At 59.3% G+C, this 57,671-nt stretch carries 39 protein-coding genes and 1 pseudogene (1 of these 40 running past the window's edge); 13 read left to right on the top strand and 27 right to left on the bottom strand.

Annotation, left to right across the window (positions count from 1 at the left end; genetic code table 11):
* The 7 genes from AC1DVE_RS11710 to AC1DVE_RS11680 form a co-directional block, all read left to right on the top strand.
* Positions 1 to 1,586, top strand: partial view of an MdtB/MuxB family multidrug efflux RND transporter permease subunit gene (locus AC1DVE_RS11710; RefSeq protein WP_223543631.1) — the 3' portion only. Its footprint begins 1,519 nt before the window's first position; 1,586 of the gene's 3,105 nt are visible here — the last part of the coding sequence; its start codon lies off the left edge, out of view; it ends in the stop codon at positions 1,584 to 1,586.
* A complete protein-coding gene (locus tag AC1DVE_RS11705; RefSeq protein ID WP_223534007.1) occupies positions 1,583 to 4,690 on the top strand; it encodes an efflux RND transporter permease subunit in 3,108 nt (1,035 codons plus the stop codon). The genes AC1DVE_RS11710 and AC1DVE_RS11705 overlap by 4 nt, the downstream gene beginning before the upstream one ends.
* The gene (locus AC1DVE_RS11700; protein ID WP_223532049.1) at positions 4,687 to 6,168 is read left to right on the top strand and encodes an efflux transporter outer membrane subunit; all 1,482 of its coding nucleotides are present in this window, start codon (positions 4,687 to 4,689) and stop codon (positions 6,166 to 6,168) included. The genes AC1DVE_RS11705 and AC1DVE_RS11700 overlap by 4 nt, the downstream gene beginning before the upstream one ends.
* Positions 6,169 to 6,549: 381 nt before the next feature.
* Entirely contained in the window at positions 6,550 to 8,667 is a 2,118-nt protein-coding gene (locus AC1DVE_RS11695) for a putative bifunctional diguanylate cyclase/phosphodiesterase (RefSeq protein WP_223534006.1), read from the top strand.
* 85 nt (positions 8,668 to 8,752) lie between these two features.
* Entirely contained in the window at positions 8,753 to 9,499 is a 747-nt protein-coding gene (locus AC1DVE_RS11690) for an SDR family oxidoreductase (RefSeq protein WP_223461064.1), read from the top strand.
* A 95-nt stretch (positions 9,500 to 9,594) separates the two neighbouring features.
* The gene (locus AC1DVE_RS11685; protein ID WP_477783938.1) at positions 9,595 to 11,010 is read left to right on the top strand and encodes an RHS repeat domain-containing protein; all 1,416 of its coding nucleotides are present in this window, start codon (positions 9,595 to 9,597) and stop codon (positions 11,008 to 11,010) included.
* The gene (locus AC1DVE_RS11680; RefSeq protein ID WP_477783937.1) at positions 10,976 to 12,364 is read left to right on the top strand and encodes an RHS repeat-associated core domain-containing protein; all 1,389 of its coding nucleotides are present in this window, start codon (positions 10,976 to 10,978) and stop codon (positions 12,362 to 12,364) included. The genes AC1DVE_RS11685 and AC1DVE_RS11680 overlap by 35 nt, the downstream gene beginning before the upstream one ends.
* A gap of 64 nt (positions 12,365 to 12,428) precedes the next feature.
* On the opposite strand, the gene mapR is transcribed toward AC1DVE_RS11680, so the two are convergent.
* From mapR to AC1DVE_RS11665, 3 genes are all read right to left on the bottom strand, one after another.
* Complete coding sequence (gene mapR / locus AC1DVE_RS11675) at positions 12,429 to 13,844, bottom strand: GntR family transcriptional regulator MpaR (protein WP_477783936.1); 1,416 nt, start codon at positions 13,842 to 13,844, stop codon at positions 12,429 to 12,431.
* A 192-nt stretch (positions 13,845 to 14,036) separates the two neighbouring features.
* On the bottom strand, positions 14,037 to 15,449 hold the full coding sequence (gene ccoG, locus AC1DVE_RS11670; RefSeq protein ID WP_477783935.1) for a cytochrome c oxidase accessory protein CcoG: 1,413 nt from the start codon (positions 15,447 to 15,449) through the stop codon (positions 14,037 to 14,039).
* A 195-nt stretch (positions 15,450 to 15,644) separates the two neighbouring features.
* On the bottom strand, positions 15,645 to 15,878 hold the full coding sequence (locus AC1DVE_RS11665) for a DUF3203 family protein (protein ID WP_223461081.1): 234 nt from the start codon (positions 15,876 to 15,878) through the stop codon (positions 15,645 to 15,647).
* A gap of 123 nt (positions 15,879 to 16,001) precedes the next feature.
* On the opposite strand from AC1DVE_RS11665, the gene AC1DVE_RS11660 reads away from it, so the two are divergent.
* Positions 16,002 to 16,502, top strand: coding sequence for an MgtC/SapB family protein (locus AC1DVE_RS11660; RefSeq protein ID WP_223461083.1), 501 nt, complete (start codon positions 16,002 to 16,004; stop codon positions 16,500 to 16,502).
* Between the two features lie 26 nt (positions 16,503 to 16,528).
* Here the strand turns inward: AC1DVE_RS11660 and AC1DVE_RS11655 are convergent, their stop codons facing one another.
* The 10 genes and pseudogenes from AC1DVE_RS11655 to AC1DVE_RS11610 all read right to left on the bottom strand — a co-directional run bounded on the left by AC1DVE_RS11655 (position 16,529) and on the right by AC1DVE_RS11610 (position 24,768).
* On the bottom strand, positions 16,529 to 16,765 hold the full coding sequence (locus AC1DVE_RS11655) for a hypothetical protein (RefSeq protein ID WP_223461085.1): 237 nt from the start codon (positions 16,763 to 16,765) through the stop codon (positions 16,529 to 16,531).
* A gap of 245 nt (positions 16,766 to 17,010) precedes the next feature.
* Positions 17,011 to 17,178: a hypothetical protein gene (locus AC1DVE_RS11650; RefSeq protein WP_223532039.1), complete on the bottom strand. Its 168-nt coding sequence runs from the start codon at positions 17,176 to 17,178 to the stop codon at positions 17,011 to 17,013.
* Positions 17,179 to 17,354: 176 nt separating this feature from the next.
* Positions 17,355 to 17,744, bottom strand: a complete 390-nt coding sequence (locus AC1DVE_RS11645) for a tautomerase family protein (protein ID WP_223461088.1) — start codon at positions 17,742 to 17,744, stop codon at positions 17,355 to 17,357.
* 8 nt (positions 17,745 to 17,752) lie between these two features.
* On the bottom strand, positions 17,753 to 18,163 hold the full coding sequence (locus AC1DVE_RS11640; RefSeq protein ID WP_263287175.1) for an FMN-binding negative transcriptional regulator: 411 nt from the start codon (positions 18,161 to 18,163) through the stop codon (positions 17,753 to 17,755).
* A pseudogene (locus tag AC1DVE_RS11635) lies at positions 18,136 to 18,378 on the bottom strand (FMN-binding negative transcriptional regulator); the annotation flags it as partial. The gene AC1DVE_RS11640 and the pseudogene AC1DVE_RS11635, both read right to left, overlap by 28 nt.
* A gap of 240 nt (positions 18,379 to 18,618) precedes the next feature.
* Positions 18,619 to 19,923, bottom strand: a complete 1,305-nt coding sequence (locus tag AC1DVE_RS11630; protein ID WP_223532037.1) for a SidA/IucD/PvdA family monooxygenase — start codon at positions 19,921 to 19,923, stop codon at positions 18,619 to 18,621.
* Positions 19,920 to 21,299, bottom strand: coding sequence for a diaminobutyrate--2-oxoglutarate transaminase family protein (locus AC1DVE_RS11625; protein WP_223461092.1), 1,380 nt, complete (start codon positions 21,297 to 21,299; stop codon positions 19,920 to 19,922). Before AC1DVE_RS11625 ends, AC1DVE_RS11630 begins: the two co-directional genes overlap by 4 nt.
* Before the next feature lie 15 nt (positions 21,300 to 21,314).
* Positions 21,315 to 22,358 (bottom strand): aromatic ring-hydroxylating dioxygenase subunit alpha, encoded by a 1,044-nt coding sequence (locus AC1DVE_RS11620; RefSeq protein WP_223461094.1) that lies wholly within the window; start codon positions 22,356 to 22,358, stop codon positions 21,315 to 21,317.
* Positions 22,359 to 22,427: 69 nt separating this feature from the next.
* Positions 22,428 to 23,954 (bottom strand): 4-hydroxyphenylacetate 3-hydroxylase family protein, encoded by a 1,527-nt coding sequence (locus tag AC1DVE_RS11615; protein WP_477783934.1) that lies wholly within the window; start codon positions 23,952 to 23,954, stop codon positions 22,428 to 22,430.
* A gap of 58 nt (positions 23,955 to 24,012) precedes the next feature.
* A complete protein-coding gene (locus AC1DVE_RS11610; protein WP_223461097.1) occupies positions 24,013 to 24,768 on the bottom strand; it encodes a sulfite exporter TauE/SafE family protein in 756 nt (251 codons plus the stop codon).
* An 808-nt stretch (positions 24,769 to 25,576) separates the two neighbouring features.
* On the opposite strand from AC1DVE_RS11610, the gene AC1DVE_RS11605 reads away from it, so the two are divergent.
* From AC1DVE_RS11605 to glgB, 3 genes are read left to right on the top strand one after another with little or no spacing between them, the layout of a single operon-like run.
* Positions 25,577 to 27,574: an alpha-1,4-glucan--maltose-1-phosphate maltosyltransferase gene (locus AC1DVE_RS11605; protein WP_477783933.1), complete on the top strand. Its 1,998-nt coding sequence runs from the start codon at positions 25,577 to 25,579 to the stop codon at positions 27,572 to 27,574.
* A gap of 56 nt (positions 27,575 to 27,630) precedes the next feature.
* On the top strand, positions 27,631 to 30,972 hold the full coding sequence (gene treS / locus AC1DVE_RS11600; protein ID WP_477783932.1) for a maltose alpha-D-glucosyltransferase: 3,342 nt from the start codon (positions 27,631 to 27,633) through the stop codon (positions 30,970 to 30,972).
* 2 nt (positions 30,973 to 30,974) lie between these two features.
* Complete coding sequence (glgB, locus tag AC1DVE_RS11595; RefSeq protein WP_477783931.1) at positions 30,975 to 33,206, top strand: 1,4-alpha-glucan branching protein GlgB; 2,232 nt, start codon at positions 30,975 to 30,977, stop codon at positions 33,204 to 33,206.
* A gap of 231 nt (positions 33,207 to 33,437) precedes the next feature.
* Here the strand turns inward: glgB and AC1DVE_RS11590 are convergent, their stop codons facing one another.
* The 11 genes from AC1DVE_RS11590 to glgA all read right to left on the bottom strand — a co-directional run bounded on the left by AC1DVE_RS11590 (position 33,438) and on the right by glgA (position 53,351).
* A complete protein-coding gene (locus tag AC1DVE_RS11590) occupies positions 33,438 to 36,293 on the bottom strand; it encodes an RHS repeat domain-containing protein (protein ID WP_223461105.1) in 2,856 nt (951 codons plus the stop codon).
* An 82-nt stretch (positions 36,294 to 36,375) separates the two neighbouring features.
* Entirely contained in the window at positions 36,376 to 37,443 is a 1,068-nt protein-coding gene (locus tag AC1DVE_RS11585; protein WP_477783930.1) for an autotransporter domain-containing protein, read from the bottom strand.
* 298 nt (positions 37,444 to 37,741) lie between these two features.
* Positions 37,742 to 40,339: an autotransporter family protein gene (locus tag AC1DVE_RS11580; protein WP_477783929.1), complete on the bottom strand. Its 2,598-nt coding sequence runs from the start codon at positions 40,337 to 40,339 to the stop codon at positions 37,742 to 37,744.
* 181 nt (positions 40,340 to 40,520) lie between these two features.
* Complete coding sequence (locus AC1DVE_RS11575) at positions 40,521 to 41,321, bottom strand: endonuclease/exonuclease/phosphatase family protein (RefSeq protein WP_223461111.1); 801 nt, start codon at positions 41,319 to 41,321, stop codon at positions 40,521 to 40,523.
* A 96-nt stretch (positions 41,322 to 41,417) separates the two neighbouring features.
* Positions 41,418 to 42,176 (bottom strand): PIG-L deacetylase family protein, encoded by a 759-nt coding sequence (locus AC1DVE_RS11570; RefSeq protein WP_223532086.1) that lies wholly within the window; start codon positions 42,174 to 42,176, stop codon positions 41,418 to 41,420.
* Between the two features lie 213 nt (positions 42,177 to 42,389).
* Entirely contained in the window at positions 42,390 to 44,552 is a 2,163-nt protein-coding gene (gene glgX / locus AC1DVE_RS11565; protein ID WP_223461115.1) for a glycogen debranching protein GlgX, read from the bottom strand.
* Positions 44,553 to 44,752: 200 nt separating this feature from the next.
* Complete coding sequence (locus AC1DVE_RS11560) at positions 44,753 to 45,070, bottom strand: DUF2934 domain-containing protein (protein WP_223461117.1); 318 nt, start codon at positions 45,068 to 45,070, stop codon at positions 44,753 to 44,755.
* A 21-nt stretch (positions 45,071 to 45,091) separates the two neighbouring features.
* Complete coding sequence (locus AC1DVE_RS11555; protein ID WP_477783928.1) at positions 45,092 to 47,887, bottom strand: malto-oligosyltrehalose synthase; 2,796 nt, start codon at positions 47,885 to 47,887, stop codon at positions 45,092 to 45,094.
* Entirely contained in the window at positions 47,884 to 49,962 is a 2,079-nt protein-coding gene (gene malQ, locus AC1DVE_RS11550) for a 4-alpha-glucanotransferase (RefSeq protein WP_477783927.1), read from the bottom strand. The genes AC1DVE_RS11555 and malQ overlap by 4 nt, the downstream gene beginning before the upstream one ends.
* Positions 49,959 to 51,755: a malto-oligosyltrehalose trehalohydrolase gene (gene treZ, locus AC1DVE_RS11545; RefSeq protein WP_477783926.1), complete on the bottom strand. Its 1,797-nt coding sequence runs from the start codon at positions 51,753 to 51,755 to the stop codon at positions 49,959 to 49,961. Before treZ ends, malQ begins: the two co-directional genes overlap by 4 nt.
* Positions 51,756 to 51,767: 12 nt before the next feature.
* Entirely contained in the window at positions 51,768 to 53,351 is a 1,584-nt protein-coding gene (gene glgA / locus AC1DVE_RS11540; protein ID WP_223461124.1) for a glycogen synthase GlgA, read from the bottom strand.
* 558 nt (positions 53,352 to 53,909) lie between these two features.
* Here glgA and AC1DVE_RS11535 point away from each other — a divergent pair.
* Together AC1DVE_RS11535 and nudC are read left to right on the top strand one after the other, a co-directional pair.
* Positions 53,910 to 54,722, top strand: a complete 813-nt coding sequence (locus tag AC1DVE_RS11535; protein WP_223532023.1) for a crotonase/enoyl-CoA hydratase family protein — start codon at positions 53,910 to 53,912, stop codon at positions 54,720 to 54,722.
* A gap of 6 nt (positions 54,723 to 54,728) precedes the next feature.
* Positions 54,729 to 55,559 (top strand): NAD(+) diphosphatase, encoded by an 831-nt coding sequence (gene nudC, locus AC1DVE_RS11530; RefSeq protein WP_223532021.1) that lies wholly within the window; start codon positions 54,729 to 54,731, stop codon positions 55,557 to 55,559.
* Here the strand turns inward: nudC and AC1DVE_RS11525 are convergent.
* The 3 genes from AC1DVE_RS11525 to AC1DVE_RS11515 form a co-directional block, all read right to left on the bottom strand.
* A complete protein-coding gene (locus AC1DVE_RS11525) occupies positions 55,527 to 56,306 on the bottom strand; it encodes a TSUP family transporter (RefSeq protein ID WP_223461130.1) in 780 nt (259 codons plus the stop codon). The genes nudC and AC1DVE_RS11525 overlap by 33 nt on opposite strands.
* 184 nt (positions 56,307 to 56,490) lie before the next feature.
* Positions 56,491 to 56,967 (bottom strand): nuclear transport factor 2 family protein, encoded by a 477-nt coding sequence (locus AC1DVE_RS11520; protein ID WP_223532019.1) that lies wholly within the window; start codon positions 56,965 to 56,967, stop codon positions 56,491 to 56,493.
* 56 nt (positions 56,968 to 57,023) lie between these two features.
* Complete coding sequence (locus AC1DVE_RS11515) at positions 57,024 to 57,587, bottom strand: TetR/AcrR family transcriptional regulator (RefSeq protein WP_223532018.1); 564 nt, start codon at positions 57,585 to 57,587, stop codon at positions 57,024 to 57,026.
* Positions 57,588 to 57,671 lie beyond the last annotated feature (84 nt).

The raw sequence follows: 57,671 nt of genomic DNA, 5'->3' as shown, positions 1-57,671 counted from the left end.
GCGCGTTCATCGACTGGATGATTGCCGCCTACGGACGCAAGTTGCAGTGGGTGCTCAAGCACCAGCCACTGACCTTGATGGTGGCCATTGGCACTTTGGCGCTGACGGTATTCCTGTACATGGTGGTGCCCAAGGGTTTCTTCCCGGTACAGGACACCGGCGTTATCCAGGGCATTTCCGAAGCGCCGCAATCGATTTCCTTCACCGCCATGAGCGAGCGCCAGCAGGAACTGGCCAAGGTCATCCTGGCCGACCCGGCGGTCGAGAGCCTGTCCTCTTATATTGGCGTGGATGGCGACAACTCGACCCTCAACAGCGGTCGGTTGCTGATCAACCTCAAGTCGCACCACAACCGCGACCTGAGCGCCACGCAAGTGATTGCCCGCCTGCAACCGGAGCTGGACAAACTGGTCGGCATCCGCCTGTTCATGCAGCCGGTGCAGGACCTGACCATCGAAGACCGGGTCAGCCGCACACAGTACCAGTTCAGCATGTCGTCGCCGGATTCGGAGTTGCTCAGCCTGTGGAGCGGGCGTCTGGTGGAGGCCTTGGCCGACCGGCCGGAATTGACCGACGTCGCCAGCGATTTGCAGGACAAGGGCTTGCAGGTCTACCTGGTGATCGACCGCGATGCGGCGTCGCGGGTCGGTGTATCGGTGTCGAACATCACCGATGCGCTGTACGACGCCTTCGGTCAGCGGCAGATTTCCACGATCTACACCCAGGCCAGTCAGTACCGCGTGGTGCTGCAATCGCAGTCCGGCGAGAAGATCGGCCCGGATGCGTTGAACCAGATTCACGTCAAGACCACCGATGGCGGGCAGGTGCGCCTGTCCAGCCTGGCGCATATCGAAGAGCGCCAGGCGCAACTGGCAATCACCCATATCGGCCAGTTCCCGGCGGTGATGATGTCCTTCAACCTGGCGCCCGGCGTGGCGTTGGGGCATGCGGTCGAGCTCATCGAGCAGGTGCAGAAGGACATCGGCATGCCGATTGGCGTACAGACCCAGTTCCAGGGCGCGGCCGAAGCTTTCCAGGCGTCGTTGTCGAGCACCTTGCTGCTGATCCTGGCGGCGGTGGTGACCATGTACATCGTGCTGGGCGTGCTCTACGAGAGCTACATCCACCCGATCACCATTCTCTCGACCTTGCCGTCGGCGGCGGTGGGCGCCTTGCTGGCGTTGATCCTCAGCGGCAACGACCTGGGCATGATCGCGATCATCGGCATCATTCTGCTGATCGGCATCGTGAAGAAAAACGCGATCATGATGATCGACTTCGCCCTCGACGCCGAGCGCAACCAGGGCATGGACCCGCAGACGGCGATCTATCAGGCGGCCTTGCTGCGTTTCCGGCCGATCCTGATGACCACCCTGGCCGCGCTGTTCGGTGCCGTACCGTTGATGCTGGCCACCGGTTCCGGCGCGGAACTGCGCCAGCCACTGGGTCTGGTGATGGTCGGCGGCCTGTTGCTGAGCCAGATTCTGACGTTGTTCACTACGCCTGTGATTTACCTGTATTTCGATCGTCTCGGTCGGCGCTGGGGCCGCAAGCCTGAGTCCGTGGAAGCGGTAGAGCAGCCATGAACCTTTCGGGACCTTTCATCAAGCGCCCGGTGGCGACCATGTTGCTGAGCCTGGCGATCATGCTGCTGGGCGGCGTGAGCTTCGGTTTGCTGCCCGTGTCGCCGCTGCCGCAAATGGACTTTCCGGTGATCGTGGTCCAGGCCAGCCTGCCCGGGGCCAGCCCCGAGGTGATGGCGTCGACGGTGGCCACGCCGCTGGAACGCTCCTTCGGCAGCATTGCCGGGGTCAACACCATGAGCAGCCGCTCCAGCCAGGGCTCGACCCGGGTGATCCTGCAATTTGACCTGGACCGCGACATCAACGGCGCGGCGCGGGAAGTGCAGGCGGCGATCAATGCCTCGCGCACCCTGCTGCCGAGCGGGATGCGCAGCATGCCGACCTACAAGAAGGTCAACCCGTCCCAGGCGCCGATCATGGTGCTGTCGCTGACGTCCGATGTGCTGGAAAAAGGCCAGCTCTATGACCTGGCCTCGACGATCCTGTCCCAGAGCCTGTCCCAGGTGCAGGGTGTCGGTGAAGTGCAGATCGGCGGCAGTTCGCTGCCGGCGGTACGTATCGAGCTCGAACCGCAGTCGCTGAACCAGTACGGCGTGGCCCTGGACGATGTGCGCAACACCATCGCCAATGCCAACGTGCGCCGGCCCAAGGGCTCGGTGGAAGACGATCAGCGGCTGTGGCAGGTCCAGGCCAACGACCAGCTGGAAAAAGCCAAGGACTACGAGTCGCTGATCATCCACTACAACGGCGGCGCGGCCCTGCGCCTGAAGGACGTGGCCAAGGTCAGCGATGGCGTCGAGGACCGCTACAACAGCGGTTTCTTCAACGACGACGCGGCGGTGCTGCTGGTGATCAACCGGCAGGCCGGCGCCAACATCATCGAGACAGTCAAAGAGATCAAGGCCCAGTTGCCGGCGTTGCAGGCGGTGCTGCCGGCCAGCGTCAAGCTGAACCTGGCCATGGACCGCTCGCCGGTGATCAAGGCCACGCTGCACGAGGCGGAAATGACCCTGCTGATCGCTGTGGCGCTGGTGATCCTGGTGGTGTTCCTGTTCCTCGGCAACTTCCGCGCTTCGCTGATCCCGACCCTGGCGGTGCCGGTGTCACTGGTCGGCACCTTTGCCGTGATGTACCTCTACGGCTTTTCGCTGAACAATCTGTCGCTGATGGCGCTGATCCTGGCCACCGGGCTGGTGGTGGACGATGCCATCGTGGTGCTGGAGAACATTTCCCGGCACATCGACGAAGGCGTGCGGCCGATGCGGGCCGCGTACCTGGGTGCCCAGGAAGTCGGTTTCACTTTGTTATCGATGAACGTGTCGCTGGTGGCGGTGTTCCTGTCGATCCTGTTCATGGGCGGGATCATTGAAAGCCTGTTCCGCGAATTCTCCATCACCCTGGCGGCGGCCATCGTGGTCTCACTGGTGGTGTCGTTGACCCTGACCCCGATGCTCTGCGCCCGCTGGCTCAAGCCGCACACGCCGGGGCAGGAGAACCGCCTGCAACGCTGGAGCCGGCGGGCCAACGACTGGATGGTCGGCAAATACGCCACCAGCCTCGATTGGGTCCTGCGCCACAAACGTCTGACCTTGCTCAGCCTATTCGTGACAATTGGTGTGAACATTGCGCTGTATGTAGTTGTCCCTAAAACATTTTTACCTCAGCAGGATACCGGCCAGCTGATCGGTTTCGTGCGCGGCGACGACGGCCTGTCCTTCAGTGTGATGCAGCCGAAGATGGAGATTTTCCGCCGCGCGGTGTTGAAGGACGAGGCGGTAGAAAGCGTCGCCGGCTTCATTGGCGGCAACAACGGCACCAACAACGCCTTCATGCTGGTGCGCCTCAAGCCGATCAAGGAACGTAATATTTCCGCGCAGAAAGTCATCGAACGCCTGCGCAAGGAGATGCCCAAGGTTCCCGGTGCGCAACTGATGCTGATGGCAGACCAGGACCTGCAATTCGGTGGCGGTCGCGAGCAGACCACCTCGCAATACTCGTACATCCTGCAAAGCGGGGATCTGGGGGCGTTGCGCCAGTGGTATCCGAAAGTTGTCACCGCGCTTAGGGCCTTGCCGGAGCTGACGGCGATCGATGCGCGGGAAGGCCGGGGCGCCCGGCAAGTGACCCTGATCGTCGACCGTGACCAGGCCAAGCGCCTGGGTGTCGACATGGACATGGTCACGGCGGTGCTGAACAACGCCTACAGCCAGCGGCAGATTTCGACCATCTACGACAGCCTCAACCAGTATCAGGTGGTGATGGAGGTCAATCCGAAGTACGCCCAGGACCCGATCACCCTGAAGCAAGTCCAGGTGATCACCGCTGATGGCGCGCGGATCCCGCTGTCGACCATTGCCCATTACGAAAACAGCCTCGAAAACGACCGGGTCAGCCACGAAGGCCAGTTTGCTTCAGAAAGCATTGCCTTCGACATGGCCGAAGGCGTGACGGTGGAGCAGGGCAGTGCCGCCATTGAACGAGCGATTGCCAAGGTCGGCCTGCCGGAAGACGTGATCGCGAAAATGGCCGGCACAGCCAACGCTTTCGCGGCGACTCAAAAAAGTCAGCCGTGGATGATTCTGGGGGCACTGGTGGCGGTGTATCTGGTATTGGGTGTGTTGTATGAAAGCTACATTCACCCGCTGACGATCCTCTCCACCTTGCCGTCTGCCGGCGTCGGGGCGTTGCTGTCGATCTATGTGCTGGGCGGCGAGTTCAGCCTGATTTCGTTGCTGGGGCTGTTTCTGCTGATTGGCGTGGTGAAGAAAAACGCGATTCTGATGATCGACCTGGCGTTACAACTGGAACGAAACCAGGGCATGGCACCGCTGGAGTCGATTCGCAGCGCCTGCCTGCAACGTTTGCGTCCTATCCTGATGACCACCCTGGCGGCGATCCTCGGTGCCTTGCCGTTGCTGCTGAGCCGCGCCGAAGGGGCGGAAATGCGCCAGCCGCTGGGCCTGACCATCATCGGCGGGCTGATCTTCAGCCAGGTGCTGACGCTTTATACCACCCCGGTGGTTTACCTCTATCTCGACAAACTGCGCCATCGCTTCAATAAATGGCGTGGGGTGCGTACCGATGCTGCTCTGGAAACTCCGCTATGACTGAACGTTCGCTTTTCAACCTGGCTGCACCACTGATCACGGCTCGAGGCTCGCGTGTGTTGAGCCTGTCACTGTGCGTGGCGATGCTCAGTGCCTGCGCCGTCGGCCCGGATTACCAGCGCCCGCAAACCGCGGAACCTGCGCAGTACAAGGCAGCAGAGGGCTGGCGTCAGGCCAACCCCAGCGATGCCCTGGCGCGTGGTGCGTGGTGGGAGTTGTATGGCGACCGGCAGCTCAACGACCTGATCGAAAAACTCAACAACGCCAACCAGACCGTCGCCCAGTCCGAAGCGCAGTACCGCCAGGCCCAGGCCTTGGTGCGCAGCGCACGCGGGGCGTTTTTCCCGACGGTGGACCTGAACGTCAGCAAGAACCGTTCAAGCCAGGGCACCGGCAGCAGCAACTCCAGCCTGAGCAGTTCGTCCAGCGGTATTCGCGACACGTACTCGGCCCAGGCGGGCGTCAGTTGGGAAGCGGACGTATGGGGCAAGCTGCGCCGTGGCCTCGAAGCCGACACCGCCAATGCCCAGGCAAGCTTTGCCGATCTGGCGGCCATGCGCCTGAGTCAACAGTCGGAGCTGGTGCAAAATTACCTGCAACTGCGGGTGATCGATGGCCAGAAGCGCTTGCTCCAGGACACGGTCGAGGCCTATCAGCGTTCGTTGAAGATGACCGAGAACCAGTACCGCGCAGGCGTATCGGGCAAGGACGCGGTGGCCCAGGCCCAGACACAGCTCAAAGGCACCGAAGCCGATATGGTCGACCTGATCTGGCAACGCGCCCAGTTCGAGAACGCCATCGCCGTGCTGATCGGCTTGCCGCCGGCGCAGTTCAGCCTGGCGGAAAGCCAGGACATCCCGCAGTTGCCGCAAGTACCGCTGGCACTGCCTTCGCAGTTGCTGGAGCGTCGCCCGGACATCGCTTCGGCCGAGCGCTCGGTGATGGCCGCCAACGCCAACATCGGCGTGGCCAAGGCCGCCTATTACCCCGACCTGACATTGAACATGAACGGCGGCTACAGCAGCAGCACCTATTCCAACTGGATCAGCCTGCCGAACCGCTTCTGGTCGGTCGGACCGCAATTGGCCATGACCCTGTTCGACGGCGGCCAGCGCTCGGCGGAAGTCGATCGCAGTGAAGCGGCCTATGACGAAACGGTGGCCAGGTATCGCCAGACCGTGCTGGACGGATTCCGCGAGGTGGAAAACTTCCTGGTGCAACTCAAGGTGCTTCAGGACGAAGCCGTCGTGCGCCAACAGGCACTGGACGCCGCCCGGGAATCGTTGCGCCTGACCCAGAACCAGTACAAGGCCGGGTTGATCGCGTACATCGATGTGGTGGTGACCCAGGCCGCGGCGCTAAGCAATGAGCGCAGTAACCTGGACCTGTTGCAAAGCCGCTTGTTAGCCAGCGTGCAGTTGATTGCCGCGTTGGGAGGTGGCTGGGATGGGCAGCTTCAGGTGAGTGAAAGCCAGTAATGCATTAGTACGCAGAGTGACTTGTCTGTGGTGAGGAGGCTTGCCTGTGGCGAGGGAGCTTGCTCCCGCTCGAGCGCGAAGCGGTCGCAAAACTTGCGACCGTGATCCTTCTGAATGATTTCGGTGACAGGTTTCGGGGCCGCTCCGCAGCCCAACGGGAGCAAGCTCCCTCGCCACAATGAGTGCATTGGCCATTGACGCAATGTGTCTGGCACGGTAATCCCAGCCTCATGTAAAACCTTAAAACAAGCGTTTCATCGGACTGATGGCCCTTTGCTCATTTTGTGGGTGCGTTCTCATTTGGAATCAGTACAATCGCCGCATTTGCCCCTACCCGAGAATAAAAGCCATTAACAAGGGGGGCGTTCGCGAGAAGTCTCCATGCTCATCGGCAGCTATTCTCCCACCCTGGTCATCATTTCGCTCTGTGTAGCGATTCTCGCCTCCTACACCGCACTCGACCTGACCGGACGCATTGCCACCGCCAAAGGCGGCGCCGTGCATTTGTGGACCGCGGGCGGGGCCTTTGCCATGGGTATCGGCATCTGGTCGATGCACTTTATCGGCATGCTCGCGTTCAAGTTGCCGATCGACCTGGGCTACGACGGCACGATCACCCTGTTGTCGCTGCTGATCGGCGTGCTCTCCAGCGGCTTTGCGCTGTGGCTGGTCAGCCAACCGCAATTGCCGGCCTGGCAACTGGCCTTTGGCGCGCTGGTCATGGGCGCCGGCATCAGCGCGATGCACTACACCGGCATGGCTGCCATGCGCATGCAACCGGGCATCGACTACGACCCGACGCTGTTCGGCGCCTCGCTGCTGATCGCTGTCGGTGCTTCGGGCGCGGCATTGTGGATCGCATTCCGCCTGCGCCAGCACACGCCTTATGTCCGTCTGATCCGTGGCGGCGCCGCCGTGATCATGGGCATCGCCATCGTCGGCATGCACTACACCGGGATGGCTGCCGCACGCTTTGCCGATGGCAGTTTTTGCGGGGCGACGGTCAATGGATTGAGCGGCAATGGCCTGGACAAACTGGTGCTGATCACCACGCTGGCGGTGCTGAGCATTGCCTTGCTGACCTCGATCCTCGATGCTCGCCTGGAAGCTCGCACCGCGAGCCTGGCCGAGTCGCTGACCGAGGCCAACCGTGAACTGACCCAACTGGCCCTGCACGACACCCTCACCGGGTTGCCGAACCGGACGTTGCTCGCCGATCGAATTGATCAGGCCATGTCGCGGGTCCGGGAAGAAGGGGGGTGCTTTGCCCTGATGTTCATCGACTTGGACGGCTTCAAACCGGTCAACGATGCCTTTGGCCACCATATGGGTGACCTGCTGTTGCGTGAAGTGGCCGTGCGCCTGCGCGAAGACTTGCGCAGCCCGGACACCCTGGCGCGTATCGGCGGCGATGAGTTCGTGTTGCTGGTGCAATTGAGCGAACAGATCGACGCCTTGAACCTCGCGGCCCATCAGGTCGGGTTGATCGCGCGTGCGTTCCGGGTTGCCGAACATGATTTGCATATTTCCGCCAGCGTCGGCATCGCGCTCTACCCGGGTAACGGGCAGTCCGCCCACGAATTGCTGATGAACGCCGACGCGGCGATGTATCACGCCAAGGGCGCGGGTAAAAACGGCTACAGCTTTTTCGATGTCTCGATGAACACTAACGCCCGCAAACAGCTGCAATTACTGCAGGACCTGCGCAATGCCGTGGAACATCAGGAATTCAGCCTGTATTACCAGCCCAAGTTCGACGCCGCCAATGGCCGGCCTGTGGGCGCCGAGGCCTTGTTGCGCTGGGAGCACCCGACGCAAGGGATGCTATTGCCGGACAAATTCATCGAAATGGCGGAAAAGACCGGTCTGATCATTCCTATCGGTGAGTGGGTGCTCAACGAAGCCTGCCGCCAGATGCGCGAGTGGTACGTGCTCGGCTACACCGATTGGCGCATCGCGGTGAACCTTTCAGCCATCCAGTTCTGTCATTCCGGGTTGGTCCAGAGCGTCGCCAAGGCCCTGGCGACGCACCATCTGCCGGCCAACAGCCTGACCCTGGAAATCACCGAGACCACGGCCATGAGCGATGCCGATGCGAGCATGACGGTGCTGCAGGAACTGTCGGAAATGGGCGTCGACCTGTCCATCGACGATTTTGGTACTGGCTATTCGAGTTTGATGTACCTCAAGCGCCTGCCGGCCAACGAACTGAAGATCGACCGCGGTTTTGTCCGCGACCTGGAGCACGACAGCGATGACGCCGCCATCGTCTCGGCCATTGTCGCCCTCGGCCAGGCGCTGGGGCTGCGCATCGTCGCCGAAGGGGTGGAGACGGGTGTGCAGCAGGACTTCCTGACTCAACTCGGCTGCGATTCGTTGCAGGGTTACCTGCTGGGGCATCCGCTGCCGGCCGCAGGTTTCATGGTGGAAATCCATCGCGGGGAGCAATTGGTCGAGCAGCTGAAGGCCAGTGCCGAGCGCGAGATGTCGATGACATGACAGCTGACGTGAAGCCATGCAAAAACCGCCAATGGCGGTTATTCTAGCCCCCGACCGCTTAAGCTTTGATTGGGGGAAAGCTCGCATGGACAAAGTCATCGTCATCACCGGCGGTAGCCGCGGCATTGGTGCCGCCACCGCGCTGTTGGCCGCCGCGCAGGGCTATCGGATCTGCATCAACTACCAGGCTGACGAAAAGGCTGCACTCGGCGTGCTGGAGCAAGTCCGCGCCCTCGGCGCGCAAGCCATTGCAGTACGGGCCGACGTCAGCATCGAAGACGAAGTGATCGCGCTGTTCAATCGGGTAGACAGTGAACTGGGCCGGGTCACCGCGCTGGTGAACAACGCCGGCACCGTCGGGCAAAAGTCCCGGGTCGACGAGATGTCCGAGTTCCGCATTCTCAAAATCATGAAAACCAACGTCCTGGCGCCGATCCTTTGCGCCAAGCACGCGATCCTGCGCATGTCACCCAAGCACGGAGGGCAGGGCGGCAGCATCGTCAACGTATCGTCTGTCGCCTCGCGTTTGGGATCGCCCAACGAATACGTCGACTACGCGGCCTCCAAAGGCGCGCTGGACACCTTCACCATAGGCTTGTCCAAGGAAGTGGCGGGTGAGGGGATTCGGGTCAACGCCGTGCGCCCCGGCTTCATCTATACCGATTTCCATGCCTTGAGCGGTGACCCGGATCGGGTCAGCAAGCTGGAATCGGCGATTCCGATGGCCCGGGGCGGGCGTCCGGATGAAGTGGCGGAGGCGATTGTCTGGTTGTTGTCAGACAAGGCTTCGTATGCGACGGGGACGTTTGTCGATCTCGGTGGTGGTCGCTAAGCAGAGTTCGCGCGCCGTCTACTGTCATTCCTGACAGTAGACGCCAGTCATGGATGTGCATAGATTCGCGGTAGTCTTTAAAAGGACGCCTCGACTTGAACGCGCATACGCCATCCATCAGTGTCGTTGACCCACGCGGTTTACCCGTTCGTGCGGTGGCGTACTTTCGGCAAGCGGCCGATGAGTCGTCCACGGCGCGGGTGACGCAGCAGGTGTTCGATCCGATTGGGCGGCTCATTCAACAGCGCGATCCGCGATTGTTTGCGTTGAGTCAGAGCGATGCCTCGGTTCCGGCAAATCTGACCACGATTCATAGTCTGACGGAGCAAGCTCTTTGCAGCGACAGCGTCGATGCCGGTTGGCAGCTCGGATTGCCGGGTGCTGCGGGGCAGGCGCTTGAAGCATGGGACCAACGTGGCTGGCATCGTCGCACCGAGCATGACCTATTGTTACGGCCTGTCTCAGTGCACGAACAAGGTTCGGGGGAACCCGAACGCTGCGTCGAACGTATGACATTTGGGGGAATGTCGGACGATCATGCCCGGCACAACCTCTGTGGCCAACCCACCCGACAGGACGACCCGGCAGGCAGTCGTTTGATAGCAGACTATGGGCTGTCAGCGGTGGTGCTGCGTGAGAGTAGGCGTTTCCTGAAAGCTTTCGACGCAGTCGACTGGCCCACCCCGGTAGCTGATCGCGACAGTCTGCTGGAGCCGGGCGCAGGCGCGCAGTCGTCGTGGACCTACGCACCGTCCGGCGATCTGATGACCCAAACCGACGCCAAAGGCCATACCCAGCATTTTGCGCATGATCGCGCCGGTCAGTTGCGCTCAGCAGGGCTGCAACGCTCCGGGCAAATCAGCGTCGACATGCTGGTCAGTGGCATCCACTACAGCGCATCCGGCCAGGTGGAACAGGAACTCGCCGGCAACGGTATGCACACCACCAGCGCGTATGACCCAGCCAATGGGCATTTGATGCTACTGGCCACACAAGGCCCGGATCAGAGCTTTTTGCAGAAGCTCACTTACCGGTATGACCCCGTCGGCAACATCACTGAAATCGCCGACGCCGCCTTACCCATCCAGCATTTTGCCAACCAGCGCATCGAACCGGTGCGACGGTTCACCTATGACACGCTATACCAATTGATCAGCGCGACCGGTTGGGAAAGTGCCAAGCCTTCCCTAGGTCCCGCCTTGCCGGAGTGGCAGGCGTTTGGCCCTCCGGATGGCAGTCGTTGGTGCAACTACAGCGAAACCTACCAGTACGATGAAGCGGGCAATCTATTGCAGCGCATCCACCATGGCGCGGTGGGCGATACCTTGACCATGCGAGTGGCGCCGCTGAGTAATCGCAGCGTTAAGCTCCGTGCAAATCAATCCGGAATTAATGAGTCGTTCGACGCTCGGGGCAATCTGTTGGAGCTGCAACCCGGGCAAGGGTTGCAGTGGAACGGGCGTAATCAGTTGGCCCATGTTACGCGGGTTGTACGGGGGCGATGGTGCTGACGACCTGGAGCGCTACGTCTACGACAGCGAAGGTATGCGAGTGCGAAAGGCCCGCATGACGGCGGCGAAATCCATCTCCCACACCACCGAGGTGCGCTATCTGCCCGGCATCGAACTGCACAGCAACAGCGCCACCGGGGAAGAGCTACAGGTAGTCGGCATTCAGGCCGGCGGCTGCACCGTACGTCTATTGCATTGGGACAGCCCGCCACCGGCGGAAATGGACAACGACCAGTTGCGTTTTTGCTTCGACGATCACCTGGGTTCGAGTGCCTTTGAGGTGGATGCCCACGCGCGGGTGATTAGCCAGGAAGTGTATTACCCCTTCGGCGGCACAGCGTGGCTGGCCGGGCGGCATGAGGTGGAAACCGGTTATAAGACCATTCGTTATTCGGGTAAGGAGCGGGATGCGACGGGGCTTTATTACTATGGGGCGCGGTATTACGCACCGTGGTTGCAGCGCTGGTTGAATCCGGATCCGGCGGGGAATGCGGATGGGTTGAATTTTTATCGGTTTGTCAGAAACGACCCTCTAAACTTAGCGGACCTTGATGGTTTTTCTCCGACTTCTCCTAGCGCTAATCGTCTTGAACTAGAAAAAAACGCAGGATTTTCCCCGGCGCAGGTGTGGCGAGGAATGGCAAATATAGAGAAACATTCACCTAAGATGGCAAGTGCTTTAAAGGACGGTTTTGCAAGCGCGAAAATCCAGCTCGCAGACGCCATCGCCTCATTGGATGTTGAGGAGCTACGTGATGAGGATAAAAAGCGTGTGGAATCGTTTTTTGGAGAGATTTATGCTTTCAGGCATCAGTCTATGGTTGAAGCATATAAGGCGGCATATTCGTATATCGACAATCTCAATGAGGACACGCAACGAGTCATCGCATTTGCTGATCCGACTTCAAACTTAAACGCATTTGTGATTGATGGCGATCGCAAAATATACTTTAACTCTTTGTATGTTGAAGATGCACCGGTCTGGGAGGTTGCGTTTTTCATTTTGCATGAATTAACCCATATGGATGAGGTAATGGGGACCTTGGACAGCTGGTATTTTCTTAGCACGTACAAGCGGGGGGAGTTGTCGGATAGCAGAAGAGGTTCCATAGATTCATTTTCGATTGAGCAAGGGGCGAAAACCTCAAAAGAGTTACTGTTATCCACAGACCTGAATTCACAGAAAAATGTTATATTGGGCGATACAATGGATGCCGCAAATATTGAATTTTTCAATATTGACTATTCTACGCGAAAAAACTTGTCATTTAGGAATGCGGATACCCACGCTATGTTTATACAGTCTCTCAGTTTGTCAGCGCCGCGTCGAATTGCCCCTGCAATTGCAAAGTAGCAATGTATACGACAGTCTCACTTGCTTTATTAGAATGTAGTTTCATCGATTTACGCTTCCAGCGTTATATTGAAAACGACCGCACAATCCGCCCCAACGTCTCCATCGCCTTCTCCGCAACCTCATCCCACGGGCTCCCATAGTTCAGCCGAATACAATTCCTGAACCGCTGCGCCGGCGAAAAGATCGGCCCCGGTGCAATGCTGATGCCTTGCGCCAACGCCATCTGAAACAACTTCAACGAATCCATCTGCTCCGGCAATTCCAGCCACAAAAAGTACCCGCCCGCCGGTTGGCTGACCCGCGTCTGCGCCGGGAAATAGCGGGCGATGGCGGCGAGCATGGCACTCTGTTGATCCTCCAGAGCGTGACGCAATTTACGCAGGTGCCGGTCGTAGCCGCCGTGTTGCAGATAATCGGCGATAGCCGCCTGGGCCGGCATCGACGCGCACAGCGAGGTCATGAGTTTCAGCCGTTCGATCTTTTGCGCAAAACGCCCGGCGGCGACCCAACCGATGCGGTAGCCGGGAGCCAGGCTCTTGGCGAACGAGCCGCAGTGCATCACCAACCCTTCGGTATCAAAGGCCTTGGCCGGTTTCGGTGCTTGCTGGCCGTAATACAGTTCGGCGTAGACATCGTCTTCGATCAACGGCACCTGGTGGCGGCGCAACAACTCCACAAGCTGCTGTTTCTTGGCCTCGGGCACGGTCGCGCCCATGGGGTTCTGGAAGCTGGTCATGCACCAGCAGGCTTTGATCGGATAGCGCTCCAGGGTTTGCTCGAGCACGCCGAGGTCAATGCCGTCGCGCGGGTGCACGGGGATTTCCACGGCTTTGAGTTTCAGGCGTTCGAGCACTTGCAGGCAGGCGTAGAATGCCGGGGCTTCGATGGCCACCAGGTCGCCAGGCTCCGTCACCGCTTGCAGGCACAGGTTGAGGGCTTCCAGTGCGCCGTTGGTGATCAGCAGTTCTTCCATGGGCAGCATCAGCCCGCCGACCATGTAGCGCAGGGCGATTTGCCGGCGCAGTTGCGGGTTGCCCGGCGACATGTCGGTGACCACCATGCGCGGGTCCATCTCGCGGCTGGCGCTGGCCAGGGAGCGGGACAAGCGTTGCAGGGGAAACAGCGTCGGGCTGGGAAACGCCGAGCCGAAGGGCACGGTGTTCGGGTCCTTGATCGAGTCGAGCACCGAGAACACCAGTTCGCTGACGTCGACTTCGGTGGACTCATTGACCTGGCTACTGATGACTGGCTCGGAAAACGGCCGTGGTGCATGGGCGTTGACGAAATAGCCGGAACGCGGACGGGCGCGGATCAGGCCGCGACGTTCCAGCAGGTAATAGGCCTGGAACACCGTCGACGGGCTGACGCCGTAGGTCTGGCTGGCGTAGCGCACCGACGGCACCCGCTGGCCGGGACCCAGGACGCCGGAGCGGATCAGTTCTGCGATGTCGTCGGCGAATTTTTCGTAGCGTTTCATCGGTGTCCCGCAATGGAGTCGATTCGATTAACTGTGGCGAGGGGGCTTGCCCCCGTTGGGCTGCGTAGCGGCCCTTCTTTGTACATACAGATAGATTTGGTACTCAGGCATTACGACTGCTGCGCAGCCGAACGGGGGCAAGCCCCCTCGCCACAGGGGACCACAACTCACCAAGGTCAGCATCTTAAAGGCTCAGCGATTCATCGGTGCAACAAACCGACTCTTCGCCACGCTATAGACGCCGGGTTCATCGCTGTCGACCACCTTGAAGCCGATGCTCTGCGAACTGCTCGCCGGACGCTCCGTGAGCATCGCCACCGACACCGGCACATCGACAATCTCCCCCGGCGCCAGGCTGAATTCGGTCCTGCCCCGCAACTCGAAACCATCGGCATCCACCAGGCTCAATTGATAGTCCTGACGCTGCTGGGTTTTGTTGATCACCTTCAGACTGTAGATGTTTTCGATCTGCCCCTGGCTGTTCTCGCGGAACAGGCCCCGGTCCTTGCTGACATCGAGGGACACCATCGGCCGTTCCACCAGCGCCACCACCAGGGCTGCGATCATCACCAGCAGCACGGCGGTGTAGCCGATCAGTCGCGGACGCAACAGGTGTGTCTTGCCACCCTGCAACTGATGCTCGGACGTGTAGCTGATCAATCCAGGGGCGTAGCCCATCTTGTCCATGATCGAATCACAGGCGTCGATGCACGCGGCGCAACCGATGCATTCCATCTGCAAGCCATCGCGGATATCGATGCCGGTCGGGCAGACTTGTACGCAGAGCTGGCAATCGATGCAATCGCCCAAACCCACTTCGGCGGGCTTGACCTCGCGTTTGCGCGGGCCACGGTTTTCGCCTCGGGCCACGTCGTAGGAAATGGTCAGGGTGTCCTTGTCGAACATCACGCTTTGGAACCGCGCGTAGGGGCACATGTGCATGCACACCGCTTCACGCAGCCAACCGGCATTGATGTACGTGGCACCGGTAAAAAACAACACCCAGAACAGGCTGACGCCGCTCATTTGAAAGGACAGCAGCTCTTCGGCCAACGGCCGGATCGGCGTGAAGTAGCCGACGAACGTCAGGCCGGTCAGCAGGCTGATGGCCAGCCACAAGGTGTGCTTGGCCGAGCGACGCATCAGCTTGTTCAGGCCCCACGGCGCGGCTTGCAACTTGATCCGCTGGTTGCGTTCGCCCTCGGTGATCTTCTCGCACCACATGAAGATCCACGTCCACGAACTTTGCGGGCAGGTGTAGCCGCACCAGACCCGGCCCGCGAACACGGTGATCGCAAACAGGCCGAACGCAGCAATGATCAACAGCGCCGAGAGCAGAATGAAATCCTGCGGCCAGAAGGTCGCGCCGAAGATATGGAATTTGCTTTCCGAAAGGTCCCAGAGCACCGCCTGGCGACCGCCCCAGTTCAACCACACGGTGCCGAAAAACAGCAAGAACAGAAAACCCGCGCCGCTGATGCGCAGATTGCGGAACAGTCCGGTGAAGCTGCGGGTGTGGATCAGGCTGTCGCTGGATCTGGCCTTCATCCTGGGACGCGAGGGCTCGAATGTTTCTACGGTTCGGACGGGGATTCTCTCGCTCATGGTCTTTCGCTCATCAGCCTCCATCAGGCATGAGCACTATGAGCGGCGATCTGTTTGCATAACAGACTCAGGTATTGCATTAAAAAGCGGATCAGATGGCCGTTCCTGCATGGCCTGCGACAACTTGAAGCAGCCGTCGCTGCTGGCCCCGTGGGCCTTTGCAAAACAGGGGCGGCAAGTGCGGATCAATCCCGGTCAAATCACCGAACCACGGTCGGTGGCTTTCAAGTGCCGGCGTCCATCCACCGCGCCTGCGACGGTCAAGGCGTCGGCCTCGGCTTCCGTGATGTAGATGCGCTCGCCTTCGATGTCCACTGCCGACATGGCTTTGGCACCGTCGGTGATGATGGTCACGTCGGGACACAGACGAATGAGTTCGCCATTTTCGGTGGTGAAAAAGCAGGTCTGGTTCTCGATGCGCACGGTCACGGCGGAATCCTTTTTTTCAGTGGAATCTAAAGTTTCAGGCCGCAACCGCCGGTCATCGTTCTGTGCAACCGATTAATGGTCGCTGCGGTCCACCTTCCATGGCCCTCTCACAAGGACAACCCCATGAACGCCTGGTGGCACGAAGTCTGGGTGACCCTGCAAGCCGAGTTCGCCGACATCGCCGATGCCTCGCAACTGACGCGAGTGACCGTGCGCCTGTTGATGGCTGCCTTGCTGGGCGGGATTCTCGGGTTCGAGCGCGAACACCAGGGCAAGGCCGCCGGCGTACGCACCCACATGCTCGTGGCGATGGGAGCGGCGCTGTTCGTGTTGGTGCCGCAGATGTCCGGCTCGCAGGCCGATGCCATGAGCCGGGTAGTGCAGGGCGTGATTGCCGGGGTCGGCTTCCTGGGGGCTGGCACTATCCTGAAGAACCACGAAGGCGATGAAGGCCACGTCAAAGGCCTGACCACCGCCGCCGGCCTGTGGATGACCGCCGCCATCGGCGTCGCGGCCGGGCTGGGCCGCGAGGCGACGGCGGTGCTCAGTACGTTGTTGGCGCTGGGGGTGTTCAGTGTGATGCCGGGGATTGTGAAGCTGATCGACAAGGATCACGTTCCGTAGGCGCAGCCTTCGGCAACTCCTGCTGATCAGGGCTCCACCTTGTCCGCGTGAGTTGTTTCACGACCTGATTCCTGCTCGTTGATCTTCGTTTCTGAGAGTTCGTGCTGGCTGTAGTCAATTTCACCCTGCAGCAGATGACTCTCCAGATCCTTGATTATTGAGCTTTTGGTGGTTTGTTCTGCCGTGTTGCGCTCGGCTTCGAAGCAAAGAAATTCGTAGTTGAATATTTTCAAAGGAAGGCCAGCCGTCGATTGGTCGTTCACGGTTGAGCGCGTGGTGCTGTGCGCTCGCTGTGTTTGTGAATTCGTAGAGGCTGGGGAAAAAAGTGTTCATGGCTGGCCACACGCAAGGCTAATGGAGTGATGGCCATATAAGGCGAGGGATGTCAGTTTCGTAAAGTGTCGGGAGGGCAGAATTGCCGCTTCAGGACCGGTACTACGCGTTCTTGGGAAGTGTCATTCATTTTTATGATCGTCCCTGGTTTCGACGCAGGAACGATCAATTGTTGTCATTCAGGATTCACAATCACCGGCGGTATCGTCGTTGGTGGTTCTTTCCTTGGCGGCGGGTTGGTGCCGGGTGGATCCTGTTCGGGCACCGGCTGCGGTTCGGTCGGCGGTATCACCGGGTTGTCGATGTTGGGATCGGGGGTTTCAGCCGGGAACGGATTGTTCATTGTTCAGCCTGCGGTGGCACATGGCGTGAGTCGTGCTTAAGTTGGTTGACTGCTGTGGGAGGATTTGGTGCCGACTTTATTTCGCCGCTGACAGGTGTTGCCGAGCAACAGAAAACCACAGAGGTTCTTGGTTTTGTGGTTTTTCTTTCTTGCTTAAAGGGCCGCCGCCTTCACAGTCAAATCTCGATCAAATATCCAAAATCGATTTCGCATGCCGGCTGCCCGCCTCGCATCCCCCAATTTTCAGCGTCATGTTCATTCAGTAAAATCAACACCGACTGAGCAGGGAGGCTGAGTTGTTCTGTCAGCGCTTCACAGATGGTTTGATAAAGCCGACGCTTGGTTTCCAGCTTGCGCCCCTTGAACAGTGTTATCTCTACGAGGATGAATTCGGTGCGGTCACCCGGCGCGCGAAAGTCCTTTGCGTCATAGGTGTGATAGCGCGCCTGTAGTTCTTCTCTACTAACTTTCAACACCTGCTTCAGGCAACGATAAACCGTTTCGATAACTGCGCGCCGGGTGACCGCATCACGCTGGACCGGATCTTCTATTCGGACTATGGGCATGGCTAACCTCAACTTGACATGTGTGCGAATGTCGTTGAAAGGAGATCGGCGAGTAATTCCCGATGCTCGTTTAAGTGGTTGGATAGCAGCCATTCGAGGGCCGCGGAGACGTCAGCGGTGGCTTTGTCCTGAGAGAGTTTGAAGCGTCCTTCAATATGTTCTGGATGAATCTCAAGGCTCCGGATATTGCGTAGGTTGGTTACGACTCGTGGGTCGTTGGGATCGACTCGATAATCCGCTTCCTGTGCTGCCAGACGCTCGGCGGTGCGCTGCAATATGTCGATGTTCTGGCTGGGGCTACTCGATACGGAAACCTGTGCCTGCATATGTACAGCCAGGTAGTTCCAGGTTGGCAGTTGTTGGGAAACGTAGGCGTGGGGGGGATGTAAGCCGACGGCCCCATGAATATTATCTGGCAACTAAGGCACGACGTTGTATTGAACTGTGGATTTCTGACATCGACGTGTCCGAACAGCGAACCATCGGGCTGACGCAATAGCGGAATATGACTGGATATCAATCGGCCTTCCTGTTGGGATGTAATCGTTGCCAAGGGAAAGGTATCGATGAAGCGATCAATCAATCGCTGATCGGTAGAGCGGTGTTGTGGATAATGAAACGGGCAAGTAGCCATAGGTATGTCCTCTAGGAGGAAAAAGGAACTAAAGCGCGAATACTCTTGGCATTGTTTGTGGTGATGCAGTGCAATCACCATTTGCGCTGACTTAGCTAACCCTTTGGCTCCGCCTGTAGGTCACGTTTCCCGGCATCGAAAGATTACGTCACTTTCAAACGACACCAGCCCGGTATACATAGGTCGACAGTCCATCTGTGCCTGCGATATGGGGTGACCAAGAGTTCGCGCAAACCTTGGTTAAGTATGGTGCGTTAGATCTGCTGGTCCCAGTTGTCTGGCGAGTGATTGAACAATGGTCTTCGAGCGCAATGCGAGCAGACTGAACGATCCCGCGTCGCCCATGCCGTGGGACGACTCGCATAACCCGTTAAGGTAAGCAGGTAGTCCCTCAACCAGATCGATCCGATAGTCGCGTGCAATAGACAATTCACTCAGTTGATTATCGGCAGCGAGCAACTCCAATACTGGCGGAAAGGGTTCTTGTCGATCGCCTCCACCGAGATCGAGAAAGCCGGTGGCAAGAATAATCAAGTCGAAGCTCTGTCGATGGGTGCTCCCATCCAGGAAGTGGCGACTTTCAATTTCCACACCTGTCGCCGATGGACTGCAAGCTTGAATTTCTTCGCACATGCGCAGTTGTAAACGGTTTTCTCCAAGCAACGTTTGCTCGTACCGGCGCACATATAACTGATTCAAGACATCAATGTCGGCGGATGAGTAATTGGTGTTCACGAGTTCCTGACGTAGCCGTTCTTTGTGATTGGGGAGAGCGTGATAAAAAGTGTCGACGAACGAGGGGAAATAAACTTCTTCGGAGAATGGGCTGGTGTCCTTCTGGCGGAAGCCAAAATTGCGCGTAAACCCTACGACTTCGCATACTCCGGATTGCTCGCTGGCATGAAGCAGAATTTCCACAGCGCTCTGGCTGCCGCCAATTACAGCGACGCGACATTGCCCCGCCGTTGCCGCTATGCCCGCCGCAACAGCTGGCAAGTAGTCGTTGAGATGGCGTACGCGTACATCATTCAGGCCCACGAAAGGCGCCGGGATATGGGGTGTACGTCCGGGTGCAACTACCAGAGACCGGGCATGGAATACCCGACCTTCGCTGCAGCGCACCTTGAAATGGGGGCTGGTGCCTTCAGAGGCGCAAATCGCTTCGACTGATTGCGCTTTGCAACCATAAAGTACGCGGTCGCCGAAGAACCCTGCAGCCCAGCTGACGTACTGGGCATACTCGGCGCGCAATGGATAGTGCAAGGGTAGATTCAGGTGTTCATAAAGCCGGTTGTGCTCGAACAAGAAATTGGTGAAAGTATAACGACTACGCGGATTACGCGGCGTGACTAGGTCGCGAAGCGGATGATTCTGAATGTCCGAGCCAGGCAACATCATATTGGGCTGCCAGAACGGCCCCGGACGTTTCTCGACAAAAGCTACCCGCAGATGCGGAGCCAACTCCTCCAAAGCAATCGCCAATGCGATATTCGCGGGTCCGAATCCGATGCCGAACACATCGACTATTGAGGCGGGGGACGTCATACCTGCACCTCCGTCATTTTGACCGTAGATATGACCGGCGCAGCCGAGTAATTTTGTTTGGAAAGGACCCTGTCCATGCGGTCTAGTATCTGCTCGACTTGCAGGCTGCTAATCACCAATGGAGGGAGAAAGCGCAGCACCGCTCCATGGCGACCGCCAGTTTCTATAAGTAAACCTTCCTCAAGACAAGCGCGCTTCACGTTGGCCGCCAAGGTGCCCGCTGCTTGAGGATGTCCTTGAGAGTCGACCTGACCATTCGGATCGATCAACTCCATTCCCTGCATTAATCCTCGACCGCGTACGTCACCGATACACGCATGTTGGCTTTTGAGCTGTAGCAGGCCGTCGCGTAGTTGGTCGCCAACGGTACGGACATGTTCCAGCAGGCTCTCTTCGCGAATGAACTCAAGCGTCGCGGCACCGCTGACCAATGCAATTTGATTGCCCCTGAACGTGCCAGCGTGGGCACCGGGCTTCCACTGATCGTACTGCTCTCGATAAAGCAATAACGACAAGGGATAACCGCCGCCGATGGCTTTGGATAACAAAATTGCATCAGGGATGATATCGGATTGCTGAAAAGCGAAGATGTCGCCGCTACGGCCGATCCCGCTCTGAATTTCGTCCAACACTAAAGGTACTTGATGGCGCTCGGTGATTTCCCTCACCTGACGGAGCCAATGGGCACTGGCGGGAATGCAACCGCCTTCTCCTTGAATGGCCTCCAGCAACACCATCGCTGGTTTGCTAATTCCGCTTTCAGGATCGCTTAGTACGTTTTCGAGACAGGCTAGACTTAGACGCTCAGTTTCATCGGCGCAAATGCCCGGACCGAATGGACTGCGAAAGGCATAGGGATAAGGTAGAAAATGCACCTCTCCCGGTAGACCGCTAATTGATTGTTTGGGCGCCAGATTACCCATCATGCCCAAGGTGCCATGTGTCATGCCGTGGTAGGCACCCTGAAAAACGATAACCGAGCGACGTCCAGTGGCGGTCTTGAACAGTTTGAGGGACGCTTCGACCGCATCTGCGCCAGTAGGGCCACAGAGCTGGAATTTTGCTTGCATAGCAAATGCCGGCGGGAGTACCTCGAAAAGCTCGCGCACGAAGCCTATTTTCGCCGGGGTGGCAATATCCAGAGCCTGTTGTAGCTGGCCAGATTTCAGAAAAGCCATGACACGGGCTTGAACAAATGGGTGATTGTGCCCGAGTGGCAGTGCACCCGCACATGCCAAGCAATCGAGGTAGCGGCGGCCATCGCTGTCAACCACCTCTGCGCCAGCGCCATAACTTAGTATTCTGGGAATGTTGTTTGCGTATGTACGGGCATTGGATTCCCGACTTGTCAAAAATTGCAAAGATTCTAAGGTCATGGAAAACAGTCCTTGTTAGATTGAAACGGTTTTGATCTTACGTTTGAGACTTTTAAGCGAAGCGGCCTCACCGAGCGCTTTAATCCAGCGGCGATACTCCAGCCCCATACGATCGCTCAAAACGTGCATTTCGGCATGAGTATCCAGAGGAAGCCGAGCGGGGCGCTGGGATTCGACAATGCGCCGGTCCTGCTCGAAAACCATATTCTGGCGTGACAGAATTTGCTCTAGGCTGAGATCAGCGCCGAAGTTAATGGCCACGATCAGCCAGATGATGCATTGCGCTTCGTCTACGGGTGTGGCGTTGAAAAAGGTGCTGAAGCGCTCGGTCTCGCCGGACTTTTTCATAAAGTAAGCAGTGGTGGGATTAAATACCGAATAGGTATAGCGCGCGTTAATTGGTATTCCTCGATGGTCGCCATAAGGCTGGAAAACGCAAATTTCAGAAGAGTGCAAGCCGCGCTCATCTTCGTGGACACTGTATTTCTTCAACGGTTCTGGAGCATCCGGCAAGCCATTGAGGTTGGCGTGGACGAAGGGAAAGTGCGACGCGTCGATAAAGTTTTCCACCGACCGTAATGCATTCGCTTTGTAGTGATAGGGGCCGGCGTAAATTTTTCGATAGTTGACATCATCCCATTGTGAAAACTCCGGTAGCGGTCGCTGCGGTGTCTCCAAACTGACCCATATGTAGCCAAAGCGTTCCTGGGCATGATGACGATAAACGAGGCGTTGTGAAGCGGGTCCGCTTCGCTCTGGGTGCGCTGGCACGCGCGTACATTCCCCTTTAGGGTTGTAGCGCCACCCATGATATGGGCACTCGATCTCTCCCTGCTTAATCTGTCCGAGCGACAAACGTGCTCCACGGTGTCCGCAGTAGTCTTTCCAGGCATGCACCTGACCTTTGTCGTCGCGCCAAAGCACCAAATCGTTGCCCAGCAAACGTGCTGCCTTGGGGTGTTCCGAGCCGACCTCCGTACTTGGGCACACTACATGCCATTGTCCCAGTAAAGCTTGGTAGTCGATTTCGTCACGATTCCATTGGCTGGTGTAGATCATCGATATCTCCTGTATTCATGCACGCAGGGGCCGGCGCCGCAATTAGGAGCCGTCCGATGTCGTTGGATTTCAGCGAGTTTCGGTTTGAAGAGGATTGAATTGCCAGCCGGGAGCTTTCCAACCAGTCTCGTCATAATCATCAAGACATTGATCGACCAGTGCCTTGCACTGGTCCATGACGCCTATGGATTCGCAATGACGCAACATGTCGAGACGTACCTGCTCGTTGTTGCCGRCGTAGTTGTGTTCATAGAGTTCGTGGCGGCCCGCAAACTCACTGCCTAGCGCGTCCCAAAGAAGCTTGATGAGTTTCATGCGTTCTGAGGCGCTTTGATGGTTACCCTGGTAGTAGCCGTCAATCAAAGGCCGTATTTGAGGGTTGGCCATGTCCAACCAACTAGCCACCTGCATGATTGGCGCACCGCCCAGTATCGTGTTGAAGATCGGTTTGAGTTGACTCATGATCTGCGTCCCGAAATAGCGGACTGTGGCTGCGGCTTCAAGACGTGGAACTACTGACTGGTCTTTCCGTACTTCAGGGGACTGGCACAAATTCTCGGTCAGCATCCATAACATGTTGCGCAGTGCGACTATTTCTGCAAAACGCGTTCGCACCCCGCGAAACTCGGAAGATCCGTTTGATGCCAGTACCTTGGCCAGCAGGCCACAAATGAAGTCCATCTTGACCGCCAGGCGGGTACCGGATTGCAGCGGATAGCGATTCAAAAAACCTGAAGCCCCGTAGAAACTGCGAGCGCGCTCAATGTCGCGGTAAATAAGCACGTTTTCCCAGGGAACCAAAACGCCGTCGAAGATCAGTACCGAATCGTTTTCATCGAAACGACTTGAGAGGGGATGATCGAATGGACTCAAGGATGCCGCTTCGTAAGAACGGCGACACATGATTTTAAGGTTGGGTGCGTTCATTGGCAGTATAAAACACAGGGCGAAATCTTCTTCCGCGCCAGCTTGGTAATGAGTGGCGCTGTTTTGGGCGACGAAGGTTGCATTGGACAATGCGGCGCTCGTTGCAACCATCTTGACACCGCGCACAATCATGCCCGCGTCCGTTTCTTTTTCTACATGCAAATAGATATCGCGCATCTGAGCGGCACTGTGTGCACGGCCAATCGGTGGATTGACCAGTACATGGTTGAGGAACAGAACCTTTCGTGCGCTTTTCTGATACCACGATAAGGCATTGTCTTTAAATGGCTCGTATAGATGGGGATCTGAGCGCAAAGTCGCAGTAAATCCGGCCTTGTAGTCCGGAGTGCGTCCCATGAATCCATATGAAAGCCGTGCCCAATGAGCAATGGCATCCCGGGCACGTAACAAATCCTCAGAGGATCGAGATGGCATAAAGTAACGATGGGTGCGATAGCCATCAGGGTCAATATCAGTCATCAAGTCAAGAGTCGCCGGAGCATGCAGAGCATCATATAGGCGCGAAAGTGAGTAGGCACTATTACGAAAAGCTGGGTGTTCGGAGACATTCTTTACACGCTGACCGTAAATGTATACTTCTCGCCCATCATCAAGGCTGTTTAGAAAGTCTGGACCTGTCATCATCTCGTTGTGCACGATATTATTCATCACGTGGATCTCGTTTGTTAGTTGGCAAGACTGTGTTGCAATCGAAAGCAAGTTACTTTTAAGTCGCAAGAAAACGAATTATTAGGGCCACGCCGGATACAAGAACAATCACGTTGATCAGTTTGAGGAACTGCTCCCTGGACATCCTCAATGTGATTCGGCGGCCGACGGTAACGCCAATCAACATGCTGGGGGTCAGAAACAACGCCAGCCATAGCAAATCGGCGTCCGTGTACACACCTGCGAATGCAAACAAAACCACACGGGTCAGGGTGCTGAGGCCGATGAGAGTGGTCTGGGTAATGCGCATGGACTCTTTGTTGGATAGTCGTCCGCTCAGATAGATCGCATAGATAAATCCGCCACTGCCAAACAAGGCGCTGAAAATGCCGCCGATGGTGCCAAGTGGGATGGCCGCCTTTGGAGTGAAGGTCCGCTCAGGCTTAAGACCACTTAGAGAATAGAGGGCGTAACCGGTGACGAAGATCCCCAGTGCTGGCAGAAGGAACTCCGGGCGTGTAGTGAGCAATATTACCGCGCCTATTAGGCTTCCAAGGATCATTACCGGCACCAACCGCCGCAATTCGGCCTGGTCAGCGTTATGTCCGCCCCGACTGATGTTGACCAGTGCCGCGAACAGATCCATTAACGCTAGCAGCGGTACGACTTTGGCAATGGGGATGAATAGCACCAGAAATGGACTCGCTATCAATGCCGTACCAAACCCGGCGATCCCAAAGATGATGTAGGCACAGAGTAGCGTGGAGAAAATTACGATATAGCTGATCATGTCCATGGCAATGACATCGTTCATTAAAGAGATTCTCCATATCCATTGCTGAAACTGAAAAGTACGTTGTCCAGTTTTCGATTTTATTTTTTCTGATCGAGTTGTGTGCTCGGAATTGAGTGGCGTAGTTAGATTTAGTTGTTTTGTGTGAGGTCTGCAAGTGGGTGGATATCCCTGTGTAGGAGTATTCATCCAGTTGTCAGGGACAAGTCTTACAAAATATTTTGAGCTTTCTGAGTTGTGATTGATGTGTTTAAGGGGGCAGGTATTTTCGGCTCTCTTTTAAAAACTAATGCTTAGTTTGATTCTAAGTGAGGGGCGGGTGGTGGCGGGGTGTAGGCCAGGGTGTAGGATTAAACAAACAGAATCGTTGTTGGTTAATGTTATTTTTATTGAAAAAAGCGACAGGCGGTAGTTTCGGCTTGCAGAGTCAACGGCTTCAAAAAGCAATTACAACTATCTGTAGCTACGCTTGCCACAGTCCTTCAGAGGATCTACCCCGTTGGACGTCGATCACCACCTTTCGTCTCGGATTCTGCTCTGGTGCTGGAGGGACCAGCAAATGATCCGGAGGCAGCGGTTCGGATCTTTGATGTTGGGGGCGGGTTTTTCCTTCGGAATGGGAATGCCATGAAGATGGCCTTGTTTCTGCTTACTGATTAGGAGTACAGCGGCCTTCCACTTTTTGGATGGGATGGCTACTGATGAGTCCCGATGAAACTTTCCCGGCGGCTGTCGCTCGGAACCTAAGTGAGTGCATCCCGGGGCGGATTGCCCGGCGGGGTGGCGACCAGACACAAGCGCGTCCATGGGGCGTAAGGAGAGAGGCTCGATGACGGCTGAAAAACCGACTGAGTTGAGCTACAACCCGCACATGCCGCTGTCGCAGGCGTTGTTGCTGCCGCGTATCGTCATTGAAAACATCATGCCGACCCTTGAAGGCGGGCAGTTCGCCGTCAAGGCCGTGGTGGGGCAGTACGTGGTGGTAACGGCCAAGGTCTTCGCCGACGGGCATGACAAGCTGGCGGTTCGCGTGCGCTGGCGGGCCGAAGACGAGGACGTCTGGCAAAGCGCTGCCATGAACGACCTGGGCAACAACGGTTGGCAAGGGCAGTTCCGTGTCGACAGCCAGGGCCCTTATCTGTTCTGTATCGAAGCCTGGATCGATCAGTTCGCCAGTTTTTGCTACGAGCTGGAAAAGAAGCATGCGGCGGCGGTGCCCGTCAGCCTGGAATTGCAGGAAGGACGGATTCATGTCCAGCAGGCCGCCGAACGCAGCGAAGGGCTACTCAGCGAACAACTGGCGGCCTTGCACCATGAACTGTCAGGGCTGCTTGAAACCGAGCAGATCGCACTGTTTTTGCACCCGCGTAGCGCCGACCTCATGGCCCGCGTCGATCATCGCGCCTACCTGAGCCTGAGCCCGGAGTACCCGGTGGATGTGGAGCGCGAACTGGCGCAGTTCGCCAGTTGGTATGAATTGTTCCCGCGTTCGATCACCGACAGTCCGGTCCGCCACGGCACCTTTAATGACGTGCATTCGCGGCTGGCGATGATCCAGGACATGGGTTTCGACGTGCTGTATTTCCCGCCGATCCACCCGATCGGGCGCAGCTACCGCAAAGGCCCGAACAACTCGCTGACGGCGGGCCCCGATGATCCGGGCAGCCCCTATGCGATTGGTAGCGAGGAGGGCGGGCACGAGGCGATTCACTCGCAATTGGGCAGCCGTGAAGACTTCCGCCGACTGGTGGCGGCCGCCGCGGCCCATGGCCTGGAAATCGCCCTGGATTTTGCCATCCAGTGCTCCCAGGACCATCCATGGCTCAAACAACACCCCGGCTGGTTCAATTGGCGGCCGGACGGCACGATCAAATACGCGGAAAACCCACCGAAGAAATACCAGGACATCGTCAACGTCGACTTCTATACCCCGCAGGCAATTCCGAGCCTGTGGGTGGAACTGCGCGACATCGTAGTGGGCTGGGTCGAGGAGGGCGTGAAGATCTTCCGCGTCGATAATCCGCACACCAAGCCGTTGCCGTTCTGGCAGTGGCTGATCGCCGATGTACGGGCGCTGTACCCCGAGGTGATCTTCCTCGCCGAAGCCTTTACCACCCCGGCAATGATGGCGCGCCTGGGCAAGGTCGGTTATTCCCAAAGCTACACCTATTTCACCTGGCGCAATACCAAGGCCGAACTGGCGACTTATTTCACCGAACTCAACGAGTCGCCCTGGCGCGAATGCTACCGGCCGAATTTTTTCGTCAATACACCGGACATCAACCCGGCCTTCCTCCATGAATCCGGGCGCCCCGGGTTCCTCATCCGCGCCGTACTAGCGACCATGGGCTCGGGCCTGTGGGGCATGTACTCGGGTTTCGAGTTGTGCGAGTCGGCGCCGGTACCGGGCAAGGAGGAATACCTCGATTCCGAGAAGTACGAGATCCGTCCACGGGATTTCAATGCGCCGGGCAACATCATTGCCGAGATCGCCCAACTCAACCGCATCCGCCGGCAGAACCCGGCGTTGCACACCCATCTGGGTCTGAAGGTCTACAACGCCTGGAACGACAACATCCTGTACTTCGGCAAACGCAGCTTTGACGGCAGCAATTTCATTCTGGTGGCGGTCAGCCTCGACCCGCACAACGTGCAGGAAGCCAACTTCGAGTTGCCATTGTGGGAAATGGGCTTGCCCGACTACGCCAGCACCCAGGGCGAAGACTTGATGAATGGCCATCGCTGGACCTGGCACGGCAAGCAGCAATTCATGCGGATCGACCCGGCGCATCAGCCGTTCGGGATTTGGAGAATTACCGCCTCTTGAGAACACCACAGGGGATTCTCAGCCTGTGGCCAAGATGAATTCACCAGGAGTTTCACATGGCGAAGAAACCCAAGGCAGCCACGTTCATCAAGGACCCGCTCTGGTACAAGGACGCGGTGATCTATCAAGTTCACGTCAAATCGTATTTCGACTCCAACAACGACGGAATTGGCGACTTTCCCGGTCTCATCGCCAAGCTCGATTACATCGCCGACCTGGGTGTCAACACCATCTGGCTGTTGCCGTTCTATCCCTCGCCACGGCGCGACGACGGTTATGACATCGCCGAATATCGCGGCGTACACAGCGACTACGGCACCATGGCCGATGCCAGGCGGTTCATTGCCGAGGCGCACAAACGCGGCCTGCGGGTGATCACCGAGCTGGTCATCAACCACACCTCCGACCAGCACCCCTGGTTCCAGCGGGCGCGCAAGGCAAAGCCCGGTTCGGCGGCGCGGGACTTCTACGTGTGGTCCGATGACGATCAGAAATACGACGGCACCCGCATCATCTTTCTCGACACCGAAAAGTCCAACTGGACCTGGGACCCGGTTGCCGGCCAATACTTCTGGCACCGTTTCTACTCCCACCAGCCCGACCTGAACTTCGATAACCCGCAAGTCATGAAAGCGGTGCTGTCGGTGATGCGTTACTGGCTCGACATGGGCATCGACGGCTTGCGCCTGGACGCGATTCCCTACCTGATCGAGCGCGACGGCACCAATAACGAGAACCTGCCGGAAACCCACGACGTCCTGAAAAAGATCCGCGCCGAAATCGACGCCAACTACCCCGACCGCATGCTGCTGGCTGAGGCCAATCAGTGGCCGGAAGACACCCAGTTGTACTTTGGCGACACAGACAAGAAAGGCCTGAACGGCGACGAATGCCACATGGCCTTTCACTTCCCGTTGATGCCGCGCATGTACATGGCGCTGGCCCAGGAAGATCGCTTCCCGATTACCGACATTCTGCGCCAGACCCCGGATATCCCCGCCAACTGCCAATGGGCAATCTTCCTGCGCAACCATGATGAACTGACCCTGGAGATGGTCACCGACAAGGAACGCGACTACCTGTGGAATTACTACGCCGCCGACCGCCGGGCGCGGATCAATCTGGGGATTCGCCGCCGCCTGGCGCCGCTGATGGAGCGCGACCGCCGTCGAGTCGAGTTGCTCAACAGCCTGCTGCTGTCCATGCCCGGCACGCCGACCCTGTATTACGGCGATGAAATCGGCATGGGCGACAACATCTACCTCGGCGACCGCGACGGCGTGCGTACGCCGATGCAATGGTCCATCGACCGCAACGGCGGTTTCTCCCGCGCCGACCCGGCGAGCCTGGTGCTGCCGCCGATCATGGACCCGCAATATGGCTACCTGTCGGTCAACGTCGAAACCCAGGCCGGCGACCCCCATTCGCTATTGAACTGGACCCGACGGATGCTCGCCGTGCGCAAGCAATCCAAAGCCTTCGGGCGCGGTACGTTGAAGATGCTGTCGCCCAGCAACCGGCGGATTCTGGCCTATACCCGCGAATACACCGGGGCGGATGGCAAGCACGAAGTCATTCTGTGCGTGGCCAACGTGTCGCGCAGTGCCCAGGCCGCCGAGCTGGATTTGTCGGCCTACGTCGGCATGGTGCCGGTGGAAATGCTTGGAGGTAACGCATTTCCGCCCATCGGCCAGCTGAATTTCCTTTTGACGTTGGCGCCCTACGGCTTTTACTGGTTCGGTCTCGCCGCGGAAAACCAGATGCCGAGCTGGCACGTGGAGCCCGCACAAAGCCTGCCGGACTTCACCACGCTGGTGCTGAAAAAACGCATGGAGGAACTGCTCGAAGCGCCGTCACGCACCACGCTGGAGCAAARCATCCTGCCGAGTTGGTTACAGAACCGCCGCTGGTTCGCGGGCAAGGACGCCGCCATCGAACAGGTCGATCTGGCTTATGGCGTGCGGTTCGGCGATCCGCAGCATCCGGTGCTGTTCAGCGAAATCAACGTCAGCAGCGGTGGCCAGAGCAGCCGCTACCAGTTGCCGTTCGGCTTTATCTCGGAAGATCAGGTCGGTACTCCGTTGCCCCAGCAATTGGCGTTGTCGCGGGTACGGCGCGGGCGCCAGGTCGGCCTGATCACCGATGCCTTCAGCCTGGAGACCTTTGTGCATGCGGTATTGCAGGGCATTCAGGCCGGTACCGTGTTGGCCTCCAGCGACGGCGACATTCGTTTCGAGTCCACCGCGGAGCTGGAAAAACTCGGCCTCAATGCCGAGTCGCCGGTACGTTACCTGTCCGCCGAACAGTCCAACAGCTCGGTGGTGATCGGCAACAGCCTGGTGCTGAAGCTGATCCGCAAGGTCGCCTGCGGTGTGCATCCGGAACTGGAAATGAGCGCGTACTTGACGCAAGCCGGGTTCAGCAATATTTCGCCATTGCTGGGGGCCGTGGTGCGCCGGGACGGGGCGGGTGAAGACAATTTGCTGATGATCGCTCAAGGCTATCTGAGCAATCAGGGCGACGCCTGGGAATGGACGCAGAACAACCTCGAACGGGCGCTGCGCGATGAACTGGCCGACGCTGTGTCCGAGCAAGAACAACATTACAACGCGCTCGGCGAACTGAAAGATTTCGCCGCTATGCTCGGTCAGCGCCTGGGGGAAATGCATCAGGTGCTGGCGGCGCCGAGTGCCAACCCGGACTTCTTGCCCCAGGTCACCACGCAGAAGGAGGCGCTGGCCTCGGCAAGGGATGTCGCGGCGCAAATCGAGCACGGGCTGAATTTGCTCAAGCAGCATAAAAATCAACTGAACCCGGCGGACCAGACCCTGGTCAGCCGTTTGCTGGACAACAGGAAAACCATCCTCGGCCATGTACAAATGTTGGGCAAAAAGACCGCGGGCGGCTTGCGCATTCGTGTGCACGGCGACCTGCATCTGGGGCAGGTGCTGGTGATCAAGGGCGATGCCTACCTGATCGACTTCGAGGGCGAACCGGCGCGGCCTTTGCATGAACGACGGGGCAAACACAGCCCGTACAAGGATGTCAGCGGCGTGCTGCGTTCCTTCGACTATGCGGCGGCGATGGCGATCAATGTGCAGAACGTCGATAACACCGCGGCGGCCGATGTCGCGCGCTTGCGGGTCACCGATCGCTACTTGAGCGAGGCGCGGCAAGCATTTGTCGACGCTTATCGGCTGGCGGCAGCTAGTCTTGCCCATGCATGGCAAGATCCCGAAGGCGAGGATGCAGCACTGGCGTTGTTCGGTCTGGAGAAGGCGGCGTATGAAGTGGCCTATGAGGCGGAAAATCGCCCCGCCTGGTTGCCCGTGCCGTTGCACGGTTTATATGGATTATTGAGTGGGCTTAAACCCTTTTCCGATCTTGGTGGAGAGTAGTCATGAGTGTCTCGAACAAGGAACAGGGTCATCACAAAGAAGCGCTGCTACCCAGGGCGCGGGATATCGATGCATTGGTGCGTGCCGAGCATATCGATCCTTTCGCCATTCTCGGCCCTCACGCCGATGGCGCTGGCGGGCAATTCATTCGCGCGTATCTGCCGGGCGCCCTGAGTGTGCAGGTGCTGGCCAGGGACTCCGGCGAAGAGCTCGGTCACCTTGAAGCCACGCAGACGCCGGGGTTGTTCGTCGGGCATTTCCAGCGTGCGCAAGCGTATCTGCTGCGCACCCATTGGGCCGGCGGCGAGCAAACCGCAGAAGATCCTTACAGCTTCGGCCCGTTGTTGGGCGAAATGGATTTGTACCTGTTTGCCGAAGGCAATCACCGCGACCTCAGCGGGTGCCTGGGCGCGCAACTGAAAACCGTGGACGGCGTCGACGGCGTGCGTTTTGCCGTGTGGGCACCGAATGCCCGGCGGGTGTCGGTGGTCGGCGATTTCAACGTCTGGGACGGGCGCCGGCACCCGATGCGCCTGCGTCACCCCACCGGTGTCTGGGAGTTGTTCATCCCGCGCCTGCAAGCGGGGGACGCCTACAAATACGAGATTCTCGGCGCCCACGGCATTCTGCCGTTGAAGGCTGACCCGATGGCACTGGCCACCAGCCTGCCACCGGACACCGCTTCGAAAGTTGCCTCACCCTTGAACATCGACTGGCAGGACCAGGACTGGATGTTGTCCCGAGGCGACCGCCACCGGGTGACGGCGCCATTGTCGATCTACGAATTGCACGCCGGCTCGTGGCAATGTGAGCTGGACGACCTGGGCGAAGTGGCCCGCCAGTACACCTGGCCGGAATTGACCGAGCGGCTGATTCCCTATGTCAAAGACCTGGGTTTCACCCACATCGAACTGATGCCGATCATGGAGCACCCGTTCGGCGGTTCGTGGGGCTATCAGTTACTGTCGCAATTCGCGCCGAGTGCGCGCTATGGCACGCCGGACGAGTTCGCTGCGTTCATCAACGCCTGCCACCAGGCCGAGCTTGGGGTGATTCTCGATTGGGTGCCGGCGCATTTCCCCACTGATACTCACGGCCTGGCCCAGTTCGACGGCACGGCGCTTTACGAGTACGGCAACCCGCAGGAAGGGTTCCACCAGGACTGGGACACCCTGATCTACAACCTGGGTCGCACCGAAGTGCACGGCTACATGCTGGCGTCGGCGTTGCACTGGCTCAAGCATTTCCATGTCGACGGCCTGCGGGTCGATGCGGTGGCCTCGATGCTGTACCGCGACTACTCGCGCAAGGCCGGCGAGTGGGTGCCGAACCGCCATGGCGGGCGGGAAAACCTGGAAGCCATCGACTTCCTGCGTCACCTCAATGACGTGGTGGCCCTCGAAGCGCCCGGTGCCTTGGTGATCGCCGAAGAATCCACCGCATGGCCGGGTGTCAGCCAGGGCACGCAACAGGGCGGCCTGGGCTTTGCCTACAAATGGAACATGGGCTGGATGCACGATTCGCTGCATTACATCCAGCAAGACCCGGTGTACCGCGCCCATCACCACAACGAGCTGAGTTTCGGCCTGGTGTATGCGTGGTCCGAGCGCTTCATCCTGCCGATCTCCCACGACGAAGTGGTGCACGGCAAACACTCGCTGATCGACAAGATGCCCGGCGACCGTTGGCAGAAATTCGCCAACCTGCGGGCCTACCTGAGTTTCATGTGGGCGCATCCGGGCAAGAAGTTGCTGTTCATGGGCTGCGAATTCGGCCAGTGGCGCGAGTGGAACCATGACCAGCAACTGGACTGGTACCTGTTGCAGTACTCCGAGCACAAGGGCGTGCAGAAACTGGTGAGTGACCTCAATCGCTTGTACCGCGAAGAACCGGCGCTGCATGAGCAGGACGATGTGCCCCAGGGTTTCCAGTGGCTGATCGGCGATGACGCGATCAACAGCGTTTATGCGTGGCTGCGCTGGAGCAAGGAAGGCAAACCGTTGCTGGTGGTGGCCAACTTTACCCCAGTGCCACGCGAGGCTTATCGCGTCGGGGTGCCGTTTGCCGGGCAGTGGAGCGAGGTGCTCAACAGCGACTCGTCGATCTATGCGGGTTCCAATTATGGCAATAGTGGTGGGGCGGTGTCCGAGGAGACGCCGAGCCACGGGCAGGCGTTGTCGTTGGTGCTGAATTTGCCGCCGTTGGCGGTGTTGATGTTAAGGCCGGCGGGGTAGGAGAGTAAGCAGTTAATTCACTACCGCGTTAATAGATTGAGCGCGGTTAGTTGCCCATGAGACGTAACCGAGCAGTTAGTAACGATGATTAGCTCGGTTGTGTTGACGAGGTTGCTGTTTTGCATGAGTCTTCCGTTGATGTGCGATCACGATCTGTATCACTGTGTAGTCAGCACTGACACAAAAAACAGCATACCCATCGTTCCTGCGGGCTCAACCTTGAGAAGGCCACTAGCTCTTATTGACGAGTAGACGGGAAGACTTGAGAAGTTTTCCTGGTCTACCGTTTTTATCTCTCTGCGCCCAATCTCTGAAAGTTAAAGTTTCTAATGGAGATAGTCCGCTTTTGCCCTTGGACGGAATATTGACAGTAGGACGGGTGTTTACATGGCTTGATGGGAGTTGTGCGTGTCGCTCCTCTATATGAATATTCCATTCGTATAGGTCTGAAGCATTGTAGAGATTATTTTCGAAGTAAGTCTCAAGTTCTTCTTGGTGCATGTGGGGTTCGGCTTTGAGTTCATCTGGGATTCGCTCTGAAACAAATATGTCTTTTAAATTCGCTCCACCTTTTTTCAAAAAATTCAGAGTGTGCAATTTTTGCTCGATTTTAGGTCGGTAATGGCCGCTCTTGTTTTCAATAAACGAAACCGCTCCATTCGTTATTACGATCATTCCGGCGTCTAAAACTGGGCGGCCGGAGAAAGGAGATGAGTGGTACCTTTTATCGCGGGTATGTTTAAATATGGAAAGTTCTGGTTGATGTTGCTCGTTGAATCCTAATGCGTACCCTAAGTTAGCATTCAATTTAAGCCAGTTTGAGGATGATGTGGTGGTGGCGTTGTAGCCGATAAGTTGCTGTTTATTGTTGAAAAGCAATCCGTTATTTACTGTTAGAGTCATTAAATTGTCTGCTCGTTCTTGTTGGTTGTAATATCTGATGCCTTTGTACTTGGGTGAGTTTTTTAGTTGTCTGTCTCTGTCGTTAATTTGCTCGCCTATATAGTCGAGGTGGCGCCCTCTTAATACATGTCCGTGGCCTGGTAGTAAGTGTTTGTGGACAAGCATCTGCCAGCGTTTTTTGTCCAGGCCAACGCTATCTACATTATTGACAGGGTCGGAACCTACAAACTGATACAAATTTATCCCATCTACATACCCCGCCGGATCCGGATTAATCCACCGCTGCAACCACGGCGCGTAATAGCGGAATCCATAGTAATAAAGCCCCGTCGAGTCCCGTTCCTTGCCCGAATACCGCACGGTCTTGTACTTGGCTTCTGTGGCCGAACGGGCCGCGAAACAAGCCGTACCACCAAACGGGTAATACCATTCCTGGCTGATCAGGTCGGCGTTTTGGTCCAGCTCCAGCGCGCTGGATTGCAGATGATCATTGAGGCTGTAGCGCGCTTGGTCGTTGTCGATGTCCTCCGGCTGTTTGGCAACCCAATGCAGCATCTGCACGCTGTTGCTGCCGGCGCTGGCATTGATCACGTGAAGGATTTCTCCCGTGCCGTCGTGGCGGCGGATTTCCAATCCGGGCAGGTAACGCACTTCGCTGACCAGCGTGCGGGCATTGGTCTGGCTTGAACGCAGTTTGCGCACCCGCTGGCCGCCGCCGTCGTAGGCATAACGTTCGTAGTCATCCTCGCCGACTTCGCGGACGACTGGGCGCAACGTGGACAGTTGATTGCGCCAATCCCAGCCGAGCGATTGGCCCGCTTGCAACTCACGCAGGTTGCCATTGGCATCGAATCCGCCGGCCAATTCGGCTTCGGTCGGCGGACGACCGTTGTGTTCTGGCAGGCAACGGTTGCTGTATTGGGCGCGGGTCAGGGTGCGGCTATGGGCCTGAGAGCCGACGTGCACCAAATCCAGCAGATTGCCGCCCGCGTCGTAATGGTAAGTCTGGGTGTATTGGACGACTTGGTTGGGGTCGAGCGGCAAGGGTTGCAGGTCGGGCAGGGCAGGGCCGCCATGGCCAGCTTTGGCCTCCCAACCCGTGGCTTCGATCAATTGATCGAGGGTGTCGTAGCGATAGGTCTTGATCGGCTCAATGCGCTGGTTGTTGAAATAGCGGATCGGTTGGGCGGCGTCTTCGATGCTCAGTACATTGCCGACTGCGTCGTAGCGGTATTTCAGGTCTTGCAGCGGCGTGCCGTTGGCCTTATGTGCGCTCAGCCCGATGAGGCGACCGTCCGCCAGATCGTATCGGTGGCGGGTGATCACGCCATTGCCGGCCGTTTCCGACTCAATCTGGCCGGAGGCGCTGTAGTGGAAATCACTGACCAGGGGCCGCTCTTTTTGGCCGTCGCCGGCCAAGGTCAGATGCGTGCCCTTCAATTCGCCGGCGACGGTGTAGGTAAAACGTTGACGATTACCCAATGCATCGATTTGCTGGCGCAACTCGCCGCTGGCGGCGTAGTGCTGCGAGGTGGTGGCGCCGTCTCCCGCTTCAAGCAACGCGTCGCGAGCGGCCACGCTCTCGGGCCAGTTCACCGGGGCGGTATCCAACAAAAAATGCCGGGTCTGTTGCAGCAGCGCACCAGCGATCCCGAGTTCACGCAGGTGCAGGGTTCCGGCCGGGTCGTCATGGCGAAGCAACTGGCCGCACAGATTGTGCGATGCGGCGTCGGCATCGACTCCCGCATAGGTGAAGCGCTCAAGGACGTGCTCAGCGATATCTTCACCACGTTCATGCACGGCCACCGGCCGCAGCAGTACATCGAACTCAGTGAGGGAGTGGCTGCAACGGCCGTCCCAAGCCTCGACGCGTTGCCCGCCAGCACCGTGCAATGCCACCCGCCACCCTGCGTCCACGCTGTCACTCGATAACGGTGTCGCGGACAAACTGAACACCTGGCTCAAATTGGCCGGCACCGAGACATCGTTCTGCGCCAGGGCAAACAGGTATGGATCCCGACTGGCCACCGGCCTGCCGGCGGCATCGAACCGTTGATGCGTCACCCGCGCTTCAATACCATCGGCCGCTTGCCGCCGATGGTATTGAACTGTCCTGACCGCCAGCCCACGCGGGTCTGAAACCGCAAGGGTTGGCGTGCCGTGATGCGCATGGTCCACAGACATCCGTGACGGCCTCGATCAGGGTGATTTGCCCATCACAATGCATCACCGTCAATGCTGTGGAAACTGTAAGAAATACCAGTTTTCACCAGCGCATCCGCACACCCAGGCTGCCGATCAACCCGTTCAGGTCATTGTCGTCCACGTCGCTGCTGTAGTCAGCGCTGATGTACAGGCTCACGGTTGGGGTGACTCTTGCGACCAGGCTCAGACCCAGTTCGACGGTCGAGGAACTACGGCTACTGCTGATCTTGTCGACCTGATCGAGGGTGACGGTGTTGCCGGTGTACACCGTGTGCCACAAGTTGGTCCGTACGTAAGGTTCGACAGGCAAGCCGTTGATGTCGTAATTGCCTTTCAAGCGCGCGCCAACCCGGCCGCTCCACGAGGTCAGATCAGTTGAAGACGCTTTGCCCGATCCGGCATACGGAGTGTCCAGGCTGATGCGCTGATTGATCAATTGCGCCTGGGGCTCAATCACCCAGTTTTCGCCCAGGCCGATAGGGAAGCCACCTTCAACAGACAGCGTCATCGCGCTGCCCTCGGTGGCTTTCCGGGCTCCTTGCTCATTGCGGCTGAAGCCGCTGACCCGGCCACCGCTGGCGGTCAGGTCGACGTACCAGCCTTGTGGTCCGGTCAGGCTCCAGTAGGCGCCGAGGCTTTGCCCCTGGAGGTTGAGCGTGTCGCTGTTGGGGTCGGACATTGCCGGGGTGATCTGCGCGCCGTTGTGGTTGAGCTGGAGCTGGCTCATGCCGCCGACCAGGCCGACCCTTTGCGTATGCCCGCTGGCGCTTTGCACGGTCAATATCGCCGGGCCTTTGAGTGCGTTGGTGCCGGGGACGGCCAGCCCCTGGGAAAGGTAATCGGTTTGTGCCTGGCGAGAGGGCTGGCCGTAGAGTTGGTCCCAGGTCGTGGGCGCGGCGTCTTCGGTGGTCAGGTTCGAACTGCGTAGATCGGGATGAGCGCTGAATTGACCAGGATAGGTTGCTGCGAGGGTGGGCAGACTGAGTGTCGGAATGTCCTGACGATACCACGGGGCTGTTTCTTGCTCGTCAGTGGCGGCTTGTACTTGCATGGAGGAACACAGCAGGAGTGAACTCGACACCGTGCAAAAAGTGACTTTGATCTCTGGTGAGGTGAGTGGAATTTTCATGGCGGTCTACCTTGCAGTCGCAGGCGGTATCTCGCTCTGACGTCTCTCCTACCCCGAATGCGGGGCGACCGAATGGATCAGGGGCGTCACGGGCTGCCCGTTTTTACGGGAGCCCAAGGCCGGTCCTGGTGGTAATTCCGGGGGTAGTAACCTGAAGTCAAGAAGACCGAAACGGCCGAGTCAAGAACATGGCCGATAAGTGGTAACGGTTTAAGTGACTGATTTAAGGCGTGTCAATAAGTGCTTGTTTGTTCGAAGGATCGTCGAAAAAACCTCGGGCTAGAGCGGTTTTCGACCATTACCACTTCACCCGGACCCCCACGTTACCGAACGTTCCCTGTAGTTGGTTGCTGTCGATATTGCTGGTGTAGTCGAGTCCGGCGTACACGCTGACCGAGGCCGCAACGCTCAGCACCATGCCGATACCGAGGTCGGCGGACGAGGTTCGTTGTTGGGTTTCGACCTGATCGAGATGGTCAAAGGTGACCGTATCGGTACCGGTGAAAGTGTGCCAGATGTTGGCCCGCAGATAGGGTTCCAGCGGCCGGCCGCCGACCTCGTAGCGACCCTTGAGGCGCGCACCGACACGGCCGGTCCAGGCACTGTCGGAATCGAACGAGACATGGGAGATGCCGTCGTCCTGGCTGTCGAGTTTGACCTTTTGATAAATCGCCTGGACCTGGGGTTCGACCACCCAGTTACCGGTCACCGCGAACGGGTATCCGACTTCTGCCGATAACGTCGTTACGTGGCCGTCATTGTCGATCTTCAGTCCACCTTCGGAGCGATTGTCGCCGTTGAGCCAGGTGTACATGGCCACGGTATCGAGATACGCGCCGGCGGGATCGGTCAGGGTCCAGTAAACGCCAAGGCTGTCACCTTTCAACTCGACGTTGCCGGAGCGTTTGCCTGCGAAGCCCTGATTGAAACCGTCGACATCGCCTTGCAGACGGCTGTGGCCGATGAAGAAACCGCTGCGCTGGGTTTGCCCACCCGCCAACTCTGAGCTGAACAGATCATTGCCGACCTGAAAGCCATTGAGCGAGCCGTCCAGTCTTGGCGTGACGGTGCCGGCCCAGGTCTGCTCGAGGTTCTTGCCGTAGACCCGCCCCCAACCGGCGCTCAAGGCACCGGTTTGCGTCAGCAGGCGCTGATCGCCCTGACGGTCATGAAAAGTGCCCAATGCTGTCAGGCTCAACTGTGCTGCTGCCGGCGGCATCACCGACCAGGTAGGCACCGCCTCGCGATACAGGGGTATTGGTGCTGCGCCGGGTACGGCGGCCGGTAACACCGGGGCTTCGACCGTCACGACGGCTTCAGCTCCTTGAACCGCGTTGGCCACAACCACCGGCGCGGCCACCGGCACTGCCACGATGGGCACCAGCGTCGGCGGCAAGACGGGATCAGGGTTGGTGACGGCAACCACTGGCGGCGCCACTACCGAGGAGCGCAAATACCAACTGTTTTCGCTGCCCGGTGTGATGCCGCCTTTGAACAGGCGGTAATCGAAGGCGCCAACCGACACCGGGGCTTTGAGGGCGAACGCGGTGTTGTCGCTGACCGCCGTGCCTTGGGCCTGAACCAGCTGGATACCGTTTTGCTCGGTCAATGCACCCGCGCCGCCAACGTTGGTGACGCTGATCAGGGTGCTGCCGGTCAGCGTCCCGTTGTTGACCACCAGCTTGTCGCTGGGAGAACTGTCATCGCCCACGGCGCTTTGCAACAGCAATTGGCCGCCGTTACCCACGTAATTGCCTTCAACCGTCAGGCTGTCATTGGTGCGAGAGTTGCCACGAGTGAGGTCGATGACCCCGCTGTTGTTCAAGGTAACGAGCCGATCTGTGGTCAATGGCGTGATGCCGCCCTGCACCGACGTCAGCGTACTGCTGCCATCGACGTTGAACACGCCCGTGCCGCTGGTGCTGTCCCCCAGTTGCAAGTTGCCATCCAGATCGAACCGCGAGCCGTTGACCAGGTTGACGGTTTCCCAGTTGATGTAGCGGACGGCGCCGGAAGAGGTAGTGTGATCGAAGGTCAGCAGGTCGTTGCCGACGCCGCCATTGATGCTCGGGGTGAGGGCGAGGGTGCTTTCGTTGAGGTTGCGCAGGGTGGCGCTGTCGTTGCCGGCCTCCAGCAGGATTTGCGAGCGGATGATCCCGCCGCCGTCCCGCACCAGGGTGTCATCGCCGTTGCCGGCGCGGATCTCGCCAACGATTTCCCCGTCAGTGACCGTGATGCTGTCGTTGCCGTTGCTGACACTGATGTTGCCACCGATACGGCCCCCGGAAACGATGATGGTATCGGTGCCCAGACCGGTCACCAGGTTGCCGAGGATCTGCCCGCCGGACAAATCGAAAATATTGTTATCGAGCTTCATGTCGACCCGACCGATGGTGCCGCCGGTCATCCTGGCGACGTCGCCGTCCTCGAAGGCGCCAACGATGGTGCCGCCGGTCATCAGGAAGGTATCGCGGCCGTCGCCTTGGGCCAGGGACTGAAGGGTCCCGCCAGACATGACGAAATTATCGATGCCATTGCCTTGGCTGACCGCCCCGGTGACTTGCCCGGCGCTGATCGTGAAACTATCCGCCCCGTCGCCCTGATTCACAGAGCCCGCCACGGTGCCGGACGCCATGTTCACCGTGTCGGCGCCGGCGCCGAAGGTCACGTTACCGTTGATCTTGCCGGTGCCAGTGGCGGGGAAGGTCAGGGTGTTATTGCCCGACAAATCGGTCAACGGCCCACTGGTGGCGCTGTCGCAGACGAAGTTGTCGTTACCAGCGCTGGGGGTGAGTGTGCAGGCGGCGTAGGCTGCCTGGGGCCAATTCGCACATAACCAGATTGAGAACAGGCAGGCGCCGAAACGGTATTTGGGCAGATCTGTCGAAAACTCCATGCTTGCCTCCGCGCTGGGATCAACCACCGTTCCTTTGGCCGCCAGGAATGGCCAGGACCGGCTGCCCCTACCAGCATCGGCAGGGCATCACCAACGTAGCAGGCACCGCTTCGATGTGGCTACTGTCAGAAATAACAGGTGGGGGATGTTTTCACAGCGCCAGGCGCCTGATGGCCGTGGTTCAGAGATGCACTTCAACCGCCAACGGCAAATGGTCAGAAAGGTGCGTCCACGGCTTGTGCCCGAGTATTTGCGGCTCATGACTGCTGGCATTGCGCAGGTAGACGCGGTCCAGGCGCAACAAGGGAAACCGCGCGGGGTAGGTTTTGGCCGGACGACCATGGTGGCGTTCGAAGGCTTCGTGCAAGTAATCGCGGCGGGCCAGGGCGGCATTGCCCTGCATCTGCCAGTCGTTGAAGTCGCCGGCAATGATCACCGGCGCATCATCCGGCAGGGACTCGAGGAGTTGACAGAGCAACTGCAACTGCAGCTGACGATGGCTTTCCAGCAGGCTGAGGTGCACGCAGATCGCATGCACCTCGCTATGCCCCGGCACGTCCAGTACGCAGTGCAGCAAGCCACGGCGTTCCGGGCCGGTAATGGAAACATCCAGGTTTCGATACTCGCGGATCGGGTATTTCGACAGCAGGGCATTGCCATGATGACCGTCGGGATAGACGGCATTGCGCCCATAGGCGAAGTCGCTCCACATGCTGTCGGCAAGGAATTCATATTGCGAGGTTTGTGGCCATTCGTTGTAGCGGGAGGAGTGGCGGTCGTGCTCGCCGACGACTTCTTGCAGAAACACCAGGTCTGCCGACGTACTGCGCACCGCTTCACGCAACTCGGGGAGGACGAAACGCCGGTTGAGTGCGGTAAACCCCTTATGGGTGTTGACCGTCAGCACGCGAAGCCGATGAATCGCCGGGGGGGTATTCAACGGCGTTGATTCGGCTGCCTGCCGTTTTGGATGACTGGCCACATGCACTCCTCTGATTCAGGGCTGCTTATGTATGCGACTGATGTGACGGCAGGCAGTTCAGTCTGCCTGGCAGCGCCACACCTATCACCGATGGTTTCATACCAACACGATTTCATAAGGCAAACGGATACGCTCCAGCAGCGTCCGGGGCAGCAATGGCGCGATGCCGATGGCCGGTTCGCCGTCGAGTTGGCTGGCATAGGCGTAGGTGGCGTGGCTCTTGCGGGCGACGGTCCAGGTATCCAGGCGCACCTTGCGGGCACGGTGCCAGGGAATCAGCTCCCTGTCCCGTGCCGGCCAGTGCCAGGCCCAGAACGGTACGTCGTTGTAGGTTGCCCCTATATTGGCTGCCGCCCTGGCGCTGGCGCGGCCAACGGTGTCGTGGTCGACGTTGCCGTCCTCGCGCCAGGTGCTGAACACCACATCACCGGGGCGCAGGTAGCGCGTGATGAATTGGACGATCTGATTTTCGTGCTCCACCAGGGCGTTGTCGGTAAACCCGCCACGAATCCACTTCAGGCTGTGCATCGGCAACCCGAGTCGGCGGATGGCTTCCACGCTTTCCTGGGGACGAAATACGCTGAGGCGTTTTTCCGACCACTGCCGAGAGCCCGGATGGCTGGCGCTGCCGTCGGTGATCGAGATCAATTGCAGCGGGTGGCCCAGGTTGCTGAGCAATTGCAGCAGGCCGCCGCAGGTCACGACTTCATCGCCGGGGTGCGGGGCAATGAGCACTGCGCGTGCGCCAGTGGGCACCAGCGATTGGGTGCTGATGACCGGGATGCTGTCCAGTTGCGGGGCACTGTTCCAGATTTGTGATGGCAGGCTGGCTTCGCTCAGGGAAACGGGTTTCATGGTGGATACTTCCTTGTTCTGCGTCGCCTTCAGTCGTGCATGGGACAAACCCGGCAGACCCGTGAGGGCTCGTTGATAGCGGTGCGACAAGCCAAGCCCTGGATTGTCGCGAATCGAGTATTGCTCATGTAACGCTATTCGTCGCGTCGCGAGCTTATCCAGAATGATTTTTCCGCTCTGCGGTGGTGCAGCCATGGATCCCTGAAGTCTCCTTTACTCTTCTTCCTCATGCTGCAACTCGAACAGCAGCAACGAGCGGCCGGTGACCGAGTACTCGTGGCCAAACTCGAAGCGTTCCTGGCCACGGATCGACGGCTGGTTGGTGTCGATCATGCACGTCCAGAAACCGCCGTCAGGCACTTCCGGTAGCCGGAAAATGACGATGTCGTGATGCGCGTTGACCACCAGCATCAACGTTGCGTCGATGCCTTTGCGGCGAATGCCGGTTTCCTGGGCGCGGCCATCGAGCAGCATGCCCAGGCAACGATTGTGCGCATCGTGCCAATGCCTGGTGGTCATTTCCGTGCCGTCCGGCGCCACCCAGGTCACGTCCTTGACGCCGATGTCCTCGTTGTAATTACCCACCAGGAAACGCCCGCGCCGCAGGATCGGGTAGGTCAGGCGCAACTTGATCAGGCGTTTGACGAACTTGAGCAGGGCCTTGCCGTCTTCGCTCAGGTCCCAGTTGACCCAGCCGATCTCGCTGTCCTGGCAGTACGCATTGTTGTTGCCGTCCTGGGTGCGGGCGAACTCGTCGCCGGCCACCAGCATCGGCGTGCCCTGGGCCAGCAGCAGGGTGGCGAAGAAATTGCGCATCTGCCGATGGCGCAGCGCGTTGATGTCGGGGTCGTCGGTGGGGCCTTCGACGCCGTGGTTCCACGACAGGTTGTTGTTGCTGCCGTCCTGATTGTCTTCGTCGTTGGCTTCGTTGTGCTTGTCGTTGTACGACACCAGGTCATTGAGGGTGAAACCGTCATGGGCGGTGACGAAATTCACCGATGAATAGGGCCGGCGGCCACGTTGATTGAACATTTCGCCCGAAGCGGTCAGGCGGCTGGCAAAGTCCGCCAGTTGACCGTCGTCGCCTTTCCAGAAGGCGCGCACGGTGTCGCGGAACTTGTCGTTCCACTCGACCCAGCCCGGCGGAAAATTGCCGACCTGATAACCGCCGGGGCCGCAGTCCCAGGGTTCGGCGATCAGTTTGACCTGGCGCAGCACCGGGTCCTGGCGGCAGGCCACCAGGAAACTGTGGCGTTCGTCGAAACCGTCGTGGTAACGCCCGAGAATGGTCGCCAGGTCGAAGCGGAAGCCGTCCACGTGCATTTCCGAGGCCCAGTAGCGCAGGGAGTCGGTGACCATTTGCAGCACGCATGGATGGCTCAGGTCCAGGGTGTTGCCGGTGCCGGAATCGTTGATATAGAAGCGCTTGTCATCGGGCTTCAGGCGGTAGTAGGACGCGTTGTCGATGCCGCGCATGGACAGGGTCGGGCCTTGTTCGTTGCCCTCGGCGGTGTGGTTGTAGACCACGTCGAGGATCACCTCCAGATTGGCTTCGTGCAGGTGCGCGACCATTTCCTTGAATTCGGCAATCTTGCCACTGGCCAGGTAGCGTGGGTCGGGGGCGAAGAACGCAATGCTGTTGTAGCCCCAATAATTGGTCATGCCCTTGTGCAGCAGATGCTGGTCGTTGACGAACGCATGGATCGGCAGCAATTCCACGGTCGACACGCCTAGCTTGCGGATGTGCTCCACCACATCATCGACCATCAACCCGGCAAAGGTGCCGCGCAGGTTTTCGGGGACGGCAGGGTGACGCATGCTGAAGCCGCGCACATGAGTTTCATAAATGATCGTCTTGTCCCACGGTACGCTGACACGATGATCGTGGCCCCAGGTGTGCGCCGGGTCGATGACCTTGCATTTGGGCACGAAGGGCGCGCTATCCCGTTCATCGAAGCTGAGGTCGGCATCGGGGTGGCCGATGGTGTAGCCGAACAGCGCTTCGGACCATTTCAGCTTGCCGACCAGTTGTTTGGCGTAGGGGTCGATCAGCAGTTTGTTGGGGTTGAAGCGATGGCCGTTGGCCGGGTCGTACGGACCGTAGACGCGATAACCGTAGATCAACCCGGGATGGGCGTCGGGCAAGTAGCCGTGGTAGATCTCGTCGGTGTATTCGGGCAGTTCGATGCGTTCGAGTTCCACCTCGCCGGCGTCGTCGAACAGGCACAGTTCAACCTTGGTGGCGTGGGCGGAAAACAGCGCGAAGTTGACTCCCAGTCCATCCCAGGTGGCACCCAGCGGAAAGGGCAGGCCTTCGCGGATTCGTGTGGTTTCGGCACGAGGGGCTGGCGCGGCGGCTTTCTTCGGACTGGTCATAGGTACTCCCACAAATACTTGTCAGTAATGCAACCTGTGGGAGCGAGCCTGCTCGCGATAGCGGTGTGTCAGTCCACATAAGTATTGAATGGTGGACCGCTTTCGCGAGCAGGCTCGCTCCCACAGTGTTTCAGGGCGAGCATTACCCAAAGTGGCAAGCGGACTCGGCACCCCTTCAATCAGGTCAAACGCTGTGCGGGTCAAACCGCTGGCGGTTTTCGCGCAGCCCGGGGCTTTTTCTCGAGGGCCTTTTCCCCCGGCGGGATCACCTTCGAAGCCGCCGCCGGTTTGGCCTTGGTTTTTGGTGCGGCGACCTTGGCATCGCCAGCCTTGCCATTGGCCGTTTTGCTGACCGGGGTTTTCGCGGCTGCCTTGGCCGGTTTTTTCGGGGCCAGGGCTTCGGCTTCCGCCAGTTTGCACGCCATCTCCCAGTGACGGGCTTCCTGACCTTCGGGTTTTCCTTCGGATTCCCAGATCTGATAGGCGAATTCGCGAATGCGTTTATCGTCGGTACTCATTGCAATGCTCCTGAACTGAACTCAAGTGTGGGCAGTTTGAAAAATGAGATTGACCGGGAAATCTCCCAGCGCGGCGCTGATCGGCAGCTCCCTGTGTTTTGTGACTGTGATGCCGGAAAAAAGTCCCTGCAGATGTTCGTCAGGGACGGTGAAGGGCAGTTTGACCCGGGTATCGCCCCACCGCGGCGCGTGGACCTGTGGTTGGGCACCGTTTTCCAGCAGTTCGGCACAACGTATCGGCACAATCACGATGGCGCGTTTTCCCTCCTGTTCACGGACAAAACCCAGCACTCGATGGGCCTCGCTGCCCACCACTTCCAGAGCCTGGTAAGTGCCACGCCGAAACAACTCGGCATGCTCGGCGCGCCGGCTCAAGGTGCGTGCAATCAAGGCTTGCTTGATGCGCCCGTCACGCCAGTTCCGCAACAAGTCCGGCAGGTCCACGGCTTGCTGCAGTGCCTGCTGGCGGCTGGCGTAATCCACAGGGCGACGGTTGTCCGGGTCGACCAGGCTGAAGTCCCAGAAATCGTTGCCCTGATACAAATCCGGCACCCCGGGCACAGTCATGCGCAGCAAGGTTTGCGCCAAACCGTTGAGTGCGCCGGGGGCGGAGATCGAACGGGCAGCCTTGGCCAGGGCTGTACGCAACAGCTCGCCTTCGGGGCTGAGCAACAGGCGCTGGATGAAGTCCTCGGTCGCTTGCTCGTAAGGGTCATTGGGCGCGCTCCAGCTGCTTTGCAGTTTGGCTTCGCGCAGGGCCTTGCGTTGCCACTGCCAGAGGCGTTTTGCGTAGTCCTCGAGGGTCGACGGATGATCGATAGCCAACTCCAGCGGCCAGCTGCCGAGGATCGTCTGGTACAGAATCAACTCATCGCCCGCCGATGGCATTTGATCGTCGTTGCGCAAGGGCCGGGCGAGGGCGCGCCACAGGCCGATCTGGTCGGCGTACCAGCCGCTGCGCTCGCTCAGTACCGCCAGCCGCGCCCGTAAATCTTCGCCGCGCTTGTGGTCGTGGGTGGCGCTGGCCAGCAGATTGTCCGGGAAGGAGTCGAGGCGCTCGATGCAGGCCTGATGAAAGTCGGCGACCGGTGCACTGAACTGTTCAGTGTTGAAGCCAACGTCATTGCGCGAGAGCAGGACGGCCGAACGATAGAACGCGGTGTCTTCCACCGCTTTCGCCGCTGCTGGCGAGGTCAGTTGCTGGAAACGTACACAGGCGTGCTTCAGACGTTTGCGCTCGCGACCGGCCGGGCGCTGCCGCCAGGATTCACCGCCGAGCCAGCCGGCCAGGCAGTCGAGCACCGGCCAGTCCGCTTCGCCGAGGGTTTGGCGGGCGCCGTCCATGGCCTGCCGGAAAAACATCTCGTCCTGGGCCGATCGGCCAAGGGGGCTGATGTAGGTGCGGTACACCGGGAAGTGCACGATCAGCGCCTGCAAGGCCCGGCGAATGGCACCGAGGGTCAGGTCGCGGGTCATGAGGTTGTCCCGGGCCACTTGCAGCAAGGCCTGGGCAACGCTTTCGAAATCTCCGGCCAGGGAACCGCTGAGGATTTGCTGGCGGGACAGTTGTGCTTCCTGGGAGAAGTCGGCGGACCGCTCGCTGTGACGTTGCCAGAGTTCGGCCAGTGTCTGCGCGCCCCGTGGATCCTGTTGCAGCAGTGACAGCTGGTTCATGAATTCGTAGCCGGTGGTGCCGTCCACCGACCAGTCGCGATGCAGGGTTTCGCCTTCGCCAAGGATCTTTTCCACATAGATCGGCAGGTGGCGGCCCGCTGACAGGCTGTCGACCCGGCGGCGCAGCTTGCGGCAGTAGCCCCGCGGGTCGGCGAGGCCATCGATGTGGTCGATGCGCAACCCGTCGATCAGGCCTTCAGCCACCAGTTGGAAGATCTTCGCGTGGGTCGCTTCGAACACGGCGGGACGCTCGACGCGCAGTCCGCCGAGTTCATTGATATCAAAGAAGCGCCGCCAGTTGATGTCATCGGCGGCGGTGCGCCAACTGGCGAGGCGATAGCTCTGGTGCTCCAGCAGGTTGTGCAGGCGCTGGAAGCCTTCGCCGGTCAGCGAGTCGTAGTTGTTCAGGTGCCGCTCGATGGCTTGGGCAAGGGCCGGATCGCTCACCAGGTCGCGTAGTTCTGCTTTTAGCGGTATGGCCAGGCTGTGGGCGTCGGTCTGGTAGCTCAGGGTGCTGAAGCGATCGGCCAGGTTTTTCAGTTGTTCGGCCTGTTGCGTATCGAGCGGTGCATCGATCCTGAGCAGTTCCCCGTAATCGCTGGGGCAAATCGGAAAGCGGTGTTCGTAATGCTCGACATGGAAGGTGCCGTGCCAGGCATCGAACCGCAGGGGCAGGGTGCCGTCCTGCAACGCGACGCCGTAATCGCTGCCCAGAAACGGCAGGAGCAACTGGCCTTCCATCAAAGGGTCGGATGAGTGCCACTGGATATCGAAAAACTCGCCGTAAGGGCTCAGACGCCCCCACTCGAGCAAATCCAGCCACCAGGGATTATCACTGCCGCCAACCGCCATGTGGTTGGAGACGATGTCGAGGATCAGCCCCATGTTGTGCCCGTGCAGGGCACTGACCAAGCTGCGCAGCGCCGCCTCACCGCCCAGTTCCGGGTTGACCCTGGTCGGGTCCACCACGTCGTAGCCATGCATCGATCCGGCGCGGGCACGCAACAGCGGGGAGGCGTAGACATGGCTGATGCCGAGACGGGCGAAATACGGCACCAGTGGCACGGCATCTTCGAGCGTGAAGCCTTTGTGAAATTGCAGGCGCAAGGTGGCGCGCAGCGGTCGGGTCGGCACCTGGGTCATCGATCACGCTCGGCCGCCTGAAGTCGCGCGCAGGCGAGCAGTTCCAGGCGCCGCGCGGCATCCGCTCCATCGAGCAGGGCTTCGCTGTAGCCCGGCAAGCGCCGCGACCAGTTGGGATGGGTGTCGATGGTGCCGGGCAGGTTGGCTTGCTGTTCGACGCCCAGGGCATCCTCCAGCGGCAGCAGCACCAAGGGCGCGCGGGTATGACCGAGAAAACGCACGCTGGCATCGAGCACCTGGTCGGTTTCGTGAGACTCTTCGCGAAAGTTCTGCGGGTCCTGGCTCAACGCCCGGCGCAGGCCTTCGCGCTCGCGCTCGCGGTGCTGGCGCCATTCGATTTCAGCGCTGGCATCGACCATGCCGAGCCGGGCGTTCCAGTCGATATCGCGACCATGCCACCAGCCGTTGAGGGTGGGCAGGTCATGGGTGCTGGTGGTCGCCAGGGCGTTGTCCGGCCAGTCGAGGATCGGCTTGAAGTGAGTGTTGTCCTGTTCAAACAGCAACACCCGCATGCCGAGTATCGAACGGGCGATGAGTTTTTCCCGCAGGCCGTCCGGCACGGTGCCGAGGTCTTCGCCGAGGACGATGGCCTGGTGACGATGGGATTCCAGGGTTAGCAGGCGCAGCAGATCGTCCACCGGGTAGTACAGGTAAGCGCCGTCGGCCGGCGGCGAACCATTGGGGATTACCCACAAACGTTGCAAGCCCATGACGTGATCGATGCGCAAACCACCGGAGTGGGCGAAGTTGGCCCGCAACATTTCGATGAAGGCCCGGAAACCATTGCGCACCAGGCCTTCAGGGGAGAACGCGGAAATCCCCCAGCCCTGGCCAGTGCGGTTGAGAATGTCCGGCGGCGCACCGACAGTGAGAGAGGCGAGCAGCTGGTCCTGACGGCTCCAGGCCTGGCTGCCGCCGCCATCGGCGCCAACCGCCAGATCGGCGATCAGGCCGATACTCATGCCGCTGGCGCGGGCTGCGGTTTGCGCTCGCTCCAGGCAGCGCGTGATCAGCCACTGACAGAAAGCGAAGAAGCCGATGCGCCCGGCATTCTCCTCGGCGAATGCCGCCAGTTCGGCGCTGCGCGGATTGCGCCAGGGTTCGGGCCACTGCCGCCAGTCGAGGAGTTCACCGCGGGCGGCGCGCGCCTCCTGGATGGCTTCGAAGCAGCAGTGGTTTTCCAGCGCTTCGCCGGCGGCGTGACGGAAACTGCTGAAGTCTTCGTGCAACGGGTGTTCGCCCTGGACGAAACCCTCGTACAGCAACTGCAGCAACCGATGCTTGGCTTCGGCGGCGGCCGGCCAGTCAATCAGCGGACGCTCTTCCAGCGCCTTGAGTTCAATGGCCAGCCCGGTTGCATCAATGGCGGTGCGCAGTGCGCGTTCGCCGAGAATGGTGCCGGGGGCGCAGTAAAGGCTGTTGAGAAACAAACGGCTGGACGGCGAATAGGGGCTGTAGCGTTGGGTGTCACTGGAAAACATCGCATGCAAGGGGCTGATCGCCAGCGCCTCGGCGCCACGCTCACCGGCCACCCGGGCAAGGTCTTCCAGCGCCTGGGTGTCACCAAACCCACCATCGCCGGGGCGGCGCAATCCATACAACTGCACGCTCAGGCCCCAGGCACGAGGGATGGGGTTGTCCACGGCATCGGCCACGCTGTAGCAACGGGCCGGGGCTACGGCGAGGGTGAAGCTTTGTCCGTCGATGCTGACCTGTTGATAGCCGACCGGTACCAGCCCCGGCAGCACCGCGTTGGCGTCCAGTTTCAGGTTGAGCCGCGAACCGTCTTCGAGGTGGATTTCGCAAGGAGTTCCAGGCTCGAAAAAACGCGCGAGGTCCAGGCCAGTCCCCACATCGGCGGTGATCAATGGCGGCAAGTGATGGGTCTGTTGCGCCGCTTGCAATTCCAGCAGGCTGGCGTCGATTTCCTGGGCACTGCCGGCCGGGTGACCAAGACCGGTCAGCACGTTACGCAACACTGATGGCGCGACTTTTTGCGGGCGGCCGTTGGCGTCGATCCAGTCGACTGCGAGACCGGCACGGCTGGCCAGGATTTCCAGTTGCGCATCACTCATGGACGCTCTCCAAACGAGGTAGCAAAGGGGGCTGCGGCGGCGAGGCTGACGAGCGCGCAATACGGGGCAAGGGTGTTTGGGGCCGGCAGGTCGGGGTTCTGTGGCGGGTATTCGAACAACCGCGTGGCACCGGTCTGTGAGGTGTGGACTACGGGCCTGGCGCTGAGGTTCAGGTCAATGCGCAGTTGGCTGCCATCGCCCAAGCGCCAGGATGCACTGACCGCGCCTTCGCCCAGCACATCGGCTCCCAGTGCCTGGGCGCCCGGCAGGCGCGGGATGATGTGCCGGTGACGGATCTGCAACAGTCGGCAATACAGGTCGTGCATCTCTGTATGGCTGGTCGATGGCAGGACCGGGCGCGAGGCTGCAAAAGTCTGCGGATCATTCGGGTCCGGAATGTGTTCGCGCTGGTTAGGGTCGGCAAAGGCGCTGAACGCCGCGAATTCGTTGCGCCGGCCGTCGCGTACCTGCTTGGCCAATTCACCGTGATGGCTGGTGAAAAACAGGAAGGGTTGCTCGACGGCAAACTCATCGCCCATGAACAGCAGCGGAATCATCGGCGACAACAGCAGCAGCACTGTGGCGGCCCGCAGCGCTTGCGGGTGGGCGAGTTGATGCAGGCGCTCGCCGAAGGCCCGGTTGCCGATCTGGTCATGGTTCTGCAAAAACAGGATGAATGCACTGGGCGGCAGATGCCCGCTGGGTTCACCCCGCGCCACTCCATGACGGTTGAGATGGCCCTGGAACACGAAGCCCTGGCTCAGGCAGCGCGCCAGTTGTTCGGTGGGGTTTTGTGCGTAGTCGGCGTAATAGGCGTCGGTTTCGCCGGTCAGCAATACATGCAGGGCATTGTGGCCGTCATCGTTCCACTGCGCGTCGTAACCCTGTTCAAGCAGGCTGGCCTGGTTGTGTTCGTTCTCCACCATCAGCCAGACATGCCGCGCCGGTCCCGTCTGCTGGTGCACCCGTCGTGCCAGTTCCTGGAGGAAATCCGGGTCTTCGATGGCGTGCACCGCGTCCAGGCGCAAACCGTCGAAACGGTATTCCAGCAGCCACATCAAGGCGTTTTCGATGAAAAAGTCCCGTACTTCACAACGGCGGAAGTCGATGGCTGCGCCCCACGGCGTGTGTTTGTCTTCGCGAAAGAAACCCTTGGCATATCGATGCAGGTAATTGCCGTCCGGGCCGAAGTGGTTGTAGACCACGTCGAGAATCACCGCCAGCCCATGGCCGTGGGCGGTGTCGATCAAGTGCTTGAGCTGCTCGGGGGAGCCGTATGAAGACTGGGGCGCGTAGGGCAGGACGCCGTCATAACCCCAATTACGCTCACCGGGAAACTGCGCGATGGGCATCAGTTCGATCGCGGTGACACCCAGTTCGACCAGGCGTGCCAGATGCTGCTCGACGGCGCTGAAGCCGCCGAGCGCACCGATATGCAATTCGTAGATCACCGCTTCGTTCCACGGCCGTCCCAGCCAGGCACTGTGTTGCCAGGCATAGGCCAGCGCATCGACCACCACACTGTGTCGGTCGATGTCGCCGGCCTGAGCGCGGGAGGCCGGGTCGGGCACTTCCAGTTCGCCGTCGATGCTGTAGCGGTAACGCGTGCCCGCCGCGCATCGGATGTTGCTCACGAACCAGCCGTCGGCCTGGGGCAGCAACGGCAAGGACTGTCCATTTTCCAGTTCGACACTGACGTAAAACGCATCTGGCGCCCACAACGCAAATCGCGTGTGCTCTGCGTCCAGCATGATTGCGCCGTGGGGCCAGGTCTCAAGGGTCCGTAACGGCATCTTGAAAGCCTCTTACTGTTTGTTCGATTTCCCCAATGCTTTCGCCACAAGCTGTTCGTAGAGCTCGGCGTAGGGTTCGACCGCCTTGCACCAGTTGAACGGCGCCGCCATGGCCCGGCAGCGCATGGCGTGCAGCAGGTCGGGAAAGGCGAACACCTTGAACGCGCGGCTCAGGGCTTCCTGGTAGCTCTGCACCGTGGATTCATCGAACAGGAAACCGGTCACGCCGTTTTCGATAGTGTCGGCCAGGCCACCGGTGTTGCGTGCCACCGGCAACGAGCCGAAGCGCTGGGCGTACATCTGGCTCAGGCCGCATGGCTCGTAACGCGAAGGCATCAGCAGGAAGTCGCTGCCGGCGAACATGCGCCGGGCGTCGGTTTCGTTGAAGCCGATGCGCACGCCGATCTGCCCGGGGAAACGCAGGGCCAGTTCGCGCATCGACTGTTCTTCTTCCGGCTCGCCACGGCCGATGATTGCGATCTGCCCGCCGTTTTTGACGATGTACTCGGACACCGCTTCGGTCAGGTCCAGGCCTTTCTGGTAGACCAGGCGCGAAACTACGGCGAACAGCGGCCCTTCGGAATCTTCCAGACCGAACAGCTCGCGGACGTGGGCGGCGTTCACGGCCTTGCCATCCCAGTCGCCGATGTTGAACGGGCAGAACAGGTGCGGATCAGTCGCCGCATCCCAGCTTTCATCGATGCCGTTGGGAATGCCGCTGAGCAGGCCTTGCTGGGTCTTGGCGGCGAGGAAACCGTCGAGACCGCAGCCGAAGTCCGGGGTGGTGATTTCCTGGGCGTAGGTCGCGCTGACCGTGGTGATGTGGCTCGAATAGGCCATGCCGGCCTTGAGGAACGACATCTTGCCGTAGAACTCCATGCCTTCCTGTTGCAGCGCGTGATGGGGAATGCCCAGTTCGGGGCACGAGCCCAGGCTGGTCACGCCTTGATAGGCCAGGTTGTGAATGGTGAACAGTGTTGGCGTGCGCTGCCCACGCCAGTGCATGTAGGCCGGGGCCAGGCCGGCGGGCCAGTCGTGGGCGTGCACCAGGTCCGGGCACCAGTGGATCTGCGCGAGGTTGGCGGCGATGTCGGCAGCCGCCAGGCCGAGGCGGGCGAAACGGATATGGTTGTCCGGCCAGTCGCGGCCGTTGTTGGCGCCGTAGGGTGAACCTTCGCGCTCGTAGAGTTCGGGGCAGATCAGTACGTAAATGACCAGACCATCGGGCATGTCCATGCGCCCGATCTTGCACGGTGGCAACGCAGCATGACCGCCAAGCTCACCGATGATATGGATGGGGTTCTCGCTGTGCAGCACCTGCGGGTAACCCGGGATCAACACCCGCACATCGTGCAGATGGGCCATGGCCCGTGGCAGCGCCGCGGAAACGTCGCCCAGGCCACCGGTTTTCACCAGGTCGGCAATTTCGGAGGTGACGAACAAGACTTTTTTACGGTTCGGATTGTGCTTGGCTGCCGGGGTAAGGGTCCTGGTGCCAGGAACGCTGACGGGTTGGGTGTTTGCGGCAGTTACGGCGCTCGATTCGCCGACTTGATGAGCACGCTCTCCCTGTATTTCCAAAGCCGTACTGATCATATGAATCTCCCGTGTTGTTGATCTAATTCTTAGGTCTGGCAAACGGTGTTCCAAGGCCAATTCCCATGGCCGGCGCAAACGCGCTACGCATCAGTGAGCAAGCGCTGCCCAATGCGTCGAAGCAAAAGGGGTGAATGAGCCATTGCAAAGATTGCACCAGTCGCAACGCACCTTCTTTTCAGAGGACCGATCGGGATTGGAAAAAGTTTCGACTATTTTTCCACTTTGTGACCGATCGGTTTCGTCTTGAGAAAATGAGTCTAGGCCAGAACTTAGAGCGGTAAAGGGTAGATGGCAAAATTGTTCGACAATCGGTTTGTATCGGTACGGACGTGCCTGATCGAGGTGCAAACGCCCCGACGAAGTGCATGTTTTTTTGCGTTTTGGCCTCAAAAAGTCACTGGGCAGTCACATAAATGTGCGACGCGATTTATCAGGTGCGCACCGTTGTGGTGCGTTCTTTTGAGTCCCGCATTTGGCCGAACCGCTGCCTTACTGCCCACCTTGATGCCTTGTTATAGTTCGGGCCTCATTTTTGCCCGCAAAAGGATCACTGGCATGTCTCAGTACAGCGCGTTCAACGTCGAACTGGCCGATAAAATCGCCCATGTGCAGATCAACCGCCCGGAGAAGATCAACTCGATGAACGCGGCGTTCTGGAGCGAGATCGTCGAGATCTTCCAGTGGATCGACGACACCGATGAAGTGCGCGTGGTGGTCCTCAGCGGGGCAGGCAAGCATTTCTCATCGGGTATCGACCTGATGATGCTGGCCGGTGTGGCCAATGAACTGGGCAAGGACGTGGGCCGCAATGCGCGCCTGTTGCGGCGCAAGATCCTCACCCTGCAAGCGTCGTTCAATGCCGTCGATAACTGCCGCAAACCGGTGCTTGCGGCCATTCAGGGTTACTGCCTGGGTGGCGCCATCGACCTGATTGCCGCGTGCGACATGCGTTATGCCGCCGAGGACGCACAGTTTTCGATCAAGGAAATCGACATCGGCATGGCCGCCGACGTCGGTACATTGCAACGCTTGCCGCGGATCATCGGTGACGGCATGCTGCGCGAACTGGCTTACACTGGTCGCACGTTTGGTGCCGACGAAGCGCGGAGCATGGGCCTGGTCAATCGCGTCTACAGTGACAACGCCAGCCTGCTCGACGGCGTCATGGGCATTGCCTACACAATCGCCAGCAAGTCGCCGATCGCCGTCACCGGTACCAAGGAGATGATCGGTTACATGCGTGACCATCGCATCGATGACGGCCTCGAATACATCGCCACCTGGAACGCCGCCATGCTGCAATCCACCGATCTGCGCGTGGCCATGGCCGCCCATATGAGCAAACAGAAACCCGAATTTCTGGATTGATTAACCATGATTCCTCGCTGGACCACCGCAGTACTGGACACCGATCAACCCGGCGGCTGGGCCGTCGCGCGCAGCCCCGAAGGCTTTTTGTTCGATGACAATGGCGCACTGTTCCCGCGCGAATGGCTGAAGCGCCAGGACCTGTCGATTCTTGCCGAACATGGCATCGGTCATCTCGATGGCGAGCCGGTCTACCTGCTGGAGCTGCGCAGTCACAGCGAAGTGCCGGGTTGCAACTGGAAAGGCCTGCGGGCGTTCATGCTCGAAGGCGATCACACGGTCTACAAGGTGCTCGGTTACGCCGCGCAGATCGGCACTTGGGCCCGCGAGCACCGCTTTTGCGGTAACTGCGGTCAGGCCATGACCCAGGTGCCGCGCGAACGGGCGATGTATTGCCAGCCGTGCGATCTGCGCAGCTACCCACGGATTTCGCCGAGCATGATCGTACTGGTGACTCGAGGCGATGAAGTGCTGTTGGCACGCTCGCCACGGTTCGTCAGTGGGGTCTACAGCACATTGGCGGGGTTCGCTGAACCGGGCGAATCGGCCGAGGACTGCCTGATTCGCGAGGTTCGTGAAGAGGTGAGCATCGAGGTCAGGAACATCCAGTACCTGGGCAGCCAGTGCTGGCCGTTCCCGCACTCGATGATGCTCGGCTTTCATGCTGAATACGCCAGTGGCGAGATCGTCTGTCAGGAAGACGAGATCGAGGATGCCCAGTGGTTCAACGTGCACGAGCTGCCGCCGTTGCCGGCGTCACGTTCGATTGCCCGTTACCTGATCGACGTCTACGTGGCGCGGCGCTTAGGCCACGCTGAACCAGTGCTGCCAGGCTAGGCGCACGGTCAGGCCCAGCACCACGGTGATGAACACCGGACGAATGAATTTCGCGCCGCCGCTGATGGCGGTGCGGGCGCCGAAGAAGGCGCCGACCATCAACGACGAGCCCATGCACAGGCCGATGATCCAGTCCACCTGACCGGAAAAGATGAAGATCGACAGCGCCGCCACGTTGCTGACGAAGTTCATGCTGCGCGCCACGCCGCTGGCCTTCACCAGGTCGACGGGGTAGAGCAGCAGGCTGCTCACGGTCCAGAACGCACCCGTGCCCGGACCGGCCACGCCGTCATAGAAACCGAGGCTGAAGCCTTGGGTCGACTGCCACTTTTTCTTGATCGGTGCGTTGCTGTCCAGCGGCGCTTTCGGCGTGCCGCCAAACAAGAGATAGACACCACAAGCGAAGACGATCACCGGCAGCATTTTGTTCAGCCATTCCGCTGGCAGGTAATGGGCGACCACGGCACCGGTCAGCGCGCCGACCAGGGTGCCGACGATGGCGTGAACCCATTGCGCGGGGTGGAACAGCTTGCGTCGGTAGAAGGTGAAACTGGCAACCGCCGAGCCGAAGGTCGAACTGAGCTTGTTGGTGCCCAGCACTAGATGCGGCGGCAGGCCGGCGGTCAACAGGGCCGGGGTGGTCAACAGCCCACCGCCACCGGCGATGGCGTCGATGAAACCGGCAACAAAAGCGACAAGGGCCAGGATGGCCAGGGTGGAGAGGTCAACGCTGAGTTCGAAAGGCATGGGATCGGCTTAATCGGCGGGTGCAGAAAGAGGCTGCGGGGAAGGGGGGTGATCTTAACGGTCTGAAGCATACAAAACCATTGTGGGAGCGAGCCTGCTCGCGATAGCGTCCTGACAGACAACAATGATGTTGAATGTGCAGTCGTCATCGCGAGCGGGCTCGCTCCCACATTTTGCTCAGTGTTTACAGGCCCAGATCCGACAGCCCCGGATGATCATCAGGCCGACGCCCCAGCGGCCAGTGGAACTTGCGCTCGCTTTCCTTGATCGGCATGTCGTTGATGCTGGCGAATCGGTGGGCCATCAGGCCGTCCTCGTTGAACTCCCAGTTTTCGTTGCCGTAGGAGCGAAACCAGTTACCCGAGTCGTCGTGCCATTCATAGGCATAACGCACGGCAATGCGGTTGCCGGTGAACGCCCAGAGTTCCTTGATCAGCCGATAATCCAGTTCCTTGGCCCATTTGCGGGTCAGGAAACCCTTGGCTTCTTCGCGGTTGTGGGCGAACTCGGCGCGATTGCGCCATTGGGTGTCCAGGGTGTAGGCCAGGGACACACGCTCCGGGTCGCGGGAGTTCCAGCCGTCTTCAGCCAAGCGAACTTTTTCAATGGCCGATTCACGGGTGAAAGGGGGTAATGGCGGACGAACTTCGGAATTAGACATTTAAAGTCTCCGTATCAAGTTAAAGTTCAAACGTTGTGTCGAGCTTGATCAAGTTGCTACAGGTCCAATAACTTTCGCGCCATGCATTGCGCATTATCGGCGGCACTGTGATCACCCATTACAAGCGCCACGGTAATGGCACCGTCGATCAGGATCAGCAGCTGTCTGGCCAGCAGCTGCGGATCCTCGGCACCCTGTTCGGTACACAGCTCGCACACGTAGTCGAGCAGCTTCTGTTTATGCTCTTTGGCGACCAGGCGCACCGGGTCCTGCGGGTCGCCGGTTTCACCGCTGGTGTTGATGAAAGCGCAGCCACGGAAACCTTCGGAGGCGAACCACGATTTGAGTACGGTAAACAGGTTGAGCAGTCGCTCGGCCGGAGTTTGTGCCTGGCCGACTGCGCCTCTGTACCAATGCATCCAACGCTGGTCGCGGCGTTGCAGGGCCGCCACCACCAGTTCGTCCTTGTTGGCGAAGTAGCGATAGATGCTTTTTCTGGAGACGCCGGCGGTTTTCACCAGAAGATCCATGCCAGTGGCGGCTATGCCACTTTTGTAGATCAACTTTTCGGTGACATCCAAAATGATGTCGCGTGTGTCATTGCTAGTGATTTCGTTCATGTAGCAAACAGTAGAACGAGCGTTCTCCTTGGTCAAACGGTTTTTGTGGTGTTTGACAAATGGTCTTCGCGAGCAGGCTCGCTC

This window comes from Pseudomonas sp. P4_B4 (genome assembly GCF_056402255.1).
The sequence above is the reverse complement of the archived record's forward strand: the minus strand, read 5'-3'. Positions and strand labels throughout refer to the sequence as shown.

What these genes read in the sequence shown, in the direction of transcription:
- AC1DVE_RS11605 (WP_477783933.1), top strand. Translation starts at nt 25,577, where the DNA reads ATGACGGCTGAAAAACCGACTGAGTTGAGCTACAACCCGCACATGCCG.
- AC1DVE_RS11515 (WP_223532018.1), bottom strand. Translation starts at nt 57,587, where the DNA reads ATGAACGAAATCACTAGCAATGACACACGCGACATCATTTTGGATGTC.
- glgA (WP_223461124.1), bottom strand. Translation starts at nt 53,351, where the DNA reads ATGATCAGTACGGCTTTGGAAATACAGGGAGAGCGTGCTCATCAAGTC.
- glgX (WP_223461115.1), bottom strand. Translation starts at nt 44,552, where the DNA reads ATGACCAGTCCGAAGAAAGCCGCCGCGCCAGCCCCTCGTGCCGAAACC.
- AC1DVE_RS11680 (WP_477783937.1), top strand. Translation starts at nt 10,976, where the DNA reads ATGTTACGCGGGTTGTACGGGGGCGATGGTGCTGACGACCTGGAGCGC.
- AC1DVE_RS11610 (WP_223461097.1), bottom strand. Translation starts at nt 24,768, where the DNA reads ATGAACGATGTCATTGCCATGGACATGATCAGCTATATCGTAATTTTC.
- treZ (WP_477783926.1), bottom strand. Translation starts at nt 51,755, where the DNA reads ATGCCGTTACGGACCCTTGAGACCTGGCCCCACGGCGCAATCATGCTG.
- AC1DVE_RS11590 (WP_223461105.1), bottom strand. Translation starts at nt 36,293, where the DNA reads ATGTCTGTGGACCATGCGCATCACGGCACGCCAACCCTTGCGGTTTCA.
- AC1DVE_RS11560 (WP_223461117.1), bottom strand. Translation starts at nt 45,070, where the DNA reads ATGAGTACCGACGATAAACGCATTCGCGAATTCGCCTATCAGATCTGG.
- AC1DVE_RS11525 (WP_223461130.1), bottom strand. Translation starts at nt 56,306, where the DNA reads ATGCCTTTCGAACTCAGCGTTGACCTCTCCACCCTGGCCATCCTGGCC.
- AC1DVE_RS11620 (WP_223461094.1), bottom strand. Translation starts at nt 22,358, where the DNA reads ATGATCTACACCAGCCAATGGAATCGTGACGAAATCGACTACCAAGCT.
- AC1DVE_RS11645 (WP_223461088.1), bottom strand. Translation starts at nt 17,744, where the DNA reads ATGCCCATAGTCCGAATAGAAGATCCGGTCCAGCGTGATGCGGTCACC.
- AC1DVE_RS11650 (WP_223532039.1), bottom strand. Translation starts at nt 17,178, where the DNA reads ATGAACAATCCGTTCCCGGCTGAAACCCCCGATCCCAACATCGACAAC.
- mapR (WP_477783936.1), bottom strand. Translation starts at nt 13,844, where the DNA reads ATGAAACGCTACGAAAAATTCGCCGACGACATCGCAGAACTGATCCGC.
- AC1DVE_RS11580 (WP_477783929.1), bottom strand. Translation starts at nt 40,339, where the DNA reads ATGGAGTTTTCGACAGATCTGCCCAAATACCGTTTCGGCGCCTGCCTG.
- AC1DVE_RS11585 (WP_477783930.1), bottom strand. Translation starts at nt 37,443, where the DNA reads ATGAAAATTCCACTCACCTCACCAGAGATCAAAGTCACTTTTTGCACG.
- AC1DVE_RS11700 (WP_223532049.1), top strand. Translation starts at nt 4,687, where the DNA reads ATGACTGAACGTTCGCTTTTCAACCTGGCTGCACCACTGATCACGGCT.
- ccoG (WP_477783935.1), bottom strand. Translation starts at nt 15,449, where the DNA reads ATGAGCGAGAGAATCCCCGTCCGAACCGTAGAAACATTCGAGCCCTCG.
- AC1DVE_RS11695 (WP_223534006.1), top strand. Translation starts at nt 6,550, where the DNA reads ATGCTCATCGGCAGCTATTCTCCCACCCTGGTCATCATTTCGCTCTGT.
- AC1DVE_RS11555 (WP_477783928.1), bottom strand. Translation starts at nt 47,887, where the DNA reads ATGACCCAGGTGCCGACCCGACCGCTGCGCGCCACCTTGCGCCTGCAA.
- AC1DVE_RS11630 (WP_223532037.1), bottom strand. Translation starts at nt 19,923, where the DNA reads ATGACGTCCCCCGCCTCAATAGTCGATGTGTTCGGCATCGGATTCGGA.
- nudC (WP_223532021.1), top strand. Translation starts at nt 54,729, where the DNA reads ATGATTCCTCGCTGGACCACCGCAGTACTGGACACCGATCAACCCGGC.
- AC1DVE_RS11535 (WP_223532023.1), top strand. Translation starts at nt 53,910, where the DNA reads ATGTCTCAGTACAGCGCGTTCAACGTCGAACTGGCCGATAAAATCGCC.
- AC1DVE_RS11625 (WP_223461092.1), bottom strand. Translation starts at nt 21,299, where the DNA reads ATGACCTTAGAATCTTTGCAATTTTTGACAAGTCGGGAATCCAATGCC.
- malQ (WP_477783927.1), bottom strand. Translation starts at nt 49,962, where the DNA reads ATGAGTGATGCGCAACTGGAAATCCTGGCCAGCCGTGCCGGTCTCGCA.
- AC1DVE_RS11705 (WP_223534007.1), top strand. Translation starts at nt 1,583, where the DNA reads ATGAACCTTTCGGGACCTTTCATCAAGCGCCCGGTGGCGACCATGTTG.
- AC1DVE_RS11520 (WP_223532019.1), bottom strand. Translation starts at nt 56,967, where the DNA reads ATGTCTAATTCCGAAGTTCGTCCGCCATTACCCCCTTTCACCCGTGAA.
- glgB (WP_477783931.1), top strand. Translation starts at nt 30,975, where the DNA reads ATGAGTGTCTCGAACAAGGAACAGGGTCATCACAAAGAAGCGCTGCTA.
- AC1DVE_RS11570 (WP_223532086.1), bottom strand. Translation starts at nt 42,176, where the DNA reads ATGAAACCCGTTTCCCTGAGCGAAGCCAGCCTGCCATCACAAATCTGG.
- AC1DVE_RS11660 (WP_223461083.1), top strand. Translation starts at nt 16,002, where the DNA reads ATGAACGCCTGGTGGCACGAAGTCTGGGTGACCCTGCAAGCCGAGTTC.
- AC1DVE_RS11690 (WP_223461064.1), top strand. Translation starts at nt 8,753, where the DNA reads ATGGACAAAGTCATCGTCATCACCGGCGGTAGCCGCGGCATTGGTGCC.